The organism is Parabacteroides sp. AF39-10AC, from assembly GCF_003635405.1.
Taxonomy (GTDB): domain Bacteria; phylum Bacteroidota; class Bacteroidia; order Bacteroidales; family Tannerellaceae; genus Parabacteroides; species Parabacteroides distasonis.
Window position 1 is genome coordinate 1 of sequence record NZ_QTLP01000009.1, and the last position, 57,671, is coordinate 57,671.

Genomic DNA, 57,671 nt, shown 5'->3' on the forward strand with positions numbered 1-57,671 from the left:
GCCGTCCCGGTATCCTGCCCGTCCACCTTGGTACTGACCCAGCACCGCTTGAATCCTCCCTCGTATAGGTGATAAGTCCCGCCACCGGGTCCACTATGTAGAACTTCCCTTTCCTTATCTTATAGCAAACCACGAAATGCCATTGGTTCCAGTGCAGTATGCAGGGTAGGGGACATTCCTTTTCCAATTCCTCCACCGTGATCCGCACGCCCCGCGTTCGGAACCCGATCGCCTCCGCCCCCTCGCTGCTACCGAGCATGGAGACCCCTTCCCGTGTGATGAAGGCTTTCTCCCGTAAGTTCTGGATCGAGTACACACGACCATAGAACTTGGCGATCATCCGAAGACAGGTGGGGCCGCAGTCCATGGAGTCCAGTTGGCGATATGTGGGGAAGGGTTTAAACATCCAAATTCACGATTTTCTTTATACACTCCTTAAAAGTAGCTAATCAGACGGATATATCAAACAAGTCCATGATTTCCATATCCTTGAACAATAGATCTTCTTGCTTATCTTCCGTGTACCAACAGGCTCAGCGTTGTCCTTGCAGCGTTACCAAGTCATATCCCAGAGAAAAAACTTCTATTGAACGGATTTTTTATTGCAAGAATGGACATTACACAAATCGAATCGATTCATTACTAATTCATAATTAGATATAGAGGGGCAAATGTATTTATATAAACAATCTTTACAAATAGGGACATCCTTTCTTGAAAGTCTCCATAAAGCTTTTTTGTCAAAAAGTTTATTAAAAATAAGATGCATATCATCTTGATTAATATTGCCAATCTTTTTTCGATTAAAAGATGTATATAAAGATCCATCATAATCAATTATTAACTTTCCCATAAAGCATGTATTTACATGTGTCTTATTATATATCTCTCGCATTGATAAATCAGAATTTAGAATATTACTTTTATTTAAAAACACATAATCATGAAAAAATAAATCATTGCCATCATAAAAAGGTAAAAAGATGGATTTATTGAACAATTCATTCTCTATAATATTTGATAATTCTTTCACTACTATGCTATATGTATAATCTATCCCTGTTTTTTTTATTTCTAAATCAAAGCTTTTTACAATATCAAAATCCAAACTTTCATCTATAAGAATATTTAGTTTACATGTTGATATATGCATTAAAGACAAATCCATTCCAATTAAATTGCGAATATTTACATAAAAAGTAATTTCACAATCTAACAATGCAAGTTTATTAATAAAATCCAAATCTGTAACATACTCCCATATATTTCCTCCCACTAATGAGATTGAAGAAATCCTATCAATAGAAATCTTTTCAATATAAACAAATATCGACTTTTTATCTACACATTTCAGGAATGAATTTTTCTTGCAAAATAAAAATTGATAATTATATTTACCACAACCACAACAATGATGTTTACAGTCTGAAGCGAGATAAATTTCCAAATTAATAATCTTGCTAAGCTCTATATATTCAATATTAAACTCATCCAAATTCGGTTTGGATATAATTGGAGGAGTCCCTTCTATGCTCAACAAATCACCGCTAAAGCTATTCCTTAACCAAGAAATAAAATCGATCCAATCCTTTCTATTTTGATATATATCCCATTCTATATCATTAATATATAGATTGTTTGATATTGCTTTTGCGAAAAAATTCACAATGCTTAACTCTTCAAATACTTCACTTTTATTTGTCAGAGTATTAAATAGCAATAATGAATCATTTGTCAAAGAGAGATATACGAATGGCTCTATATATAAATATTGCTTTTTTGACATACAAACAAGAATTTTAAAGACCCCAATAAAACCATATTTCATATAGGAATTTAATATATAAATTCCTATAATACAATTATTATTTTACTATAGAATGATCTTTATATGGTAGTTAATGATTTATTTAAGCTTCGCAACAACCAGAATAGGATTATCACCGGATTTTCTGTTTGCCAACTCATTTTGACTCGAAGAGATATTTTTGAATCGCCCCGATTGTTTCTCCAGATTATCTTCTGTCAATAGAGAAATTAATACATCTTGGTTTGAGGATGCCATCCAATAAGGGACGAAATCAGGACCTTGTGCCAGATCTTCCACGAATGCACCGGGTAATTCATTTCGCAGGTTGAAGCAAACCCCATCAGATTTATTTACCATCAGATTATGAAAGATGTTTTGATACGCATAGGTGATTAGCAAAATGCGATCACTCTCCACGATGTTTCGTACAGAAATCTGCTGCGCCAAATTTTGAGGATTCTTGAGGTCGTTTTTGCTACGTACCATCGGGCCTGTGTAAATCGTATATGCTGCTTCCAGCTGAAGAGGGGTCCGTACTTGATAAACTTGATCCAACAGAGGATTTTTATAATAAGATTTTCCTTTATAGCGATAAAAGAAAGGCAATTCAAACAACATCATATCCATTTGATTATCGGTAATCGTAGTTGGCAAAGACTGAACGATCTTCCCGTCTTTATCCGCAAGGAAAAGCTCTTTCACGTCGCTCTTGTTTTCGATCCGATTAAAGCGATTGTTGTAAAAGAGGAAATCTGCTCCTACTTTCTGAATCATCCAAGGTGATTCCTCGAAAGTGATTTTCCGTTGAAATTTTCCCTCGCATGTATATTGATACAGCGATTTGGTTTGCGGACTTATCAAATACACATTATTTGATAAGTCCGCATAAAAAGAGATAGCAGAAGGATATTCTTCCGGCCCATCTCCTTTATTACCTATTTTATTCAAAAACTTTCCAGACTTATCAAACCGAAAAAAAGAGCCGGTCTGCAAATCTCCCACAATGATAACATCCTTTCCATAATAGATTTGCAATTCTTCACTTAATAAAGACTCTGGAGTCGTTTCTAAAGAAATATATGTTACTTCTTTAGCCACTTTGCTGAGATTTACCTTTTGGCAATTCGTTTTATTCCCATAAAGATCAATTTTTTGCTGAGCATTTGATAAAGCTGCAATTAAAACGAAGATAACACTTAATATTATTCTCATACTATTTATAATTAATATTAATATTATTATTGATTGTTTTCTATATTAGTTAACAACATTGATAAAAAAGAAGAAAACTTTTTTTTATCCATATATTTATCACAATGATAATCGCCTTTTTTATCTTTATTTAATGTATAGATGCAATAAGTACACATTTCAGAGTAATAGCATTTTTTACATTCATCCATGATAAATCTTAAATTTCTATTATGAAAATCTGATATTTTTTTAAAGTCAATATTATTAACTTTACCATTTTTAAAAATGAAACCAAAATTAACATCAAAACTAATTTTCTCGCACGGCATTAATAAATAATCAGCCGTAATGAACAATTTCTTTTTTAATGGAACACATGTTCCTGTATAATTTCTTCTCCTTAATTTCGTTTCATTCTTTTCCGGAAAAGGGTAATTGTTATTAAATTTTAAAACTTCTTTATATAATTTGTATACTGTTTTATTTAACACAATATCATATTGACCTTTTACAGGGCGAAACATTCGTTCAAAATCATTGATTCTATCTTCATTTAAGTCAATACGATTTAAAGCTCCAATATTTACTCTATTTACTCCAAATTCTGATAAAAAATAATTTCTAATATCAAAGTCGCAATTTTTATCATGCAAAACAGATATGAAATGAACATTTTTTTTAAAATATTCAGGATAATTATTCTTTACAAGCTCAATATTTCTATATATATCATTATATGTTTTTGTTTCATTTTTATATATTCTATAGCTATTAGATTGTTCATCCCCATCGATACTTATTGCTATTACAAAATCATTATCAACAAAATACTTTACTATTTCTTCCTTCAACAATGTAGCATTCGTGGTTAATCCAAACGTAAATTTTACATTATCTATTTTTTTAGATTTCAAATAGCTTGTAATATTTTCTATTTCTTTAAATTTAAGGAGAGGCTCACCCCCATAATAGTTTATTCTAATTTCGTGTTTACTTATATTTGATTGGTGCCACATAATACACAAATAGTCTAAAACTTTTTTAATAACGTTCACATCAACGCTACCATATTTAAATGGATTTTTATATAGTTTACCATAAATACAATATACGCAGCTCAAATTGCAATTTTGAACCAGTTCTATTGCTAACTGTTCTGTATTTACAACAGCGTCAACAACATCTTTTTCTTTTATCTCATTTAGGAATACATTTTCTTTCTCAATACATGAAAATATTCCCAATTCAATATACAATTCCAACTTTCGGATATAATACTCTATTTCCTTCTTTGAATACATGGAAATATCAATTGAGTTATCACATATATCGCATTTATCAACAGTCATATACTGACCACTTTTACACAGGCAATAAAGAATTATCGGATGCAAATACAGGACACAACCCAATGATTGGGAAAAAACATAGTAATTTGCATTCCCTGTTTTAAATATAATACTTTTAAATTGATATGCTTTCATGTCAACCACTTTTTAAATGGAGGTGCAAAAAAACCTCATTCTACCATATAATATCAAAAAGCCAAATCGAGCTTACTTTTTCAACCAATTTGACATACTTCTATTTTGCAAAAAGCAACAAATGAAGCTTGTAGAAATTGACTTTTGACACCTCCGTTAATGCTTAGCGATGAGAATCATCCTCTAATACAGCATCACTCAAACCACTTGTAAAAGTAGTTCCACTACAAGAACAATTGTAGCTGGTACAGAAGGCTCCACCTTTCAATGAACCCAAATCCTTTTTTTGCAACTTCTTAGAGTTCACTTGCGTTAACTTTAAACGTCCTAACTGTTTCATTTGATAGATAATTAATTGTTAATAAATAAAGATTTATAGAGCAATTCCATTTTAATGGAATTATTTTCGGCATAATATTTGAGGTATGAATTCCTACTTTTATCAAACAGTATTCCTTCATTTTCACTATTCAAAAGATGGATTATTTTAGATGCCAAACTATCAGATGATACATATGCATTTCTATTTGAATAGTGTAATTTTACCTTCAATTCATTAGAAACGGCCATTTCATTTAGCCCTGTAGTGTCTGTTGTAATGAAGGGCAATCCAAACATCATCATTTCAATTGCTGTATAAGAACATTGTTCATGCATTGATGGCAATACTCCAATATCAGATATTTGATAGATGTCAAACAATTCATCACGTTCTAAATATCCAAAGAAAATCATTTTACTCCAAACTTTATCCCCTAACTTTAGGCAGGTCTGAAAATCTCCATCACCCACAATAAGTAAACGACAATTTGCAATTTCTTCTAATATTTTTTTAAATGATTCTATCAAGAAATTTATCCCCTTTATCCTATTAAGTCTTCCAACAAATAAAATTAACTTCTCTTCACTTCCAAACATATACTTATTCCTCAACAATATTCTTCTTGCACCAGACAATCGAATATATTCATCACTTACAAAATTTTTCAGAACGACTATCTTATCTTCATTTACATGATAATATTTTTCTATTACATTCTTCGTAAATTCAGACAAACATATTACGCAATCTGCACAATCATAAAATAGTTTTTCTCTCAAAAACGATTTATATATATTCCTATCTATTACGGGTAAATCTTCCGGATTCTTTTTTAATATATTTTCAATAAAATAATCCAAATTTCCATCCAGTGCAAAGCACCATTGTTGATAATGAACAGTTAAAACAATCTGAATATTTGGATATTCATTCTTTATCAATTGCGCTAAACATAAATCATCTACATAGTTAAAATGGCATATAACATTTTTTTGCCCGAAAGACACATTTGCCTTCAATAAATACCAACATAGTTTTTCATATACATCAGCATTTTGGTCAATTCTAGGTATTTCATGCAAATAAAAAAGACCCGTATAGGTCATCTTATACTCTGCCTCTTCTGAATACAATTTTATAATATTTACAGTCACATTTTTTGTCTGATTAAAAGAACGTGCAATTTGGGCTATATATACACCTATTCCATAATTAGATGCAACACACTCTCTGTCAAATATATAAACATGTATCATCGCATCATTGTTTTAAGTCCATAACCTGCACATCCATTCACTAAACCTAAATCCCAAGTAGAAAAATCTTTCGGCTCTATTTTTTCTGAAATTAGAGATAAAATATTTAACGAATCACAAACATTCATTTTTCCTGCAACATCTCTCCATTCAGATAGATAACTATGATCAAAAGGTACATCTTTTCCATTACATACCGAAAATTCCATCCTAGACTGGATATAATAATATATGCCCATCAAACCTGTTTCTAGACTCAAATCCTTCACTCGTCTCAAGTCTCTCTCCATTATTTTTTCATCAATATCTGCAAGTATCTCATTTGGATCCCCTTTCATAAATCCATTTTGAATCAAATAATTAATTCCCCAGCCTATACCGCACAAACCAAATTCCATGTTAATTGGCAATGCCTTAGAAATGTTGTTAGCAATATCTTCTAATAGTTTTTCCGCAAAATCATCATACATTTCTATACCCGTATACCTTGCATAATGAGCAAAGAATAAAACGACACCCGTTTTCCCATGAAACAAGCCTACATCATCTAAACTACAAGAATGAAGTATTAAATGATTTACTATACGATTTAATAATATATTCTGCTCAAAACTCATTTAAACCTGTTTTCCAAATCAATTTCAAAATATCATTCTCGCCATACCTATTTTTGCTCCTCACTGAAATAGGATAAATGCCTCTTGCTCCTAAATAAATTTCACAATCTGCATCAAATACATTATTAAGTAATATTTTAGAATCAATCTCTGCCAGCATGTCTTCTAGAGTTCCTACAATAAACTCTCTTCGGTGTAGATAGGTAATTCCCCATCCAATGCCACATAATCCATCAGCCAAGTCAAGAGATAAATTATCCGGCAGCTCCATTACAGACTCTAATATCTCATCCGCAAATTGTTCATATAAAGCGTCCCTACTATAACGGCTGTATTCATAAAATATAATAGCCATGCCTAACCTGCCATTATATAATCCAGGGCTTTCTAGGGTTTCTGTTTTTAGTACGCCATAACGGAGAAGATCCTTTAGGATGTCCTTGTATTGAATGAATAACTCTTTCATATCATTCATTAATTGTAAAATGAGAAATTCGTATCCCAACTGCCAAAAAAGTAATGAGAACAATATGCTTCCTTTATTTTTTCATGGAAAGAGGAGGTTTTTCCTTGATAGATATATGCTCCCATATCATTTTTCGTCACAGGCGTTACTTTTGAATAAGGGAAAAGAGTAACCTCGTATCTTTTCTTCAAGATATTAAACACCCGTGATATCATCAATGGGCCTGTTGTATGCATCACTTTTTGTACCGGATAGTCCCGTTGCATCGCATCAGTAATTTCTTTTAATATCTCTATCCATCCTCTGCATCCTGGCTCAGAAACCATAAATGCGTTTCCTATTAGAGTGGATATACCCGGGTAGAAATTATGTTGTGGAGGCTCCTCGCCAAATCCTATCATCACGTCTTTTAATAATGGTTCGATTGGCTTGAAACATTCCGTATCCAAATCCGTATAGACTCCCCCATATACATATAATATCATATAGCGAATCGTGTCCCAACGTTGTACATTGTATGGAAAACTTCTATACAAGGAAAGATACTCCGGAAAATGTTTTTCTACCAACTCATCCATTTCCTCTCCGTTCCAAAGGTGATATTCCCAATCTGGATTCTGCTCTCGCCAAGTTCTTGCCAAGATTTGTAAGCGGGTGGGCATACATGGTTCTGTACGCCCCTCCCAGACTTGATGTATGATTTTAGGGATTGCCATATGCTTTATTTAATCTCGAATTCCCCTACTAGCCATCCTAGCTTATGGGTCAAGACTACTTGGTATGCGCCTGTTTCTATCCCGTCCAATGGAATGTTGATAATATCTCCTGTTTCTCTGGAAAGTATATTCTCATACATTATATTACCTGCATGATCCATGATGCGGATCGTTAGATCATTCAATGCTTCCGTAAATTCTACGTTTAATACATTCCCTTCTATAAATAATGTAGGAGGTAACGCCGTAATGGAGCGATAACGTTCATCATCCCACCTCCCTTGGGTGGGGATATCATCTCCATAAGCAAATGTAACGGAGAGAAATGATCCTAAAAGGATACATAAGGCTAACAAAGGTGTTTTCATAACGCTATTTTTATTTATTAGTATTGAAACTTTGATTTTGTGTAGGTAAAGATCTGTGAAAAAGCAATAGGAAAATGAACAAATATTGAACAGAGCTTGATCAATGTAAGAAGGTTTGTTCAATATTTGTTCATTTTCATGACTAATTATATGTATAGTTCTATAATTCAGATATATGTTTATCTAAACTTTTGGCATTTCCTTCTTGGCCGGTTAACTTTTTGTATAATCTTTTTCGATACACGGAGGCATTTTCCAGATTGAGCAGGATTGCGATCGCCCCAGGCTTTACTCCTATTTTGATTAGGTAGCAGATCTTTTTCTCGGACTCGTTTAAGGGTGCAGACTTTTGTAAACCTATCGCGAAGTTAGGGAAACATGCTTCTACCGCAACGAAAAGCTTGTTCCAATCGTCGTTTGTTGGAGTCCAAGATATGGGGGAGCGAAACCGTTCATACAATCGTCCTATCTGTAATTGCGCTAATTTCTCCTTCCTTGTTTCCTCTTGGTTTCTTAAATTGGAATTCTCTGTTTTGAGGATGGACATGTCTTGCTCCAGACTTTCTTTGATATGGGACAATTTCTCCAGTTGTTTGCACTTTAGCTCTAGCTGTTCACTTGTCTCTTTTAGTTGTTTTTCATTTTTTTGAGTTAGTTGCTGCTCTTTTATTTTATGTTCCTGTATATCACGTTGCAAACTATTTCTGACAGAGGATAAATCTTTTATCTCTTGCTCTTTTTTAAGGATTTGTTTCTCATTGTCTTTTAATTGTCGCAATGCGTTTTTTCGCTCCTGCCTATAACGGATGAACGTGAAAATGCCTCCTACTAGCAGAGCAAGGCAGCCTATTATGGATAAAATATAAAAGAACTTCTGTTGGGAGGCGTAGAGCCGTGCTTCCCATAATTCCCGTTCGATTTCGTTATAAGAATAAAGTGCTTGTGTATTTCGTATGGATTCGGCCCGCTTTTCCTTTTCTATGGAATCCCGTAGCGGCTCGTATCTATTGGATAATGATGCGGCTAGCTCCCATTGCTTTTGAACGAAGGCGATTTCTTTTAACTGGAAAAGTCCTCCGGCACGTGTCTTAGGCAAAGGTGCGGAATCTGCGCATGCTTGTAGGTAGAAACGAGCTGAGTCAATTTGACAGTTTTTTTTATAAAGTTCACCAAGCACCAGGTATACGGGATATTTGGCTTGTGGTTTCACTATATTTTGTAAAGATGTCTGTAATAATCCATGTGCTTCTTCCAAGCGTTGTTCTTCTATATAAAGGCCGGCCAATTCCGTATAAACGGAAGGGAGGATGTTCTTTCCCATTAAGGCGATCGCTTTTTGGTTACAGATGATCGCACTGTCTTGATATCCCAGCATCAAGAAGGTTCGGCCTAAGTCCCGTAACGCAAATACTTGCCCCATTGAGTCTTTTAGCGTACGGAAATCCTCAACGGCCTTTTTCTGAAAGGGTAACGCTTTGTCGTAAACTGTTTGGTAGGTATAGAGCATACCTATATTATTATTGATTCTGCCGAGTAACGCATAGTCCTTAATCTGTTCCTCTTCTCTCAATGCCTTGAGATAATATTCCTGTGCCTTTAGGGGCTGATTTAAGTCTTGGTTGATCCGCCCCTTATAGAACCAAGCTTTCGCTTTTCGTTCCAGATCGTCTGTTTCCTCATAATAATCCGTTGCGATCGTGATCAGTGAGTCGGTTTCATGCTCCACAAAAGTCTTGTCTTCCGCTTCCGTCAGCAGCAAATAATAATGTGCCTTATCTTTTCGGGATAGGTTTTCTTTGTTCTCTATTTGTTCAAGGAGCATTAAGGCGCTATCCGGATGTTGGGGCATAAGGTTCTCTATTTTTCGGAAGTCTATGGTTTGATGGCCCATTCCATCGCAAGAGATCCATATAATAGGTATTAGAATTAACAGGAAAACAATGTTTTTCTTCATTTGTGTGTTATTTGTTGAGGGTAAAAATAATACAAAAAGACGAGAATATCTTGGCTGGAAATCCCGACTTTTTGGATCTATTTTTATTTCCATTACAAATATCTTGAATAACAGATGGTTACGCTAGAAGCAAGTCATCCGCTTATGGCTTGACAAGTGAATAACTAACGGCTTGTCAAGTGAATAACTAACGAGTAGGGGTAGCCGTCAGTTAACGGCTTGGGAAGTGATCAGTTATTCACTTGAGAAGCCTTTTCCCAGAGAAGATATACTTACTTTGCCGATGAAGTATATCTTCTCCGGGCATAGGATATATACTTCATCCGCAAAGTAAGTATATATGGATAAAACAGGCTTTTTTATCCTACCAGCCATCGTTCTATATTCCGGGTCTCTGAGGAGAAGTTCGCGCCGATCTTGATCACTTGCCGTTTATCAGCGGCGAAGGGTAGGGCATAACCTTTCTCCTCGATCTGCCGCAGAGCCTCCTCTGCGGTTCCGTTCAGCTTGAACTCCATGATATAGACGTAGCGGTCGGTTTGTAGGACGAGGTCGATGCGTCCGTTCGAGGTGTGGTATTCCACTTGCGTGTACAGTCCGACCAGCTTGAAGACGATGAAGAGCACGTTGCGGTAATGCAGCTCCGTGTCCCGTTCCGGGTTCCGGCCAATAATCGCCTCGTAAGAGGTATCGGCGAAGAAGCTTTGTAGGCGGTGGAAGAAGGCATCGTAGTCTCCTGCCCGTACCTCTCTCACAAAGCGGCCTATCTCGAAAGGAGACTTCGAGGCTTGAATGTTCGTATAGAACGGCAGTAAGTATTTCATGAAACCCTCCTCTACCTCTTGGTTCGGGAAACCTAAGCGATAGATCTTGAATTCCGGCTCGTAATCCTTGATCGTGAGGTATCCGCTTTGGTAGATGACGGGGATGGGATTGTTCGAAGCGGAGTCGATGCTGTTCAACACATCGGCGTCGGTCTCGGTGTTGGCCATGTCGTACAGGTCGTAGTTCGTTCGTTTCAGCAACTCCATCAAGTAAGTGGGCGTGCCCGTCTCGAACCAATAATCGCTGAGCCGCATATACTTGAAGGTATTCAGCAGGCTGAAAGGGTTATAAATGCCCGGTCCCCCGGCCACGAAATGATAGCCGTCGTACCGTTTCCGTAGCAAGGATCGGGCCTCCTCGTATGTCCGCTCAAGGGCAGAGGCCAACGTATGGATGTCCTCATCGAAATGCGTACGCAGCTCCGTTTCCGTGATGCCGCAAATGGCGGCGTAAGGCTCCCGCATGGATATATCGTCCAAATTGTTGAGGTCGCTGAAGACGCTTACCTTCCCGAACTTGGTCACGCCGGTCAGCAGGGCGAAGCGTATGGCCCTGTCCATGGTCTTCAACACACCGTAGAAGGGTTTGAGCATGTTCCGGAATCGGTTTTGCGTCTCCTCGTCGTGCAAGTTCTGTAGCAAGGGCTTGTCGTACTCGTCGATCAGGATCACGGCCCGCTGTCCGGTTTTGCGGTAGGCCCGGTCGATGATTCCGGCGAAGCGGAGGGGCAGGGTCTCCTCGGTAGGCCGTGTCCCATACTCCTCCTCATATCTGGACAAGGTATCATTTAATATCTTATACAAGCTGTCAGGGGCGTCGTAGTGGGAGATATTCAAGTCGAAATGCAAGATCGGATGCTTGGTCCACTCTTTCTCCAGCTTCTCCATGGCCAGTCCCTCGAACAGCTCCTTTTTCCCTTGGAAATAGGCCTCCAGCGTGGATAGCAGCAGACTCTTCCCGAATCGACGCGGGCGGCTGAGGAAATAGTAGCTTCCTGTTTTCACCAATTGATAGATCAAAGCGGTCTTATCAATGTAGAGATAGCCGTCCTTGCGGATTTTCTCGAAGTTCTGTATGCCGATGGGGTAAATAGTCTGGTTCATATCGTCTTGTGTTTAATGTGACTCATGGACAAAGATACAAAAAAAACACGTACGTGTTTTCAAAAAAAGACGTACATGTTTTCGGAAAAACACGTACGTCTTTTTTTAAAGGCTTTATAGAGTATGATTCTACCTAGTACTTGAAGCTTCCTCCCCCCAAGAATTCACGGAGCAAGGAAGTTCCGGGAAGTTCCTCCGTCGGGATGTAATTAAAGTAGCGGAGGAAACGGAGCAAACGATACGCCTCCGCATTCGCCTTACTACTCTCCGGCACTTGTGCGAGGATCGGTTCCGCGAATTTGCGCAAGGCGGCCAGCTCATACAACATGGCGCTGTTAAACATAGCGTCCGCATTCTCCTGATAGGGAAAGATCCATTTGTCCTCACCCCGGCGAACACTCGGCCAACGGTTGATCGTATCTTCCGCCGAATATCCCCTAAAGCGATAATCCCGGATGATACGGCGCAGCAGGCGATTGTCCGTCGTGGGTATCCAGTTGTGGTTATCCAAGGAGATAGAGGTCAAGACCGAGACATACACCCGATACTTATATTTATCGTCGATAAACTCCGTCAGCTCCGGATTCAAGGCATGGATACCTTCTATCACCAAAATAGAGTTCTCACGAAGTTTAAGCTTCTTCCCTTTGAAAACCCGTTGGCCGGTCTCGAAATTAAAAGTCGGCAGCTCGATCTCTTCCCCGGATAACAACTTCTTCAAATCCTTATTAAAATAAGGTAAATCCAGCGCATACAAAGATTCAAAATCATACTCGCCATGCTCATCTTTCGGTGTATCTTCCCGATTCAAGAAATAATCATCCAAGGAAATTCCTACCGGATGAAGCAGGTTAGTCGTCAATTGTACTTGCAAACGCTTGCAAAACGTAGTCTTTCCCGAAGAAGAAGGGCCGGAGATCAAGACGATACGGATGCCCTCTTTATATCCATCGGCGATCTTTTCGGCGATCTTGGCAACCTGTTTTTCCTGCATCGCCTCAGAGACAAGGATTATATCCTGAGAGCGGCCTTTCTCTATCGCTAAATTCAAATCCCCCACATTATCTAAGCCGACAGTCCGCTGCAATGTAAGGTGTTCCTTATAAGCCTCGAACATCTTATCCTGCTTGATGACAGGCTGCAATTCCATCGGATCGGTCTGCTTCGGGATACGGAGCAAAACGCCATCCATATACGGTTCCAAGTCAAACAATTGGATATAGCCGGTCGAAGGGGTTAAACAGCCATAAAAGAAGTTGATATAACCTTCCAACTCATAATAAGAGGTATAAGGCAATCCCGCCGTCTCTATTAAGCGAGCCTTATCATTCATACCCCGCTCCCTGAACAATACGGCGGCATCCACCGTACGGACACTCTTATGGAGGAAAGGAAGATCCGCATCAATCAACTCCCACATACGTTTCTTGATCTTCTCGATCGTCTCCAGATCGATGTTCTTGCCGTTATGGATCACGCAATAGTAACCTTTCGACACCGGATGTTCCAGATTTAAGGTCGCCGTCGGCCAAATATCATACACCGCCTTGGAAAATATATGGCAAAGCGAGCGGACATAGGTTCTCAATCCGGATAATTGAGTATAGTCGATAAATTCGATATCCTTCGGTTGCCAGCAACGGAAGTTCAAGCTTTCCGTCTTATTATTCACTTGCGCGTTCATCGGCCTGTACCGAAGCGGAGCGCCAACCGCCGTATAAATGTCCAACAACGAAGAACCAATGGGTACATCCTTGTAGGTATTATTATTTTTGCAGTAAATTGTTATTGTCTCAGACATACTATCTCAGTTATTATTTGTAAATTCGCCCCCTAAAGTTAGGAATATTAATCGGATATACAATCCACTTAAACGTAATTTAAATGGACTATTCTTTTTTTGATTTTCTCCGGCTGATCGGCTCCTTGGCGCTGTTCTTGTACGGAATGAAGATCATGAGTGAAGGGTTACAAAAATTTGCGGGTGACAGTTTACGGCGAATACTAACCGCGATGACCACGAACAGAGTAACCGGTATGCTCACCGGGGTGTTAATAACGGCTCTTATCCAATCATCATCGGCTACGACGGTTATGGTCGTGAGTTTCGTGAATGCCGGACTCTTGACATTGACCCAATCCATCGGAGTCATTATGGGTGCTAACATCGGAACCACGGTAACGGCATGGCTTATCTCCGCCCTCGGTTTCAAGGTCGATATCGCCGCATTCGCCCTTCCCCTTTTAGCTTTCGCTCTCCCACTCTTCTTCTCAGGAAAAAGCTCTCGTAAATCAATTGGTGAATTTGTTTTTGGTTTCGCGTTCCTGTTCATGGGTCTTCAAAGTTTAAAGGCAAACGCCCCAGACCTCGGAGCGAATCCGGAAATGCTGGCTTTCGTGCAGAATTATACGGATATGGGATTTTTCTCCATCATCTTGTTCTTATTTATCGGAGCGATCTTAACCATGATCGTACAAGCCTCCGCCGCCACGATGGCTATTACATTGATTATGTGCGCCAACGGCTGGATCGATTACCATTTGGGAGTCGCTTTGGTATTAGGCGAAAATATCGGAACCACGATTACGGCCAACTTAGCCGCATTAACCGGAAACACACAAGCACGACGAGCCGCGTTAGCGCACCTTGTTTTCAACGTTTTCGGTGTCATGTGGGTTTTGGTGCTCTTCTACCCTTTCACGAATGCCGTCTCATGGTTTGTTACCCATGTAATGAAGGTCAGTGATCCGGCTGTGGCGGTATCCTTTAAACTGGCAGCGTTCCACACTGCATTCAATATCAGTAATACTTTCATTATGATCTGGTTCGTAAGCTTGATCGAAAAGACCGTATGTACGCTTATCAAGCCCAAGGTGGAAGACGAGGAATACCGCCTTCGCTATATCACGGGAGGTATGTTATCCACCGCCGAGCTTTCCATCCTACAAGCTCATAAAGAAATCTCATTATTCGCCGAGCGTACGGCTAGGATGTTTAATATGGTGAAAGAATTATTCTACGAGAAGAATGAGGAGACCTTCCTCAAGACTTATAGCCGCATCGAGAAATACGAGAATATCAGCGACCGCATGGAGATCGAGATCGCGAATTACTTGACTGAAGTATCGGAAGGCCGTTTGAGTTCTGAAAGTAAGGAAGAAATCCGTATCATGCTACGTGCCGTCTCGGAAATCGAGAGTATAGCGGATTCTTGTAATAACCTTGCCCGAAGTATCAAACGCAGAAACGAGTTCAAATCCGAATTCACGGAGGAGCAAAACAAGCACTTGGATCATATGTTCGAGCTGGTATCCGGGGCGTTAAATCGCATGAACCTAATTTTGCATAAACCGGAACTCGTACATGATGATATCAATCCTTCTTATAACATAGAGAACGAGATCAACAACTATCGTAACCAGTTGAAGAGCCGGAATATCGAAGATATCAACAATAAGCTGTACCAATATCAAGATGGCGTTTATTACATGGACATGGTTAGTGAAAGTGAAAAGCTGGGCGATTATGTATTAAATGTTGTTCAAGCGGTTATCGAGAAGAAAATATAGCGTATATTTGTCCTTAACAATATCAACAGCCCTTTTCCGTTATTGAGAGAAGGGCTGTTTTTAATATATATCCACTATGAATTATAAATATTATACGATCGTTATCCTTGGCCTTTTAGCATTCTCCGCTTGCGAGAAAGATGATATTGACATTCCGGCAACCGACAATGAAGTGAATCAATGGATCGAGCAAACGATGCGAGAGAATTATCTTTGGTATTCCGAGTTCCCGGATAAAAGTTCCTTGGACTTTAGTCTTGATCCGGAGGCCTTCTTCAAGGGCCTGTTATCCGATAAAGACGGGAAAGATCTTCCTGAAGGTCATCATTACTTTTCCCAATTAGAGAAAGCGACCGTAACAAAGAGCATTTACGACGCGAACAACTCATATGGATTCGATTTCGCGACTTCCAACCTTAAAGACGGAGGCAGTACCTATAAAATAGCCATTGTCCTTTATGTATTAAAGGATTCACCCGCCGAAGAAGCCGGATTGAAACGGGGAGACTGGATACTTGGCGTAAACGGCTCCTTGGGTTCTATCCAAGACTATGATGTATTGAGAAGCGGAGGCAGCGTATCCCTCCAACTAGGAAAAGAAATAGGAAACACCAAGGGATTCGTCTCCACCCGAAGAGTTACCTTGAACGCATCCCGAACGGTAGAAGACACCCCATTCCTAAAAGATTCCGTATACACATATGGCAATAAGCGAATCGGCTATTTGATGTACAACCATTTCGCCTCCGGACCGGATGAATACGATTATAGCGACACTAGTTATAATCTTTATTTGCAACAACTCTTCGAAAAATTCAAAAGCCGCAACGTCAATGAGTTCGTACTTGACTTACGCTATAATGGGGGTGGGCTTGTCAATTGCGCCCAATTACTGGCTTCGCTATTAGTCCGTGAAAACGTTTTAGGAGAACCTTTATGTATCATGGAGTATAACGATAAAAACTCCAATAAAAATGAGACCTTGCCTTTACTCAAAACGACCGAGGTCATGGCGGGAAACTTAAACCTACAACGGCTATTTGTTTTGACAGGTTCAACTACGGCTTCTGCCTCCGAACTTATCATTAACTCGCTACGATCTTATCTAGACGTTCGGGTTATCGGTAAGCAGACTTTTGGCAAGACCGTCGGTATGACGATCTACAATGAATCTAAAAAATATGGCTGGATACTTTCTCCCGTCACTTTCCATATTTATAATAAGGATCGGGAAGCTGATTATGAAGACGGATTTCATCCCGATATAGCTATTGATGAATTCAAGAGTGATCTAGCTGAATTCGGAGATTTGAAGGATCCTTTATTAGGACAAGCTATTTACGAGATAACCGGCCAGTCACCACTCTTACGATCCGCTACCCCGAGGGGCAACCGGGAAATCCAATATAATCCCCCGTTGTCCTATAAGGATAACTTATTACTGATTCCAAAAGACTAAAAACAAAATATATGGAAAGCGCATTTCTTAAAATCATAAACGCAAAAGTATTAACTCCTTCGGGCCTCCTACCAAACGGGCAAATCATCATCTCGGATGGGAAAATAGTGGAGATCACCGGGCAAAACCGGGAGATTCCTCATGCGGAGATCATCGACGCAAAAGGATATTATGTGGCTCCCGGCTGTATCGACACGCATGTACACGGCGGCAACGGACATGATTTCACGGAAGCTACCCCGAAAGCGTTCTATGCGATCACAAGAGCACATGCTTTACAGGGAACAACGGCTTTATATCCTACATTGGCAGCGGCCCCTATCGAGACCTTCCGGGAAGCGATCAAGACCTGCGAGCACATCATGAACCACCCGGAACAGGGGGCCCGTATCATGGGATTACATCTCGAAGGCAACTATTTGAATATGGCTATGAAAGGCGGACAAGACCCTAATTATATTTACCCGCCCGATCCCCAAGAATATAAGGAATTACTAAACAGTACCCAATGTATTAAACGCTGGAGCGCCGCCCCCGAGCTTGACGGGGCTTTGGTATTCGGTAAATATGCGTCAGCTCATGGTGTGTTGGTTTCACTAGCCCACACCACAGCCGATTATCTCCAAGTGAAAAAAGCATACGAAGCCGGATTCACCCATGCTACCCACTTCTACAATGCCATGACTTCCGTCCATAAAGACCGTGAGTATAAACATGAAGGAACGGTAGAAGGTATTTATCTCATGAAAGATATGACCGTTGAAGTTGTAGCCGATGGTATCCACGTACCGCCAGCAATCTTAAAGTTGGTATATCAAATCAAAGGGGTAGAACGTACGTCCTTAATCACGGACGCAATGGCCGCCGCCGCTTGCGATAACGGTACGGAACATTTTCCGGACTCCCGGGTAATTATTGAGGAAGGCGTATGTAAATTAGCCGATCGCTCAGCTATCGCAGGAAGTATAGCTACCGGAATCCGTTTGATCCGTACCCTAGTCGAGAAAGCGGAAATTCCATTGCACGACGCTGTTCGTATGGCTTCCGAAAGTCCGGCCCGCCTAATGGGTATTTTAGACCGTAAAGGAACATTGGAGAAAGGAAAGGATGCCGATATCATCATTTTCAACAACGATATAGAGATTCAAGAGACCTTCATCGAAGGTAAACGGCTCTCCAAAGAATAAGAAATCCAATAAACAATGACTTCTCCTATCTTGTTTTTAGATAAATAAGGGCATGAATGTATATGGAAAACGTAAAAGAACATTACTGGAGATACTCATTGATCACCATTATATTAGGACTAGGGGTAATTCTATTTTTTAAGATTACCCCGTTTCTTGGAGGTATACTTGGAGCATTCACCATCTATATATTGCTGCGTGGACAGATGTTCCACCTGACAGAAAAGCTAAATATGAGACCGGCTTTTGCAGCTTTACTGTTACTGGGGGAAACAATCTTATGTTTCTTAATCCCAATCACATTGGCGATCTGGTTGGTAATCAACAAAACTCAAAATATTAATTTAGACCCGACTGTACTGCTAAATACAGGCCAACATATAGCGGATCTAGTTCAGGAAAAGACCGGGTTTGATGTACTGGATAGAGGAAACTTATTAAAAGCGGCCTCTATACTCCCACAAATCGGACAGTTTTTAGTGGGTAGCATAAGCAGTTTCGCCGTAAATGTCGTCGTCTTGATTTTCATTCTGTACTTCATGCTGATAGGCGGAAGAAAAATGGAAAACTATCTATACACCTTATTCCCCTTCAGTGATCAAAACAAGGATGAGGTACTCAACGAGATCAATATGATCGTAAAATCAAACGCCATAGGTATCCCTCTTTTGGCGGTTATACAAGGTATCGTAGCGGTGATCGGTTACTTTATCTTTCAGACTCCCGATCCGCTGTTATTTGGGTTTCTCACTTGTATCGCTACGATCATTCCCATTGTAGGGACCGCATTGGTCTGGGTTCCGTTGGCGGCTTATATGGCTTTAAACGGAGATTGGGTACATGCCTTGGGATTGACTATTTATGCCTTGCTTGTCATTACGAACGTCGATAATCTGATTCGTTTTATCCTACAAAAGAAGTTGGCGGATATACATCCGTTAATCACCGTCTTCGGAGTCGTAATCGGGTTGTCCTTATTCGGATTTATGGGGATCATCTTCGGGCCGTTGTTACTATCCTTATTCCTTCTTTGTATAGATATCTTCAAGAAGAGCTATTTGGATAAATAAAGAGTATCTAACGCAATTAACGCTTCCGGGCCTTTTCCCGGGCGGCCTTTTCCTTTTCCCGCAAGGCTTCCTTGCGGGCTTTTTCTTTCTCTTTCAATTTTTGCTTGTATAAGCGTTCCTTCTCCTTACGTTCTTTTTCTTTCTCTTTCAAGCGTTGCTTATAAGCACGTTCCTTTTCCTTACGAAGGTCCTCACGAGCTTTCAGTTTCGCCTTACGGTCGGCTTCCGCTTGTTTCAGCTTGGCCTTGCGATCAGCTTCCAACTGTTTCTCTCGATCAGCCTTCGCTTTCAACAGGGCACGTTCTTCCTCCGCTTGCTTCTTGAGAAGTTCTTCCTGTTCTTTCGCTTTCTGCTCACGTAATTCCTTATCCGCCTTTTGCTGGGCCTCGAAAGCCTTACGAGCCTCTTCCTTGCGGGCTTCTTCTTCGGCAGCTTCCCGTTTACGGATCTCTTGGATTTCTTTCAAGGTCATGCCTTGATCCTCAACCGCCGGCTGAACAACAGGAACCGTATCCTTACGAAGGGTATCGACACGCTGGATTTCCGGTTTGTCAAACGCAGGGACCTCAATCGTATCCGGGACGACTGGTATAGCGGGCTGTCGAACAGGTTCTTGAACAGGCCGTTGTTCCTCCTCCGGCTCTGTAACAGGTTGTTTTTCCGGTTCAACTTCTAGTTTCAATTCATCTGCCTCTTCCGGCACTTCGGCTTCTTCCTCCGTGATCATTTCATCTTCAGTCGCCTCCTCCTCCTTAGCGGCTTCCATACGGGCTTTCCAACGACCTGCCAGATCCGGTAATTCCTCACCGAAGCTCTCATCGAAGAAGGTGATATATTCATCCAAGGTCTTGCCACGCATCAAGGTCTCATAATTATCATCAGAGATCGGTAACACGGCAACCGCTTTATTCAAGGCCGTAGCATAGCCATCCTTACCGTATATCATCTTATAATATTGGATAATCTCGTCAAAACTAATAAATCCTTTAATCGCCAGCATACTGATCGGGCCGGCCTGCTCCAAAGCCAAATCAAACTCTTTCACCATGAAGTTCGCGAAGTTATAAGCGGCGACAGCGAATAGCAACTGGTTCTGATCTACGCTACCCGTAGGATATACCAAAAGCATCTGATAAGGCGTGTTCCGTTCCGGATTAAATACACGGGCCGAATCCTCGGCTGATAACATACCATCCTCGCCCAAACCGAATCGTAAATTCCAACTCATACCTTTCACACCGCCCTGCACCAAGGCACGTCCCCGAAGAACACCTTTCAACATCTCCCCGGCCAGTTCCGTGACATCCGCGTTCGGATACTTCTCGACCAGCGCTTTCAAGGCATTCTTAAAGCCTTCCGCATCCCCGGCCTGCACATATGATAACGCATCCAAGAACATGAATTTAGGCATCAATGTAGCCAATGGATATTTCTCGCTTACGTACCGGAAACTCTTACGTACATACGCTGTATCGCTCTCCAGATAACGGTCGTAAGTAGCTTGATAGATCGAGTCTTGTACCACATCCATCATGCGGATATTATACTCGTAATTCGGATCAGCCACAGCTACCGCATAATCGCTTTCCGGGAAGGCGTTCATTAATTTATTCTTATACTCGGTAGCCAACGCTGTATTTCCGGTTTTCAAGGCCATCAAGTATACTTGATAATAGCTCTCCAAACGGTGCTCATGATCCGGGAAACGGCGTTCCAAATTCTCGAACGCCTCGACAGATAAGGGGATATCCTCCAACTTATCCTTATAGATCATCGCCATATTGTAAAGACCGTCTATAATAATAATGTTAGAAGCGTCTATATCCTCTTGCGTGAAAGGTAGCTGCTGTAGGTAATACTCACGGGTATGCGGATCATCGGCGGCAACAGCCGGCAGATCACCGCCTATCGAATCGGTCGGCAACGGCTCACCGTCCGGCCCTACCATTTGGGTGGAATCTCCCTCGACCAGCATCTCCTCATCCAGATTCTCATTAAAGGTAGAGAGTTCCTTCTTACGGCGGCGCCAGTGATCTTCCAACGGACGACGTCCCCATTTACGCTGGAACTGTGTCTTTCCTTGCGCTACAGTCTGAGGATTATAGAAATAGAAAGACGCTCCACCGGCCGCATTCGGCAAGACAACAGCGTTGGTTTCCGTACCGGGGCGGTCGATTCCGGTGCCTTTCGCTTCCTGCTCGGCCAGATAAGCCTCCTTCTCAGCCAAGGCTTTCGCCTCTTCCTCCTCTTTCTTTACCTCCTCAATCTTCTTATCGATAATCGCTAACCGCTCCGCTTCCGGTAATTTAGCCAAGGCTTGCAAACTGTCTTGAAGATGGACCGCTTCTACATGCACAACCAATTCATCCAGAATCGCCGACAATTTAGAAACCCGTTCATAATCCCTGTATTCCTTTTGAATTCCGGCTAAGGCTCCGCTAAAGCAAGGTTGCGCTTTCACGTAATCCCGCATCGTAAAATAGATATCTCCCAGCTTTATCTGGCAGATCGCCTTATCCATTCCATTCAATGTACTCTTATCGATACCGAGTTGATAGTTCTTTATGGCATTCACCGTATCTTCCCGGCTGAGGTATACATTTCCTAAAGCATAGTATACTTGATCCAGATAATCCTTATTCTTCTGGCTTTTCGCCATTTTCTCGAGCATCTTCACCACTTTCAAGTAATTCGTACCCGAGAATACTTCTGTCTGACGGATACGTGAGGCAAATTCCAACTCATACGGAGGATTCGAACGGGCTACCTCACCAAAGGTCTTATAAGCCAAGCCATCTAATTCTTGATCCGCATAGATTTGTCCCAAAAGATACTTCATCCGGGTACGTTGCTTCCGGTTTTTCTCCGCCTTGATAGCGGTCTTCAGATAAGGGATGGCATCCTCGAACTGCCCGTTCTTGATCAAATAATCGGCATACACCGCCGCATATTGCTTCAAAGCGGAAGCAGGAATACCGTTCTTGTTCATCTTATCCAAGATATCCTCGGATTCATAGAACCAACCCATCTCGGAATAACAACGGGCTTGCCACAAACGGGCCTCGGCCACGACCTCCTCGTCCTTCGCGTAATGACGGGCTATATAGGAGAAGGTAGCGGAGGCTTGCAGGAAATCGGCATTGTAGAATTGCGCCTGTCCCATGATCAGCCAACTATTCTTTAAGAAAGGGTTATATTCCTCTTGTTCTTGGATAGCACGTAGTTTGGGATTATTCCGCCAGCCCGGTTTCTTGGCCGGTTTCGCTTTTATGGAGTGTAGTTTAATAGCTTTATTACTTTTCTCGATCGTCCGGTCGAAAGGGCCGCCCGGCTCGGCTTTGTCTTTAGGCTGGGCGCTAATCGGATACATATAGATCCTGTCGGAATAGTTCTCTTTATATCCGTCCTGTTGGCTTTTCAGTGCCTCGTCAAACGCTTGTTTTCCATTGAAATAAATATTATAACGGGTCGTAAAGGCATGATAAAAACGGCTCGCTTTCGTGTTCTTCTTCGTGCTGCACGACCAAAGCAAGAGTACCGTTAATAACGCCACTATGTAGTAAAACCCTTTTTTCATTCTTTAATTAACGCCGTAACAACGGTTTTATTGCTTTCAAGGCCAAAAAGAGGACCACCAAAAACAAGATGATAAACGCACCGGAAGGCACGTTCAGGAAATAAGAAAGAACCAGTCCGGACACGCAACCCAGAAAGCCGATCGCGATACTTCCCCATATGATCTTCTTGAAGTCGGAAGTAAACAGGTTCACCGTTATTTGAGGCAGGGTCAGCAAACTCATCAATAGCATAATCCCTACCAACCGGATCGAAAGAACAATTGTCATGGCGATAAAGCACATCATCGTATACTCGATCCATTTTACCGGTAGGCCTTGCGTGACAGCGAAGTCACGATCGAACGCCACGTAAACAATCTCACGGAGGAAAAGGGAGAATATGAGTATCAACAATACCACCAACCCTAAAATCCATAAGATATCGGCCGTAGAGATCGTTAATATATTACCAAATAGATAGGCGGATAGATTCGGGGCGTACCCCGGGGTAAGGAAGATGAAGATCACTCCCAAAGCCATACCCAGCGACCATACGCCCGCTATAGCGGAATCCTCCCTTACGTTTTGCGTCTTGCTCGCCCACTCCACGCCAAAAGCGGAGAGGATGGAGAACAGCATCGCCATCAAGATCGGATTTGTTCCCAGATAAAAACCCAAGCCCAAACCACCGAACGAAGCATGCGTGATCCCTCCGCTGATAAATACCAACCGGCGGGATACGATGTAAGTCCCGACAATCCCACAAGCGATAGCGGTTAGCAAGCTCCCGATCAAGGCGTTCTGAAAAAAGGCATATTGCAATAAATCCATATGATTCGTTTCCTAAATTAATGAGTACGGCGTTCGCCAATGATCAAGAATGCCTCATCCTTCAAGGCATCTGGCAAATTGATCCCTCGCAATTGCAGGCTACGGAGCCAACCGGCCACCTCCACTTCCCGGAGGGTATAAAGCACTTCACTAAACTCCTCAACGGCTTCCTCATCGTAAGCGTCCGCTTCCACTCCTTGGAACCGATCCAGTTCCTCATCGTTATAATATTCGATTTTCTTGCTGACGGCAGCTAATAAACTATCCCGCTCGCAAGTCTCATGTTGTCCGCAGCAAACCTCCGGGATCTCCTGTGCCTCGGGGATCTCCGAGATCTCCCCCCGTTCCAGCATCTTCTGAAGTTTCTTATTCCGGAAATACCCGGCGATAGCGGCTACGACACCCAGGCCTATAAGACTTATGACAATGTACCACATAATTCAATTGAAAGTTGAGAATTGAAAACTGAAAATTAAAGGGCTGATTCCCTAATAGAGAAACCAGCGGCCTTAAGATCTTCCCAATAATGGGGATAACTCTTGCTGACCACTTGCGGGTGGGCGATCTCTATCCCCTCGGGACGTACCAAAGCGGCGGGAGCGAATGACAAAGCCATCCGATGATCCTCGTAAGTGGCGATTACCGGATGCGACTCCGGTTCCCTGCGTTCACCGTTCCACTCCAAGATGCTATCATTGCGATCCGTCAACACATAACCTAATTTACGAAGCTCTGTCTTCAATGCCTCGATCCGATCCGTCTCCTTGATCTTCAATGATTGAAGTCCCGTAAAGCGGAAAGGGATATTTAATAACACGCAAGTCACCACAAAGGTTTGAGCCAAATCCGGTTCATTCACGAAGTTATAAACCAACTTCTCACAGATATTTCCAGTATGCTTTAACACGACTCCACGTTTCGTATAAGTAGTGCCCACTCCCAATTGAGCGAACAACTTCGCTCCGGCGGCATCTCCCTGCAAGCTATTCTTGAATAAACCTAACAATTCGATCTCAGCATTTTTCGATAACGCCATGATCTCATACCAATAAGAAGCGGCACTCCAATCGGATTCCACCGTAAAACGAATCGGCTTATACTCTTGGGGAAGTACTTTGATCGTATTCTCCGTCCAAGAGGCTCTCACTCCATATTGCTCCATCAATTGCAAGGTGATATGGATATAGGGCCTAGAGATAATAGCGCCCTCCAAATGCAACGTAACCCCATTTTCTGTTAACGGGGCGATCATCAAGATAGCGGATATATATTGAGAGCTAACATTTCCCGGTAGCGAGATCTCTCCGCCTTGCAAGGCGCTTCCGAAAATACGCAAAGGAGGATAACCCTCCTTCTCCATGTACTCGATCCGGGCGCCTAAAGCGTTCAGCGCATCCACCAACACCTTGATCGGACGGTTCTTCATGCGTTCGGTTCCCGTAATCGTCCATTCGCCCACCACCTTCGAGAGGAAAGCAGTAAGGAAACGCATCGTCGTACCCGCCGCACCCACATTAAAATCCCGATCGTTCGAGTTCAATGCCTTTACCATCAAATTTGTATCATCGCAATCGGATAAGTTCTCCACATCGTATGCGCTATAACTTAGCGCATTCAAGATCAATGCCCTGTTACTGATACTTTTAGAAGCGGGAAGCTTTACGGTAGTCCGGATAGCGGAACCCGGAGCATCTATCTGATAATTCATCGCTTTCGTATATTCAAGATTCAAGAGGCAAAAGTACGAAAATTAGCGTACATATGGAGTATAACAGCGGGAAACTTTCTTTATGCTTCTTTTCGAATGCGAATCGTGACAAGGCATTCGTTTGAATCGCCCCAACCAGTAGACGTGAGGGGCTATAAAACGCCCTTTTAAGTGAGAGTATTCCCGTTTTTAAGCACGAAAGGCGACAAAAGCCTACACGTATAGTCGCGTTGGGCGACGCCAATACTGCCGTTAGGCATTATAAACAGTCACGAATAGGGTTGTCAATAGTCGTGAATAGGCATCGTAACCCGGTTAGAACCCAGTCGTAACCCTATCGGATAGCCCGAAGAAGTCAATGGATATGAATTAGGATGAATTATTTTCGCTAGAATGAAAGGCGGTTTTTCGGTATTGTATTATCAATGAACGAATTATTGTTTTTTTCTTGCGTATTTGGCAATGAGTCGTACATAGTCCCGGAAAAATCGGTTCTCCGGGACTTCAGTTTACAAAATGTCAAAATGTCAAATCGCCAAACGGTCTTATCACAAGGCCTTCATCTTCAAGAAATGTTTCCAGAAAAAGAGGATCTGGTAATCAATAGAATTATTCCAGTATTGTGAATCGTGATTACCCGGGCGAGTGATAAAGTCGTGGTCGATGCCTTGTTTTAATAACGCTTCGTGGTAGTTCTTATTCACCTCCAAAAAGAAATCGCTGTCACCGCAATCGAAGATCAAAGCGATCTGGTCTTTCCTCAAGGTTGGAACCAAATTGATAACCGTGTACTTCTCCCAGTTTTCCGGATATTTTGCTTTCTCACCTATTTGTACGCTCATCTCCCAGTTTTTCGGGAAAGGGCGGATATCCACGCCACCGCTGGTACTTCCCGCCGCGGAGAAAACATCGCTATGACGAAGGCCATTCCACATAGCGCCATGTCCACCCATGCTCAAACCAGTAATAGCACGTCCCTTACGATCGGCCACTGTCTTATAATGGGAATCCACGTATTTCACCAACTCATCCGAGATGAAAGTCTCATACCGTACATCAGCGTTCAAAGGGCTATCCCAATACCACGTATTCTTACCATCCGGGCATACGAAAAAGATACCCTTCTCATCAGCGATCTTAGGTAGATCCGGCTTGATACCGACCCATGTACGAGCGTTACCGCCATAGCCATGTAACAAATAAATCACCGGACACGCTTCCGTCGCAGCCATATCCGGACTTACCACGACTACCTCTATACTTTTATTCATCGAAGGACTTTTCACTTGCAAAGTATCTACCTTCGCTGCCTGTAAACCGAGCGGAAGCAAACAAACCAACGCTACCGCTACCTTTTTCATCCAATTCATATCAGTGAACATTAATGATTAATTCCCCGTAGCCTTGTTTTCAAGGAACTACGGGGACAAATATACAGATTTTACAGCCAAAAACTTATTTACTTAACGAGAAAGGACGATCCTCTTTCGCAGTTCCTCTCGTCTTCTCCGGTTGATTACCCATTTGAAGCTCCAGCACGCCCCCATTCACGATATCGCTGTAATGGATATAATTACGTGTATGTCTCTTCCCGTTCAAGGTAGCGTTTTGGATATATACGTTATCCTTACTATTCCCTTTCGCCTCGATCACGAACTTCTTGCCATCCTCCATCGTAATCGTAGCTTTCCGGAATTTCGGGCTACCCAATACATACTCATCCGTCCCCGGGCAAACACTGTAGATACCCAACGCGCTCAATACGTACCAAGAAGACATACCGCCTTGATCCTCATCACCCGGATAACCATTTTCCGAGCTATTATATAACCGATCCATCACCTGACGAATCCAATATTGCGTCTTCCAAGGCTGACCCGCGTAACTATACAAGTAAATCATATGCTGGATCGGTTGATTACCTTGGGCGTACTGTCCCATCTTCGCCAATTCCATCTCCAGCATCTCATGAATTTTCGTTCCGTATGTTCCATATTTCACGATACCGGGTAAAGCGAAAACAGAGTCGATCTTCGCCACGAAACGCTCATCACCTCCTGTCAAATCGATCAACCCTTGGACATCATGGAAAACCGACCAATTGTAATGCCAAGCATTCCCCTCGCAATAAGGACCGCCCCATTCGAAAGCATCGAAATCCGCCCAACTACCATCCAATTTACGACCTCTCATAAAACCGACAGAAGGATCGTACACATTCTTGTAATTATAGATCTGGCGGGCAAAGACCTCCTCATAAAACTTATTCCCAGTCATTTTCGCCAACTGATACGCACAAAAGTCATCATAGCAATATTCCAACGTCTGTGCCGTAGATCCCATGGATTCCGGATAAGGTATATATCCCAACTGATAATAATCCTTCCAACGAACCCGTCCGTTGGCACCGCCCCAAGGTCCCTTATTCATCGCCTCATGCGCATACGCTTTCAAGGCTTTCTCCGGATCGAAAGTGCGGATACCCTTCACCCAAGCATCCGTCAATAAAGAGATCGAGTGATTCCCGACCATCCCGCCGGTCTCACTCGGGAACGACCAAGAAGGCAACCAGCCACATTGCTCCTGAGCGTCTAGCAAGGCTTGCATATATTGCCCCTGCATCGTAGGGTGCAAGATATTGGTCAGCGGGAACTGGGAACGGAAAGTGTCCCAAAAACCATTATCGGTAAACATATATCCATCATGAATCTTCTCATCGTACGGACTATAGTAGTAAGGAGAACCATCCTCTTTCTCCTCATAAAACTTATGGGAAAACAAATTGGCACGGAACATGCAGGAGTAGAAGGTTTTCATATCCTCCTCGCTTCCACCATCCACCAACACACGATTCAATAGCTGGTTCCATACGTCAGCAGCCGCTTGCTTCGTCACTTCTACCGATGAGTGCTTACCTAGCTCACGAGTCATCGTAACCTCCGCTTGTTCCGGACTGATATAAGAGGTAGATACCTTGGCCTGTACCTTAGAGCCTTTCGCGAATTGTACATAGGCACCGATTCCTTCCCCTTCCCGGCTCAAATTATTCTTCTGGATCGTATTCTTACGATTCTCCCATGTACCATAGCTAACGAAAGGCTTATCAAATTGAATGATAAAATAAACACATAGCGAAAAAGTAAATTTGGGTAAAACGTAGCGAATTAGCTGATACAGCGTTCGTTACGCTTTGTTTTTCTATGGGACAGAGCCAACGAAATACCACCTCGAAGCCAAACAGCGCAGAAGTTCAGTTACCACCTCATTACCCCCGTAACGGGTGTGAATTTCTTGCTAAATGGTTCTGTTTCTGCGATTTGCGTAATTTTGCATAGCAGTCGGTAACTCACTAATAACTAATTTTGTAACCAAAAAAAGGAGTGAGTTATGCGTAGTACATTCAAGGTATTATTTTACGTGAAGAAAGGCAGCGAGAAGCCGAACGGCAACCTGCCTTTAATGTGCCGTATCACGGTGGACGGCGAGATTAAACAGTTCAGTTGCAAGATGGACGTTCCCCCACGGCTGTGGGACGTGAAGAACAACCGTGCTTCGGGCAAGAGCGTCGAAGCGCAGAGAATCAACCTTGCGGTAGATAAAATCCGTGTGGAAGTAAACCGCCGCTATCAAGAGTTAATGCAGACGGACGGTTATGTTACCGCCGCCAAACTCAAAGACGCCTATCTCGGTATCGGCGTCAAGCAGGAAACTTTGCTGAAGCTGTTCGAGCAGCACAACGCCGAGTTCGAGAAGAAAGTCGGGCACAGCAGGGCGCAGGGTACATTTACCCGTTATCGGACGGTCTGCAACCATATTCGGGAGTTCCTGCCCCATACCTACAAGCGTGAGGATATTCCATTAAAGGAACTCAACCTCACGTTCATCAACGACTTCGAGTATTTTCTGCGCACGGAGAAGAAATGCCGCACCAATACCGTGTGGGGCTACATGATTGTGTTGAAACACATCGTTTCCATAGCGAGGAACGACGGGCGTTTGCCCTTTAATCCCTTTGCGGGATATATCAACTCTCCCGAAAGCGTGGACAGGGGCTACCTCACCCAAACGGAGATACAGACGCTCATGAACGCACCGATGAAGAACGCCACCCACGAGCTTGTACGGGACTTGTTCGTCTTTTCTGTTTTCACGGGTTTGGCGTATTCGGACGTGAAGAACCTCACCGCCGACCGCCTGCAAACATTCTTCGACGGCAACCTGTGGATAATCACCCGAAGAAAGAAGACCAACACCGAATCGAACATCCGCCTTTTGGACGTTCCCAAGCGTATCATCGAGAAGTACAAGGGGCTGGCAAGGGACGGTCATGTTTTCCCCGTTCCGAACAACGGCAGTTGTAACAAGATACTCAAAGATATAGGCAGACAATGCGGCTTCAAGGTACGCTTGACCTACCATGTCGCACGCCACACGAACGCCACGACCGTACTTCTGTCGCACGGCGTACCCATCGAAACGGTGAGCCGCCTTTTGGGGCACACGAACATAAAGACCACCCAAATTTACGCCAAAATCACCGCCCAGAAGATAAGCCAAGACATGGAAACCTTGTCGCACAAGTTGGAAGATATGGAGAAGAATATCTGCCGAGCCATCTAATTAAGAACAGAATACCGATGAAAGAAGAAAGGAACATTATCACGATGGACGGGCAGGGCAATATCTCCCTGCCGAGCGATATAGGCGCAACCGCCATGACCGAGCGGGAAATCTGCGAACTGTTCGGGGTTATCGCCCCGACGGTTAGGGCAGGGATAAAGGCACTCTGCAAAAGCGGAGTTTTATCTATATATGACATAAAGCACATTATCCGCCTATCGGACAAATACAGCGCGGAGGTTTACAACCTCGAAACGATAGCCGCCCTCGCTTTCCGTGTCGAATCGTTCGGGGCGGCGAAAGTCCGCAGGGCATTATTAGAGAGGATTATACACGGGCGAAAAGAGAAAACGACGGTATTCGTGTCGGTTGTTTCGGACGGCAAGCCCAACAGCCGTTGGAAAGCATGATGATATACCAACATACCAACATGCAAACGTACCAGCATACCAGCATGCAAACATGCAAACCTATCACTATGGTGATATATATTGCAGGGTCTATTTCTCTTTTCAGAGGAAAGCGGAGCAATCGTTTTCGTTTACAAAGGCAAAGCAAGCACGGGGCTTTACGTCGGCTAAAAGGTCAGGCGGCTGCGCCGTTTCCCAATAAATCTTCCTCTCGCTTCGCTGCGAGCGTATTTATCGGGAAAACCTTGTATCCGACCGCCCCGTGCAAAAGAGCCTTTGAAAACGGAAACGACCGCCCCGCCACCCACCGACCGAAAGGAAAAAAATAAGGTGGGGTTACGGGCAAGCAGGCGGCAGGGACAGCCATAGCCGAAAGGCAGACGGGCAGGCAGACGGCACGCCGCAGGGTATTTACGGAGAAAATACCGTAGCTTATTAGGGAATTTTCCGAGCCGCAATACTACGTATCGCTGAAAATTCCCCAATAAGGCAAGGGGTAAGCCCCTCTGCACACCCCATCGGGGACGGCATTTGCCGCCCCGAAGATACGAAAAATCATTGTTTCACAAGTCAAGGAAGAAAGGAAAAATATATGGGTTTCGTAGTTTTACACATGGAAAAGGCGCACGGCAGCGACAGCGGAACGACCGCACATATCGAGCGTTTCATCATACCGAAGAACGCCGACCCCACACGCACGCACCTAAACCGCAGGCTTATCGAATACCCCGACGGGATAAAAGACCGTTCGGCGGCTATACAGCAGAGATTAGAAGAAGCGGGGCTGACACGCAAAATCGGAAGCAACCAAGTACGGGCAATCCGCATCAACGTATCGGGAACGCACGAGGACATGAAGCGGATAGAGGAAGAGGGGCGTTTGGACGAGTGGTGCGCCGACAATCTGAAATACTTCGCCGACACGTTCGGAAAGGAGAACATCGTGGCGGCTCACCTGCACAGGGACGAGGAAACGCCGCACATACACGTTACACTCGTCCCCATCGTCAAGGGAGAGCGCAAGCGCAGGAAAAGGGAGGAACAGACGAAGAAGCGATACCGCAAGAAGCCGACCGACACCGTGAGGCTGTGCGCAGACGATATTATGACACGGCTGAAATTGAAGTCCTACCAAGATACCTATGCCGTGGCGATGGCGAAATACGGGCTGCAAAGGGGCATAGACGGCTCGAAAGCTCGCCACAAGTCCACGCAGCAGTATTATCGGGATATACAGAAACTCTCCGACGACCTCAAAGCGGAAGTGGTGGATTTGCAGCAGCAGAAAGAAACGGCACAGGAGGAACTAAGACGGGCGAAAAAAGAAATACAGACCGAGAAGCTGAAAGGGGCGGCAACCACCGCAGCCGCCAACATCGCCGAGAGCGTCGGTTCTCTTTTCGGCAGTAACAAGGTCAAGACGCTGGAAAGGGAGAACACCGCCCTGCATAAGGAGGTAGCCGACCACGAGGAAACCATCGAAGCCCTGCAAGATAGGATACAGACCATGCAGGCAGACCACAGCAGGGAGATACGGGAAATGCAGCAAAAGCACGGCAGGGAGATAGCCGACAAGGACACAAGGCACAAGCAGGAAATATCGTTTCTGAAAACGGTAATCGCAAGGGCGGCAGCATGGTTTCCCTATTTCCGTGAAATGCTCCGTATCGAAAACCTCTGCCGCCTTGTCGGGTTCGATGAAAGGCAGACCGCAACGCTCGTCAAGGGAAAGCCGTTGGAGTATGCAGGGGAACTCTACTCGGAGGAACACGGACGGAAATTCACGACCGAAAGGGCAGGTTTCCAAGTGCTGAAAGACCCCACGGACGGGACTAAATTGGTTCTTGCCATCGACCGAAAGCCCATTGCCGAGTGGTTCAAGGAACAGTTCGAGAAGTTAAGGCAGAACATACGCCGACCTATACAACCGCAAAGGAAAGGCAAGGGATTCAAGCTATAAATGTTAAATCCTGCCCGATTTGCCGAAAAAAGTGCGGTACGCTGTTCGTGGTGTACTGCACTTTTTTTATATTTGTTCGCAAGGTGATATACTTGAAGAAAATAACAGCCGATTTCGCTGTTAGCACAATGTTATGCGGCAGCTTAAAAGACGACACCAAACCAGAAAAATCATCTTGACAACCACCCGACTTTGAACTACGAAGGATGAAATTTTTCAGGGACAACTTCCAGCATTTCCAAAAAACAGTTTACCCATTGACTTGGAGACAAACAAACAATTTGAGCATTAAGGTTTAAACCGAATTTTTCCGAAATTGACCTGACCTGACTTTTCCTGAAAATCGACTTTAAAGCTGTTTTTACAGATAAATCAGGTTTCTCTAACAGACAGGAAATAAATGCTAAGTATTTGGCTTTAAACTTAAAATCAAAAAATAACTGTTTTCTTTTAATGTTTAACAGGGCTGATTTGACAGTTGGCGGTGGAAAGAAACTTTCAGGACCTACCTCATAGACAAGTTTCAAATCAAAAAAAGTATGATAGAAAACGGTATATGGATTGTAAAGCTTCCTCGAAAATAACTTTTGTGTAGGTTCTAACTGAAGGACAATGGAACCTCCCAGAAAATTTCCAAGACTCTCAAACATCAGGATTTTGAAAATATCGGAAGTAATGCCATAAGGAATATTTGACACCACTTTGAAAGGAAATTTCGGAACTGCAAAATTCCTAAAATCACAACCGACAACTTGAACATTTCGGGCATCAGAAAATAATTTTCGTAAATGTTCAACCAAAGCTGTGTCGTTTTCAATAGCAACAACATTGTTGGCGATTTTTAATAAATGAACAGTAAGAAACCCCTTGCCTGCCCCAATATCTAAAACCGTATCCTGATTACTTATATTTGCTTGTCTTATTGCATCTTTTATTAGCACTTTATCAATAGTAAAGTGCTGACCCGTAAAACGAACGGGCAATTTCTTTTTTGTCATTAGTAACTTCTTACAGGTGAATACTTGACTGCAAATTTAGTAACTTTGCAGCAGAAATTAACGAGAAAGAAGAGAAAATGAAAACCGACCGCATAACATCACCTATACGCAAGCAGGGGTTTCGTGCTTCGTAGGACAGTTAAGTGGTAAATTTAAAGTTCAGTTCTTCGTAGGAAGTTCAGTGGTTAAAATCCCTGCCTGCGTATAGCTGAGAACCGTTATCAACCTCGAAAAGCAAAAATACAATGAATAGAATATTAACACTATACCTCTTTTTGCTATTGTGTGGCACGGCTTCCGCACAACAAATAGTAAAATGGGACGATTTACAGACTATAACGGATAACGCACGGCGCACGGTCTATTATGAAAAAGGCAGTAAACAGCCGTTGCAGGGAGAATATCGCATTATACGAGGGCTTGACGAGGAGCGTGTTAAACTTTCCGACGGCATAATAAACGGTGATTATCTCCGCTATCGTGATGGGGTACTGCGTGAATCGGGCATATATGCCAAAGGAAAGCGCAACGGCATATTCACGGAGTATTACCAAGATGGCGTTACTCCCCGAAAAGAAACACCCATGCAGCAAGGCAAGATAGACGGAACTGTAAAGACCTATTTTCGTAACGGCAAAATAGAAATCGAAAAGGAGTATAGGCAGAGTGTGGAGAGCGGACGGGAACGCCGCTTTGACAGCAAGACGGGTGAGCAGATTTTTGAATCTCATTATATAGACGGCAAAAAAGAGGGTGAGGAATGGGAAATATTCGAGGATGGGCGCACGCTTCGCAGCAGGACTACACGACACTACCGTAACGGAAAACTTGACGGCTTTTATCGTGTGGAATCGACACGGGACGGAAAACCCTATATAACCATCGAGGGGCAATACACCGACGGCGAGAAATCGGGACGTTGGAAACAGTACAACGCCACCGATGACACAACCCATGAATGGGATGAATGATTTTCTTTTTTCGCAAGTTGATTTTATAAAATTGCCACCGAAAGTTCGTACTTTCGGAAAAAGATGTTATATTTGCAAATGAAAGAGTTATTTGACAGCATAGCAACGCAAAACGCTGAAATTCGCACAGTTGCTAAATCGTTACTTCTATTTCTCAAATAATTCGCTAAAAGTTTATTTCTCAATCGGTTAAGTCAAACCGAGAAAAATCTAAAATAATTCTTATGTGTCTTCGGAGAGAAAGCCCCATTGTGTACATAGCCGGTGATCCGGTGGTTCGCTACATCGATTTGTACCTGACTGGTTTTCGTATAGCCATCCAGTACGAGAAAAGCGTCTCCCTTCGCGGGAAAGGAAAAACGGAAATGAGCGGAACGGGTAGTTGGAGAGAACTCCGTGGTAATACCATTCTCCAACGTAACCTTATAATAATGAGGCTTGGCAATTTCCTTATCATGAGAGAACGGAGTCGCCCGTTTGGACTCATCAACAACCAATTCCGATACAGGCATCAAAGAGAATACCCCGTAATCTCCCACCCAAGGGCTACATTGATGCGTCGGTTGGAAACCCCGGATCGTAGTGGCCGAGTATTGGTATTTCCAACCATCACCATTCTTCCCGGTCTGTGGAGACCAGCTATTCATGGGATAGGGAACCGCCGTAGTCGGGTAGGTATTTCCCCAACTCAATTCGTAAGTCGAGTTTGTTCCTTGCAAAGTATTTACGTATTGTACCAAGTCTTTCTCCGCAAAAACAGGGAAAGAGAGGGTTAAACAGAGGGCTAAAGCCGCCCCCTGTTTATAAAAAGTATTGAGTTTCATGTTATTTTATTTACTGATTAATTATTCACGCCCCAATTTGTATTCGGCTCGGGGCCCATCTCCAATTCTAGTACGCCACCTTTCATAATATCCTTATAATCAAGATAGCATCTCGTATAATCCATCCCGTTTAATTTAGCGGATTGGATATAGGTGTTTTCCGGGGTATTTCGGTTGGCTCGTATGATAAATGTATTCCCTTCACCAACCTGGATCTCGGTCTTCTCAAAAACCGGGCTGGATATCTCATAGCGAGTATCTCCCGGACAAACCGGATACAAACCACATGCCGCCAATACATACCAAGCGGACATCTGACCGACATCCTCGTTTCCAACCAAGCCTTCTACCTTATTCTTATACGCCTTATCGCAAATGAAACGAGACCATTTCTGGGTTTTCCACGGCTGTCCCAAATGATTGTACAAGAAAGGCACATGATGAACCGGCTCGTTCGCATGATTGTAATAAGCGTTCCACAGGAAATCCGTTGGTGTCTTGTCGAACATCGTATCCAGATCGGCAATCACCCGTTCCGTTCCTCCCATCAGTTCCACCATACCCGGAATATCGTGAGGCACGAACCACCCCTGTTGCAGCTCATTGCATTCCATACAGCCGTACCATTCCTTCAGCTTACCCTCTTCCGGCCAAGCCTCAAACCGGCCATTCGCATCTCTCGGGCGGAAGCTATGTTTCTCCGCATCATATAAATTCCGGTAAGACTGAGCCAACTTCGCATAATAAACCGCATCCTCCTGTTTTCCTAATGATTTCGCCAACTGAGACATACACCATTCCGTATACGCATACTCCAAGGTTTTGGAGATACTCTGCGGATTCGGGGTATAGCCCAACTCCGCATTCCCGAACATTCTCGAAGTTTTATCCGCATACCGATAAGCCTTTTCCATATCCAAGCTACAAATACCTTTCGCATAGGCATCCGCCAAGACCGATATAGCCGGATTTCCTAACATACAACCGCTATAGGCGTTCAATAACTCCCATCGCTCATAGTACTCACGCCCACTCTCCTCAGCCATCGTTGTCAATGACTTCAACAAATCGTTCACCAATACCGGATTAATAATCGTTTGCAAAGGCATCTGACTACGGAACACGTCCCAACCGCTAAAGATCGTACGTTTCGTGAACGTATCCGACTTATGCGCTTTTCCGTCCGCGCCCATATATTGACCATCCACATCCGTGTAAATCCTCGGATCGATCATTGCATGATACAAGGAAGTATAGAAGATCACCTTTTGCTCATCCGTTCCACCGCTGACATCCATCTTAGCCAAAGCCGTATCCCACAACGAGCGGGCACGAGAACGTACCGCGTCAAAATCCCAATCCTTGATCTCCGCTTTCAAGTTCTTTTCCGCACCCTCCAAGCTTACAAAGGAAATACCGGCCTTGAAAAGAACCTCCTCATTCGCCTCGGTCTCAAACTCCGTAAAGAACCCGAGGTGCTCGCCCTCATATGCCTTTGGTCTCTCCGAAATCTTCGCGTTCGCTGTCAATGTCTGGAAAGCCGGGCTCTCCACGAATTCCCGATGCCGATCCTGCCCAGCCGGGATATCCACGCTCCATACACCATAATCTTTCAACGGTTTGGAGAACTGCGCATAAAAATACACGGTATACCGGGAAGAACCCTCACCATTCCCCCAGCCTCCGCCTTCCGGCGTACATTCCATTCGTCCGGCGATCGTATGGTCATCTATCACTTGAACCGCCTGATACGTAGAAGTACCTCCTACACGACGGGCTAAGTCCAACTGGATGCGAGACTGCTTATTCTCGGGGAAAACGAATCTCAGCATACCGCTATGAGGAGCCGCTGTCGCCTCCGCTTGTATCTGGTAATCGCTCAGCAATACCTTATAATATCCAGCCTTGGCCTCCTCGGATGATTTATCATACCGGGAACGATACCCGGCTACGCCCCCCTCTTTTCCTGAGTTCGTACGCAGATCGCCCACGGTAGGCATTACCAATAAATTACCCAGATCACCGTACCAGCCGATACCACTCATCTGCGTAAAGGCGAATCCCTCGATTGTCTCATGCTCGTAGCTATATCCGGAACCATTGTCGCCCCCTGTAATCGTATTCGGACTTACCTGTACCATACCGAAAGGGGTGGTCGCACCGGGGAAGGTCTTCCCCAAGCCATGGTAAGCACCGGCCGCCTCCGTATTCGTACTCGCCCCGATAAAGGGATTTACATAATCTGTTCCCGCCATCAGATCTTTCTTTTGAGAGCCGCAAGCTACGGTAACCAATCCCAATAAGCCGAAAGCAGAGGCTAATAATGTTTCTTTAATCATGTTATATTCGTAGTATTAAGTTATATTTATTTCCAAAAGAAGGGAATCATATGATTCCTATTCCGCAGGCAGCGATAGCGTGTGTTTTCCACTTTCCAACAAGATCGAACCCAGCGATATCTCTACATTATTCCCATCTAACACACAATTCGATACGTTAAAGGGAGCGATAAAAGTCGCCGTACTATTCGCAGGAATTTCCAGATCAAGCGAGAGCGATCGGTTCTCCATAGTCCAAGACACACGTGCCGTACCGTAAGGGGTCTCTCTCGCCACCCTCGCCCACGTCACGCCATCCGGCACTTGCGGTTTGATAAAGAAATGTTTATAGCCCGGCCTATCCTCATCCGGCAAGATCCCTCCGATCGCCTGACAGAACCAAGCGCCAATGCCATTGAAACAATTATGAACCTTACTACGTTCTCCCGACCAGTATTCCCAAGTCGTAGAAGCCCCTTGATCGATCATATATAGATATCCCGGTTGCTCTCTCTTTTTCAGCATGGAATAGAGAAAATCAGCCTCTCCGTTCTTTATCGCCCAATCGGTCAAGATCGTAACACCCACCAAACCGGAACCGATATGGCCCTTACAATTCTCCAAAGTCTCTCGATATAAACCTTCCTTTACCTCGGGCATATGCTGTTCATCTGTCACGCCGACCAACATCGGATAAATCCGATCGATCTGGGAGCCTGTAGCGTACTGTTTCTTCTCCGGATCATAGAAAGTCTTCTGGATAAGCTCGTTCAATCGTTGGCGACGCTCTTTATACTTAGCGGCATCCTCCGCTTTCCCCAATACCTTCGCGATCTTCTCCATCGTAGTGAGGCAATCGCTTATAAAGCAGTTGCTAACCAGATCTACCGATGACTGCGCCGTATAATCGACACCCGCCGGAGCCAACCAATCCCCTAAATACCATGCCCGATAATCCGTATCCGGCCAACGTTTCAGCAACCCATCGACCGTATACGCATCCACATAACGCAACCAATGTCGCATAACCGGATAATATCGCTCGATCAGACGGCTATCCCCATAATTCAAATAAGTCTGCCACGATCCCGTGATAATAAAGCCACACCAATACGGACCACCTCCCGCCGGGTATGGATTCGGTACGCAATGCGGCATCCCCCCATCCTCACGGAGGCAATCCTGCCACATCTGCATCCAGTTCATATACACGGAAGAGCCCTCATACAATGTCTGGAAACTCTTACAAGAGGCATTTCCATCCCCACCGTATCCCATACGCTCATAATGCGGGCAGTCTACGATATAACCACTGAAAGCTAGGTTCTTGAAAGTATATTTGATCATCGCATAGATAGCATTCAAGTCCGGATCCGAGCACTCGAAAGACGAGGCATCCTTATAATCCGTATGAATCAGATAGCCAGTTACCTCCTCGGGAGCTTTCGCCAAACCGGATATCCTTATATATTGAAACGCATGGTGGTTAAATTTATTTCGGAATACCTCTTTGCCTTGTCCGGAACCGATATACCAATCCTCATACTGTCCGTTCTCCTCTTGTGGCTTGAAATCTTCGTTTTCGTTTAACCAATCCGTATATTCCATACGGACCCGATGACCTTCCGGTAATTTTGGGAAACTCAGCTCAACCCAACCATTTAACGCCTTTCCCATATCTACGAGCCAAATACTGTCCCCTATTTGTTTGATTCCTTTGGGACGGATAATCTCTTGTATTCGATTAGGCTCACACATCTGGGGACTTACCTCTATCCCGGGTACCTCCACCTCCAACACCGGCTTCCAATCCAGTTCGTCGAGCGTAGCCGTTGTCAAATCCGGCAACGCCTTCCGCCCATCCACACATTCACCCCCGAATTGATGGGGATACCAAGTACCGGTACCGGTCTCACCATACATACTTCCCCGGCCTTCCCAAGAGCTATCCGTAACGAGTAGCGTACTTGTAGTGCCATTTCTTTGAATCTTGTCCAATTGCAGTTTAACCAACGGCCCATCATGAACGGCATTAAAAGTAGCTTTTCTGTACCAGCCACGGCCCAACCAGAGCAATAAGTCGTTTATTCCCTGCTTTGCGTACGGCGTAAGATCGTACGTCACCGATAATGATCTTTTGTTTAATTGAGATACCGCAGGCGAGAGAACATCTTCCGATACCTTCCTCCCATTTAAATAGATCTCATGATACCCTAAGGAGTTTACATGAAGGAGTAATGTGGCATCACGGTCTTGAAGCTCGAACTTCTTCCTTAACATCGGATTCTTCTCATCCGGCATCCCTATATATTTCCCTTGCCATTCCGCTTTATCCAAAAGCCCGATCCCAAAGCGATTGACCAGACTCCAGTCCGAGGATTCCCCTTTATCGCCCCATACCCGGACTTTCCAATAGGCCAGCACACTAGATCGCAACTCTTTTCCTCGATAAGGGACCATCACGGAAGCGGACGATTCCACCTTACCTGAATTCCATAGATCGGCTTTGCCTTGAGCCAGCAAGGAACTATCCGTGGCTACTTGTATCTCAAAATACGCTTGCCGCATAGTTTGCCCGTCTGTCTCGATTTTCCAGCTAAAATGGGGATGGGTATTGTCGATTGCGACCGGATTCTCCAAGTTCTCACAACGAAGATCTTTTAAGATGATCCTCCGCCCGGATTCACAGCCCGACATCAGTAACAATAGGGTCACAAAGTAGATAGATATACATTTCATGATAAATAGATTGAGATTACGCATGAATATACTTTCTAATGGCTTACGATACTTATATCCCCGGTAAATATTAAGATTTATTAAACAAGAAAGGCGAGCCACTCGCAAATGACTCGCCTTCCTATGATTCCTCAAGAATGGCTAGAAGCGGATCTTGTAGGATTGGTTGCCAATATAAATTATATAAGACCCTTGTGGAATACTCGTGATAGTCTCGCCTACAGGCAAAGATAAGTTCCTATACAAACGCCCTTCGAATGTAACGATACAAGCTGTGTCCATAACAGGAGTCTGGATATGCAATCGTCCATTCTCTCCCCATACTCGCAAGCCATTGGGATCTACCTCTGCGTTATCAGTAGGATTATCTTTCACGATGCCTGTTACGGTAACAACGATATTACTCGTTACTTTCTCAATCACATAACGGCCGCTTGATACCGGACCAAGTACTGAGCCATTCGCTTTCACTGTCAGTTGAGGCGCACTGTAGCCGTCCTTCAAAGTCAGTGTGAACGCAAAACTCTTGCCGGATTCTACATTCGTGGAAGACTCCGCAATCAAGGTAGCGCCCTCTACAACCGGCAATGTCACCATGTAGGTGGTCGGGGTTGGCTCCGGTTCTGGTTCCGGATCCGGAATCCTATTACCTGCCGCCGTAATCACCAAGGTAGCCGTGATCTTCTCCAATGCGAAAGCACCCGTGCCAGAATTGTATGTATAATCCGTAGACGCTAGCGTATTCTCTCCCATCTTCACAGTAATGGATGTCGGAAGCGTATAGCCGGAGGCTGCTTTCAGCGTAAGTTCCACTTTGGAATCCTTAGCCAAAGGCTCGAAAGAAGCCGGATCGGAAGTGAGGTTAACAAGATTCGGGATTACCTCAAAGAAGCCCTCTTGTACACCTTTCGCCTCAATAACGATCTCGCCATCCACATTCTCAATCTCGATTATTCCCGTCGTATTGTCATACGTATAGTACTCAGAACCTGATGCCCTAAGCAAATTCTTTTGCTTCAACAAACGACCATTCATCATCACCTTTATGACATAAGGGAATTTGTATCCCGTAGCTGGTGCTAATTCACATTTGAATGGCTCTCCTTCTTTCACAGTCTCTCCGGAAGTCTTAATCTCTATGTTCTCGGTCTGTTCTTTCACTTGGAAGATCTCCGCACCAGAAGCTTTAATGGAAACCTCAGCGGTTACGTTCTTTATTTCTATCTCCCCGGTCTTCGGATCATAGGAATAACCGGAACCAGCAGCCAGCACTTTACCACCCATCATCACCTCGATCGTGGAAGGAAGCCCGTACTGTGGGGTCACTACAGATAACTTACCGGTCAAGGTCTCACCATGTTTAATCTTCTTGCCTTGCGAGATATCAGAAGTCAAGTCTTTTAACATAAGGGCTACCGCATAGCTCTTCTGTACGCCTTGCGCCGTGATCGCTAACTCACCGGTTACTTTCTTCAAAGAGATTTTTCCCGTAGCGGCATCATAGGTATAATCAGTTACGTCTACCAATGTTTTACCACCCATCGTTACCGTGATCTCAGTTGGAAGTGTATAACCCTCATTTGCGGAAAGTACACAAGCGAAGGCTTCACCAAATTGAACTTTAGTGTCCGACTTGATATCGGAAGTTATATTTGCCAATGTAGCGGTAACTGAATAGCTCTTTTTCACACCTTGTGCGGTAATGGAGAGCTTCCCTGTAATCTTCGCCAAAGAGAAAGCTCCTGTGGAAGTGTTATAGGTATAATCCGTACCGGCAACCAAGGTCTTATCACCCATCTTCACCGTGATCGTGGTTGGAAGTATATGACCTTCAGCCGCCTTCAAGGTCAATTCAACTTTGCCATTAACTAATACCGGATCAAAAGAAGCAGGTTCGGAAGTAACTCCAGCCAAATTGAGTATCACCTCATAATGGCGATCATCAATACCGGAAGCTTTCACGGTCAAGTCACCGGAAACTGCCTTGATCACGACTTTACCCGTTTTAGCGTCGTAGGTGAACTCTTCCGCTGTCAATGCGTCATTGCCCTTCAAGATACTGATCGCATCCGGAAGCTTGTAGTTCGTAGCGGCTTTCAAGGTGAAAGTGAACGATTCGCCTTCCTTCACGGTCGTAGCCGAGGTAATGGCCGGCGTGGAGGTTAGGTTCTTCAATTCTGCCGTTATCTTATAAACGGATGGTTCAGACACTCCTTCAGCGGTAATGGCTACCTCACCTCTCACATTCAATATCTCTACTTTGCCTGTCTTGGCATCGTAGGTATATCCCTTTCCTGCCTCTAAAGTGGAACCGGACATCTTTATCGTAATGGATGTCGGAAGCATGTAACCGCTATTCGCCGATAAGGTAAACGAGAATGTCTCTCCTTCTTTCACGGTCGTAGCGTTCGTGATAGTAGGGGAAGAAGACAGATTCGACAAATTTGCCTTAACAGAATATGTGGCGGGTTTGCCGGGAGTGTCGGGAGTGTCCGACTGCTTAAATAATACGGTATATATCATACTGTCATCTCCGTTCATAGCCGTAATCTTGATCTTCCCTTCTGCGAAATCTCCTTTCCATACTGGGTTAGTTATATCAACCTTCGCCTCGCCTTGGACAGCCTTGGCCTCAAGACTTAGCTGAGGCCTGTCTTTTAAGTCTTTGGGCAGAAAGACTGTGTAGGATTTCCATTCGCTATTTAACGTAATAGGGATGGAAGTGCCATTTATCCTATAGCTAAGCGAGGCTAGAGAGGTGTCCGAGTATTTATAGACATCATCACTGACCTGTATTCCATTCGCACTTATATACAAATGCCCAAATATGCGTGATATATATAACTCGCCTGTTTGTTCATTATAGGTAGCATAATCTGGTTGTGGCCATGCATGATTTATAGAGATAGACTGATAATAAGCTTCTTGTATCGAAATGTCATTCGCCTTGGGCAAGGTAAATCCCGGTTTGGCGACTAATTTGACGGTTATATCCTTATTATACTCCAACTTTCCCGGGGCTTCCAAGCCTAGCCCCCCGTTACGGCAATCAAGTTCCCAATCATAATAGACCTTTTGGTCTGATACCGGCCCCTCCACACTACACATATCTGCGATCTCAGGAGAAAGTCCTCTTATCACCGTCCAATTCTTCTTGTCCGTGGAACAAGCGACCATTACGTAATCATCCTCGGACATCTCCACGATAAAATTACCGGGATGCCTATTCCCATAAATCGTATTTCCTATTGATGCTTCATTTACGTAGCCTATACTCTTTATATTTCCCTCACGATCTGTCAAAGCATAGGTTAAGTAACCTTCGAAAGGTACATTTCCCGTATTTATGATGGGAAACATAACGATATCCTCACATTTCCCATTCGTGCGTATTTCAAATCCATTTCCCTGTGCTGATTCATATACATATAGTGAGGCGTTATTCTCGCTATCCTTGTTTGGTTTTATATTTATCACCATCTCATGCCCCCGGTTGTAGCCCCCCCATGTCTGATCGTTCTTGGGGTCGAGCGACGAAAGCACATAGAATCCGTTATACATACCGCCCCATCCCCAGTTGATATGATAGCGGCCATAAGTGTCATATCCATCACAGATGAAGGCATGCGCCTTACCATAGAAAGCGTCTACCCTTGTCTCGGTCTCGCTTCCATAAAGGACAGGGCGTCCATTGTCTAATTCCTCATGGATGATCCGTTCCCATTCTTCCCATGAATAATCCATATCCGAAAAACTTTGAAGCAAGTGCTTCATCTGTCGGCTATACCCGAACACATCCCTCATCGCCACTAACGCATCATCAATATATGCGGAACTTTCCTCAGGCTCATATCGCATGCTCATGTTTGCCCCTACTTGCCATAGCAAATTCGAGACTGCGCCGATATGCTCTGCGGCAGAAGAACCAGTCAACTCGTTTGGTATATTATTCCAATCGTAACTCCCGTAGGATATGGATAAGTCGTTATATGACGGGACTCTATTTTCCGGGCGGGCTTGTTCCGGATAACCATGATATTTCATCAAGATACCTACAGCGGTCGCCATACAACCTGTCGGCGCATGTTGTCCATTCTTCAAAGGAGTTTGTCGATTGAAAGGATCTCCTTGCCCCCAATTAGCCGTTGGCAATAACACTTCTCCTGTAGCCGCCCTTAAATAGCCGCTTAAGTAACGGTTCCATTCGGCTTCCATAGCAACAGAGGCCCTCATGTCTATTTTATCCGCATACGTGATTTGCTCTTGATAGTACGCCAGCATCGCCCGTAGATTCTCCGGTAAATTATCCGGATCAAAATTACCCTCGTCCGATTGTCCTAGAACCGGGTAAGCACGATCATCGCCGGAGACGATCACGAACCCCTTGTTTCCCGGTACGTTAAACACGAAATAGTCCGCAGCACCATCAACCGTCCCGCTTCGTAGCGCAGAACTCGATTTTCCCGGAGCCGCCGCATAAACCAACGTCAAGTCTCCAGCCGAGCGCAAGCCCGAACCCGCGTTAGCCACGTTCTCCGCCACCTTGCGAGCCGTGGACACGTCTATCCTTTCTGCCCGGACCATCATGGCCGACAGGCAAAGGATGATGATTAGTAGAATTTGTTTTCTCATACACGATAATATTTATAATGAATAAAAGATTTAACATTCGTTCACGGGTATGCTCATAGCTTCCCGTCTATGACCGGTGAGAGAGCCTAGGCCATGAACCATGAGAGAGCCTCGTCTATGAGGGGTGAGAGCCTAGGCTTTATCAGCCCTCATAGATGAGGCTCTCTGCCTTATCAGATCTCGTCCGGGCTTTCGCTATCGCCTCCGCCTCCGGCACCTACCGTCAGGAGGATGGGGAACTTATAGGTACGGGGATCCTTCACCAAGCCGTAATTCGCCCCCGCCTGCGTAGTGACGCTCAGCCAGTACTGCCCCTCGGCGAGTTGCGGGATCTGGATAATTATCTCGCTCTTGGTGTTACGTACGATAAGGGAGGCTTTCGTTGGCGTGGCGCCCTCCTCGTCCTTGGTGAAGTAGACGCCTACAGATGGATCATCCCCCTTGATAAGCAGCGTGCTGCCGAAGATGATGGCCGGGGCGTTCGGAGTGATATGGAGGTTCTTCTCCTTCGTGGTAGAATCCGTGAGGCTCTCGATCATCGGGCCCACAGTGGCTACGTCGGCGTTCACGTAGATGTTTTCTAGCGCCTTCAGGAGGGTGGCGCTGGGGGTGAACATTACGGTGATCTTATTCTCCGGAGAGCGGAAGTCCGATTTCTTCCCGTCGAACGAGCCGTTGATAGTGAGCAGCCATTGCCCGAACTTGTTCACCACGCAACGGCCTTGGGCGAGGGCCTCGATCATCTCGTCGTAGGAGAGGTCGAGGATGTTGGTGATTGTCTCCGGACGATACTCGGTACGTTTCTTCACGATGCGGTTCGAGATGTCTGAGGTTCGCGTGGTTCCGGTAATGCGGATCTTTCCGGTGAAATCACCGGTTTTCTCGGTTAACACGTTGTCGTACAGATCTACGGTCAAGATGGTCTTTTCTTCTGCCATGATGTTTTTTGTCTTTAATGCCCCGTGGTAGTGGGGCGTTACCTTTTAATAATGTTTATCACCCTTATTCGCGAAATAAGGGGAGGAGCCTATCGCACGTCCAACATAAACTAAAAAAACACGCATAACCACTATTTTTAACCGCATATCCACGATATATGCGCAATAAGCATAAATTTGGATTAATTAGAGGATACGATATCTGTATCCCCTTCAATTCCTATTTCTTAATAAATAGATAAAAGTGATTGTTTATCAATAATATTTTTTACATTTGCCAAGCCTTCCGTTGAAAATAGCCTATTATAGGTAATTTTTATGCAGAATAGGCTCCTCCCCTTATTTCGCGAATAAGGGCATCATCCAACCGCCAAAAGCAAATCCACCTCTTCCGTCACCCTAGCGTTCGCACGATTCAATTCCGACTGTTCCAAAGAGGCCAGATAAAAACGTGTTGTTTTTTCCGAGGTATGCCCCAACGCTTGGCTAATGATCGATAAAGGGACTTGTTTCCGCAAGGCGTTCGTTGCCCATGTATGGCGGAAAACATACGAGGTCAGATGAATGGGACGAGATAGCGCACGACCGATCTTCTTCAACGAGTTATTATACGAACGCAGTATCGCCTTGTATTCCTCATGCCCTACCTCTCTACCCGGAGATAAAATAGGGAAAAGGTACGGGGAAGAAGCGTCCGCATACTTATTAATCAACCGCCGCATCCCCGCTGTTATCCCGACACGGATTAAGGTCCCCGTCTTCTTACGCCGATATACGATCTCCTCGCCATACAGGTTCGCCGTAGTCAAGCGAGCCATATCCGCGAAAGGCATGCCGCAAGATAAATAGGCGAACGTACAATAGTCGATCACGCACGCCAAATCCGGCTCCTCAGACTTCAAGGTCACGATCTCCCGGAGCGACTCGTTTCCCAACGCCCTAGATCCGGCTCTTTCCCGCTTCAAGTTCAAGTACGCGAAAGGCGATACGACGCAAGCCGGCAACAGACCATCCCGACAAGCTTGGTTATAAATCGAGCGAAAGTTGCTGAGGTATGTATTCACGGTATTCACTCGCAAGCCGGCGGATTGCAGATAAGCGACAAAACGGCTTATTAAGCCCGGGGTTATCTCCGGGAAAAGAAGGTTTCTCCTACCCAGAAAGGCGCAGATCCAATTACGGGTCGTCCTATATAAATCGGCAGTGTTATGTTTCCCCGCTAAACGTTTCTCCCGGATGCGTTCGGTGGCATAGGTATAAAATGTGATGCCCGCCTTGCCCAAGCGGTTATTCTTTCTCTTGCTCATATCTCCTTTTTTGATGATTAAACGTATTATTATCTACCATCAAAAATAGCATAAAAACAAAATCAAGCCAAGTCCATCTCGCAAACAGCAAGCTTCCAACCCTTAAAGACCAAGGTGACAAGACGAAGCTCCGTATCCCCCTTAGTAGCGTGAACCTTCGGGTCTGCGGCGTAACGGCGTAACTGGATGGCGGCCTCGGCTCTCAACGCCTCGATTTCCGTTTCGGAAGCGTCCCGACGGGCGTATTTCACCTCCACGATATAGCTAAAGCCTATCTCGGGCTGGTGGATCAAGTCGGGCATCATGTAGAAATCGGCGTACCCCTTGTTGGCCTCATACTCCGGATAAATTATATAGGTACGGGTCAAGCCTAGATAAGCCAGTAGGAAACCTTTCACGTGCGCCTCCCCCTCTATGAACTCGCGGATAGCGCTCTGCCGCTCCAGCTCGGAGGAAAAATACTCGAACACAGGCTTCCAGTCTCCGTCGTAAGCCATGTCCTTTACCAGATCATGAAGCTTGTATAACTCTATTGAGAAGACATCAGCTTCCCGGTAAGCCTCGATCAGATAGGTATATAATTGCTCACGTACCGTCAGGTTGGGAACGCCCAGAAGGGTATCTCCACGCTTGGTACCCTTGATGGAGAGCAACCCGAAATAGTAAAGCAGGCTCTTGAAGTTGTCCGGCTTGGCGATATCCTCGGCAGGAAAAGCATCCTTGATTACTGCGGTGGTCTCGCCGTTGTTCACGATCTCCTGGATGATCGAAGCGTTCGTGCCGAACCGCTTGTCGAGACGGATCAAATGGCGGAGCTTGTTGTAGTCCGTGCGGATGTTGTTGTCGATCATCTTATCCGGGGCCGATCTCAAGGGCAGGTAATTGCTGATGAAATACAGTACCATATCCGAGTTGTACATAGGCTCGTCCAGACTCTTCGTAGAGAAACGGTAGTTATCGTACCACGGCTTCATCAAGTTGATCAGATCGTCCACACTATCCTCAAAACCTGTCTCGCTCTTGTAATAGGCCAGCATCTCCCGTACCTCTCCCTCGCTAAAACCTATGATTCCATTAAAGCGGTAATCTGTCGTCATGTTGGCTCCGATATTGAAACCGCTGGTCACGTCGTCCATCGTCACTGGAGATACCCCAGTGATAAACATGCGCTTGATAGGGCCATCGCCCGTAGCCCCTTCTTTCAGTTTGTTGAAGAAATAACGGAAGAAGCCCGTACCGTGTGTCAATGCCTTGTAATGCTTCTCACCCATATTGGCGAGGATAGCGTTGGTGAAGTTATCATACTCGTCAATGAAGAGATAGATAGAGAGATTCAAGCGTTTAGCCTCACTGATCGTGTAGGTCAACTTCTCGTCAGCATTTGGCAGACTCTCCATTTTCTCCCGGAAGCCCGGATTGAAGAAACGTTCGTAGTAGTAGGCAAACTCCCGGAAACGAGCGGCACAGTGATCATTAAAAGAGCGGATCAACTCGTCAGGATCTGGGTTCACGCCTGCGAAATTGAAATCCAGTACAAGATATTGTCCCTGCTCCGGGGTCGGATGGGAGCCGATATATAAGTCGCCGAAGAGTTCCTCAAAAGAATCCTTACGGTTCACGTCATAATACCATCTGAGGACATTCAAGAATAGCGACTTCCCGAAACGGCGCGGGCGGATAAGGAAAAAGAAACTTGCGTTCCGCTCCACCTCCGCAATATAGCGAGTCTTATCAACATAATAATAATTGGCGGTACGGATTCGCTCGAAATCCGTCAGGCCATATGGAATTTGCTTCGTTGCCATAATATATCTCCTCCTGTTTATTTGTCACTTACGAATAAATCACTTGTTCGTAACTTACTTACGCAAAGATAACATCTACAAAATGATTTCACGAATCTTTGACCGTAGAATCATGCCGTCAAACCAAATCAATCGACAAACTCACCAGAAGGAGGATTCGCACCTTCTCCCACTCCCCACTTCTTATTAGGGCGGTCTCCCATAAACAATTCTAATGTTCCTCCCTTCATGACATCCTCATGAGTAAACCACGTCTTATTATACTCGGCGCCATTCAACTTAGCGGATTGAATGTATTTATTTTCCCACGAAACCCCATGAGCGATCATGGTAAACACTTTCCCGTTCGCCAACTGAATCTCCGATTTATCAAATAAAGGACTACCTATCGTATAAACAGGCACTCCCGGAGAAACCGGATAGAAACCTAAAGCGGAGAATACATAGAAAGCCGACATTCCACCACCATCCTCATCACCACAAACACCCATCAGATCATTCCTGAACCAACTTTCCATAAGCATACGAATCCGTTTTTGCGTCTTCCACGGTTGACCGGCGTAGTTATACAGATAAGGAATATGGAAACTAGGCTCATTTCCCATCACGAATTGCCCGACATTGCCCGTAGCGTCCGGATGAAGAGCGTAATATTGCCATTTTGACATTTTCATATCCTCAACAAATAACTGATCCAATCTCTCAATAAAAGGAGTGTTGCCTCCAAAAAGATCTATTAAATCCTGAATATGATGGCGTACATCCCAATTATAGGTCCAAGCATTATTCTCATCAAAATAAGCCCTAGCCCCGATACCTCCGGAAAAAATATAGTCGAACGGTTCTATAAACTTCCCATCTTTATCCTTCGGATGGAAGAAATGAGTCTCTTTGTTAAAGACATTCCGGTAATTATAAGAACGATCCTGAAAGAATCGATAATCCTCATCTTTTCCCAAATGTTTAGCTAATTGGGCGATACACCAATCGTCATAGGATGCGGCTGTAGTTACGGCTGCCGCTTGTCGCTGTTCAAATGGTCCTACCTCCGTAAACTCTTCTTTTTCTCCCGGATGCAAAGCGGGGAACCAGCCATTCTCATGATAAAAATCATCCAAGGCCGTTTTAGGTCCCCGGTACCAAGGGATCATGGACTCAGTCATCACCGTATGCTTCATACCCTCGAAAGCCTTTTCCACGTCAAACCGCAAGCCTTTATTCAAGGCATCCGCAAAGACACCTGCCGCATGGTTACCGTTCATGCAATGCGCATCCCCAAATACACAAGGGAAAGTAGGTATCCACCCGGATTGCTCATACATCCGGATATAAGACGCCAGTTTTTGTTCTTGAGCCTCCGGATTCAATAACACTTGCAACGGGTGAAGGGCCAGATAGGTATCCCATACCCAATCATCCACCCAAAAATCCACCCCATTATCTTCATGTACCTTTCCGTCATACGCACTAAAATATTTACCATCTTCAGAAATATTGATCATTCTTTCGTGCGCCCGATACAAGGCGGTATAAAATGTGGTCTTTTGATCCTCCGTGCCTCCTTCAATCTTTATTTTGCCTAACACGTCGTTCCATTTATCACGAGCTTGCGAGGCCAATTTCTCCAGATTGAAATCATTGATTTCATTATATAAATTCCGCTTGGCCTGCTCTACTCCAATATAAGAAATTCCATAACGAACATTTACCACATCCTTCGATTCCGGAAATTCAGCAAATACCAAAGAATGAGAGAGGCTATCAACTTGAATGGGCTGGGCATCAAACTCCAAATAAAAATAATGTTTTATCCCGGCGAAATTATCATATCCACACAAAGCTCCATCCTTTATATCGATCTCTCCTTTTCCATTGGCTTTCAACAAAATCAACCGTCGATCCGAATCCTCAAACCGAAAACGATAGATCGCCGATTTAGCAGCAGGCACAAAATCCACCCCTACGGAGAAATCATCCAAATACACCGAATAATTATAAGGCGTAGATTTCTCATGATCATATCGATATTTTAAATTCCCATCGAAATCCTTAACGTCCCCCCTATAAGGCAACAGCAACAATGAATGGCCTTGCCTATGGGAAGGACTATTTAGGGCCAGTCCCTCCATACGATCCGTCGTAAACTCATTATGAGTCGGAATCATTCGCAACATGCTGTTAGGCAGGTGGGTAGTGGGATAGGTAGGCACAAGTAAATGACTGATATTCCCAATCCGGTTATTCACATAATCTACTGGTGTTTTTTCTATTTTACTTATGCAACTACATAATAATAGAAACAAGGTTGTCTGAAATAATAGTTTCTTCATGAGATTGTAATTAATAATAACGATTCTCTAGCATCTGTCTCCCTACAAAGATGAAAATTAAAATTGATGAAGCAAAACTATCGTAAACTATTCAAAGCAAAACTCTCTAGAGAATTACATGCCGTGTTCCCGTATTATAACTAGAAAAGAGGCTACCTTCCTTTTGAAGTGAACCTCTTTTCTATCTAGAATAAAGTTTATCAAAAGGATACGGGTTGAATATGCATAGCGGCACCACCATCTGAAGCGAGCGGTACTGTTATTTTATCCTTTGCGGTAACAGTTAAAGTATCTTTGATAAGATGATTAGGATTGGTATCCGTGTCTCGCGCATCTTTATAAAGAGTTACTTTATAATCTCCTTTACCGAGGAAATCCAAGGCTATTTCCACATTACGGACTTGACTATTGTTGATCGCCCCAACGTACCAATCGTCTCCATGCCTACGTGCGATCGCTACATACTCATTGACAGAGGCATCCGGTACGACCGTTTTGTCCCAAGTAGTCGGTACGGTTTGTAAGAACTCGAATCCCGGCTGGCCTTCGTAAGCTTCCGGAGTATCGCAGATCATTCCCAAATAACTCTCCAATACGACATACATCGCTAGCATATGGCAGCGAGTGCTAGTGACATAAGGGTTGCTTTGTTGTATCTTAAACTTGTCTTTCGGAAGAGCCCGAAACCCACCTAAATGATAATCGGCAGTTCCAGCCAATAAACGGGTAAAAGGCATAGATATATCATGATCCGCGGTCGTGACCATACATCCTTTGAAATTCTCATAATTGAGCGTCCCTTCCCGGGTAAATTCATTCGGATAAGTCCGATGTAATCCAGATGGCTTACTGGAACCATGGAACTGCACGAACAAATGATGTTTAGCCGCCTTTGCCATAAGGCGAAGTATCCTTTAATTGTTTGTTCTTTGGCTGCCCCAAATTCCGAAGGTTAATTATCAAAAATATATGGACAGGCAATATGGTGATGAGATCATTTTGAGATTTCCTGTTAATCTAGAAGTAAAAAAAACAATAAGTACTTCAACGACCTTACACTATAATATATTAATAATCAAAAGAATAAAACATCAATCATATTTTCGGGAAAACATGTACGTGTTTTTTCAAAAACATGTACGAGAATTCAGGAAAACACGTACGTGTTTTGAGAAACAAATAATGAGATCGTAAACGCCTTTGGAAAAATATACAATAACCCAATGGCAAGCCGAACATGGAAAAATTTCCTACCTTCGCGTAAAAACGGTATATTCCATGAACAAATACGTTAGCACGATTCTCTCAATCTTACTTGTATTCGCACTACCTGTCATAGCCAAAGACAAGAAAGGAGAATTAAAGAAATTATTGAGAGAAGCTATAGCCAACAAAAAAGCCCAAGTAGGAATCGCAGTTATTATCAATGGCGAGGATACGATTACACTGAATAATAAGGTACGTTATCCGTGATACATTATCTGGAACAAAACAAATTACCACTCACAACTTCTTTATATATTTCCCAAACAGAAGAAGATATGCACCGTGACCTGCGATTATGCTATCAGAATTGGACTTCTCCGCTGGATGCTGCCAAGCTGCTAGACCTATTTGTATCCCGCCCTCTCTTTACCGAACCTCATCAAACGTTCATCAAACAGACTATGATCGAATGTGAGACCGGAAAAGATCGGCTGGCTCAACCGCTAGAGGCAACCGATGCCATTATCGGGCATAAAACAGGAACGGGCGACCTGAATGCCCGATGGCAACTGATCGGTACGAACGACATAGGTTTCGTTTTCCTACCGGATGAAGAAAGATATACGATTGCGGTATTCGCTAAAGACTCGGAAGAGAGCCCGGAAGCAACTGCGGCAATCATTGCGGATATATCCCGGATCGTATATCAGTATATCCAAAGAGACTAGCATGCAAGGGATTGCCATTTCATATACGTGCCGATCCGCTGTAACCACTCCTTCGAGACATAGCGCAAGCCGGACAACCCATGCTGGCTAAATGCGATCTGTATGACCGTAAATCCAAGGTAGACCAATACACTCGGGAATAACTCCAAAACGAAAACACTAAGCCTTATCACGAAAAGAATTAATTCACGGTAAGATAAGCAATTATAGTCCCAACGGCCAAAATAGCGCCGATCGCGGTCTCATAAGGAATCAGCCTCAACCGCTCACGAATGCTTATATCCGCTACCCCACCAGTAGCGTGGAAGAACGATCCATGCGGCAAATGATCAAGCACGGTAGCACCGGAATTAATCATAGCGGCTCCCCAGACACCACTGATACCGGCGGCGATAATAATATCCGCGAATGACGAAGAGGCAACTGTCGCTCCGGCTGTAGTAGAGGCTGTAGCGGCAGACATCAATACGCCGGAAACCGGAGCCAATAAAAGCTCTCCCATATTCGTATGCGATAACGCATCTAATAAAACATCCTTGATAGAGGAAGCCTTGATCACTCCCGCTATAGTGCCTGTCCCGACCAACAGGATCGAGACATTCGACATCTTCTTGAGTCCATACGAGAGGCTGTCCGTAATCAATGACCATTTCCTCATCGCCAGAATCCCAACGATTCCTCCAACGGGCAAGGCTATCATCGGATCGATCGCCACATGGAATAAAGGGCGAAACGACAGCAGTAGGATCGTCACTACCGGAGCGACCATGCTAGAGGCGAAGGAGGGGAGATCCGCTTGCAGGTTATCTATCTCCTCGTTCGCATAAAATCCATTTTGCCGGGGTAAGAAACGGCCTATGACATATACCGTAAACAACAAGCCAACCAACGCCGGGATCAAGTTCGCATACATGACAGAGTACAAATCCGCATGAAAATTCTCAGCGGCGATAATCGTATTCGGATTTGGAGAAATGATATTGCCACATTTGCCTCCACCGATCATCATCAACAAAAGGCTACCCCGGGGAACCGCCAGTTTCCGGCCGATGCTCAACGCAATCGGAGCCACCGTAATAACAGCAACATCAATAAACACTCCAATAGCCGTCAGCAACATCGTAGCGAAAGCGAGCGCAAAAAACACATGCCGTTCTCCCAATCTATAAATGATCGTATTGGAGATAGAAGCCGCCGCACCTGTTTTCACCAATATCCCCGACAATACTCCCGCCGTCAAGATCCGAATGACGGCCGGAGTTACGTCATTTACTCCACTGATCATTAAAGAGATCGTTTCCGGCAACGACACACCCCCTAATAATCCTCCTACTAATGCCCCTAAAATAAGGCTATAGACTGGCGATACCTTTCTTATAATCAAGAAAATCGACACTAATAATCCGATAAAAGCTCCCCATGCACTCATTATACCCATGTATTAGTGATTCATATAATATTTGATTACACGCAATTGTTGTTCCAAGGCACGCCCAATATTCCAGCAAGTGAAATCCTTATCCATCGCCTGCTCCAAGGAAACCGGATAAGGAAGAAGTGGCAAGACCGCCAGAAACCCGGATTTATTAAGCGCCTCTACCTCCTCTACGGAACCACCCATTACGATAACCGGGATACCCTGTCTCATGCCTGCCTGCAATACTCCGCATGGGGTCTTTCCCATACAAGTCTGTTTATCCAGTTTACCTTCTCCCGTAATAATCAGATCCGCCCCCCGTATACATTCATCAAAACGCAAGGCATCCAGAACCATCTGGATACCGGGTTTAAGTTCAGCCTTTAGGAAAGCGACAAATCCTCCACCTAAACCACCTGCGGCTCCCGCACCCGGAATGTCGTCTATCTCTATTCGTCCCGTTCTTTTTATGACTTCCGCAAAATTTCGCAAGCCCTCATCCAGCAAACGGACCATAGCGTCGTCCGCTCCCTTTTGGCGGGCAAAGACATACGCCGCCCCTTTCTCACCATAAAAAGGGTTATTCACATCGCAGGCTATGGTAAATGAAGTTTCCCGCAATTGCGATAATGCCCTTGAGCAATCTATCTCATAAATCTGATTAAGGATCTGCCCACCCAATCCCAGCTCATTCCCTTTTCTATCAAGAAAACGAAAACCCAAGGCCTGCAACATACCGGTTCCTCCGTCATTCGTTGCGCTTCCCCCTATTCCTATCAAGAAATCCCGGCAACCACGATCCATAGCGTCTTTTATCAACTCACCGGTTCCATACGTCGTTGTTCTCAAGGGATTACGTTCCGACACAGGCACTAACGTAAGACCACTCGCCGTCGCCATCTCGATAACCGCCGTACGATTATCTCCCAGTATCCCATAAGTGGCCTCGACCGATCTCATCAACGGATCATGTACGACACAAGATACGGCTTCTCCACCCATCGCCGTAATCAAAGTCTCCACGGTACCTTCTCCCCCATCCCCAACCGGGATTTTCACGACCTCGCAATCCGGAAAAACCTTATGGATCGCCAACTCGGCACATTCAGCCACTTCAATCGAAGATACTGAGCCTTTAAATGAATCGGAAGCAACAACGATTTTTTTCATTTACCAACCTTTTTATAACATGAAAAATAAGATGCCCAAATATATAAAAAAGGAGTGTCCTTTTCCGAGGACACTCCCATAAACTTAACTAGGTATTCTTTATTTTGCCCGTGTACATTTGATTACCTCTTGATTGATGTATTTAACCTTCTCCAGATCCATCTTTTCCACCTTTCGGTCATAAGTGACCAAGCCATTTATCTCATGTTCCACATCTGTAGTCTGCGTATAGATGGCCGTGCTTAGTCCGAAATAGTTTATCATCTGCTCTAGCTCGGTAAGCATTAATACATAGGTATCGGTCAGGACCTCTCTATTCAACATCATCTCATAAGCGTCATTGCGTACAGGCCACATATGCCCACGCACAAATAGACCTTTTCCTCCGAATTCACCAAGGGACGCAGCACGTTTATCATCGGGACGGGGGATCGCCTTAGGCTCGATCTTGCCATAATGATGCATATCTACGAAATCTCCATTTCCGGTATCTCCATAAGCTTTCCGATAGCCCGGAGCGTAATTATATCCCGACATACCGTTTACCCAACGATTCGGATCGTACTTTTTCACCCAAGCTGTGATGTCTGTCGCTTCAAAGGCTCCCCAATTCTCATTAAACGGGACCCACATCACGATAGAAGGCGAGCTGACGTGTTGGTCAATCATCACTTTCAATTCGTCACGGAACTGTTTACGAACCGCCACAGAATCCTCACCATCAGGCTCCCAAAGATTCGGCATATCTTGCCAAACCATTAGGCCAAGCCTGTCACAATGATAATACCAACGTTGAGGCTCTACTTTGATATGCTTGCGTATTACATTAAAACCCGCACGTTTCGCCAGTTCTATATCATATAACAAAGCCTTGTCGGTAGGAGCGGTAAACGCGCCATCGGGCCAATAACCTTGATCTAAAAGACCGATATGGAAAACAAACTCCCCGTTCAATAAAGGCCGAAGCACACCATCTACCTTTCCCATGCTAACCGAGCGCATACCAAAATAAGAGGATACCTCATCGATTATCTTGCCCTTTCGATCTTTCAACTGTAATTTCAAACCATACAAGAAAGGATCATCCGGGCTCCATAGACGGGACTCCCGGATAGGCAAGTAAAAACTCATATTGGAATTTCCTTCGGTTCTTGCCACCTCTGAAGTACCATTATCTGCGATAGCCGTTACCTTTAACTCCTTATCCTCCGTATAAGCAATTACTTCCAACCGATTATTTTTTAAATCGGGCACTAGCTTAATCTGAGAAATATATTGTTTCTCTACCGGTTCAAGCCAAACGGTTTGCCAGATACCGGAGGTAAAAATATAATCTCCACGTGAGCCGTTCTTGCCCGAAGCGGCCCGGCCGTCGTTAGGATCATAAGCACCTACCACAAGGACATTTTCACCGGATTTCAAATAATCAGAAATATTTAAACTAAAAGCATCGTACCCTCCCGTATGGGTACCCACCTTCTTACCGTTGACAAACACAGACGAGATCCGATCTACAGCCCCAAAATTCAACAATACATTCCTGCCCTTCCATGCTTGAGGAACAGAGAAGCTACGCTTATACCACAGGCAAGTATCACCCCCACGAGCTATACCGGATAATTCCGATTCCGGAGGATACGGCACACGTATCTTTTCTACTTTTGCGGGAAAGACTGGAGGGGTGGTTGCCGTAACAGGATCGAGCAGGTCTTTTCCTCCCATATAATCCCATATACCATTCAGATTCAACCATTCCGAACGCACCATCTGCGGACGCGGATATTCCGGTAAAGGAATCTCA

At 44.2% G+C, this 57,671-nt stretch carries 36 protein-coding genes and 5 pseudogenes (1 of these 41 running past the window's edge); 9 read left to right on the plus strand and 32 right to left on the minus strand.

Features of this window, described 5'->3' with window-relative positions; genetic code table 11:
* From DW033_RS09885 to DW033_RS09945, 13 genes and pseudogenes are all read right to left on the minus strand, one after another.
* Positions 1-406: pseudogene (locus DW033_RS09885) on the minus strand (cysteine peptidase family C39 domain-containing protein); the annotation flags it as partial.
* 177 nt (positions 407-583) lie between these two features.
* Entirely contained in the window at positions 584-1,786 is a 1,203-nt protein-coding gene (locus tag DW033_RS09890; protein ID WP_147331069.1) for a hypothetical protein, read from the minus strand.
* 120 nt (positions 1,787-1,906) lie between these two features.
* Complete coding sequence (locus DW033_RS09895; protein ID WP_122382709.1) at positions 1,907-3,022, minus strand: 6-bladed beta-propeller; 1,116 nt, start codon at positions 3,020-3,022, stop codon at positions 1,907-1,909.
* 26 nt (positions 3,023-3,048) lie between these two features.
* On the minus strand, positions 3,049-4,488 hold the full coding sequence (locus DW033_RS09900; protein ID WP_122382710.1) for a radical SAM protein: 1,440 nt from the start codon (positions 4,486-4,488) through the stop codon (positions 3,049-3,051).
* 163 nt (positions 4,489-4,651) lie between these two features.
* Positions 4,652-4,828, minus strand: coding sequence for a TIGR04149 family rSAM-modified RiPP (locus DW033_RS09905; protein WP_121962964.1), 177 nt, complete (start codon positions 4,826-4,828; stop codon positions 4,652-4,654).
* An 11-nt stretch (positions 4,829-4,839) separates the two neighbouring features.
* On the minus strand, positions 4,840-6,066 hold the full coding sequence (locus tag DW033_RS09910) for a glycosyltransferase (RefSeq protein ID WP_122382711.1): 1,227 nt from the start codon (positions 6,064-6,066) through the stop codon (positions 4,840-4,842).
* Positions 6,063-6,683 carry a lanthionine synthetase LanC family protein gene (locus DW033_RS09915; protein WP_121962966.1) on the minus strand — a complete coding sequence of 207 codons (621 nt, stop codon included), beginning with the start codon at positions 6,681-6,683 and terminating at the stop codon, positions 6,063-6,065. Before DW033_RS09915 ends, DW033_RS09910 begins: the two co-directional genes overlap by 4 nt.
* Positions 6,673-7,149 carry a lanthionine synthetase LanC family protein gene (locus tag DW033_RS09920; RefSeq protein WP_233554172.1) on the minus strand — a complete coding sequence of 159 codons (477 nt, stop codon included), beginning with the start codon at positions 7,147-7,149 and terminating at the stop codon, positions 6,673-6,675. Before DW033_RS09920 ends, DW033_RS09915 begins: the two co-directional genes overlap by 11 nt.
* Positions 7,150-7,157: 8 nt before the next feature.
* Positions 7,158-7,865: a glycosyltransferase family 32 protein gene (locus DW033_RS09925; RefSeq protein ID WP_121962967.1), complete on the minus strand. Its 708-nt coding sequence runs from the start codon at positions 7,863-7,865 to the stop codon at positions 7,158-7,160.
* A gap of 5 nt (positions 7,866-7,870) precedes the next feature.
* A complete protein-coding gene (locus DW033_RS09930) occupies positions 7,871-8,233 on the minus strand; it encodes a DUF3244 domain-containing protein (RefSeq protein WP_121962968.1) in 363 nt (120 codons plus the stop codon).
* Between the two features lie 160 nt (positions 8,234-8,393).
* Positions 8,394-10,187, minus strand: coding sequence for a tetratricopeptide repeat protein (locus DW033_RS09935; RefSeq protein ID WP_122382713.1), 1,794 nt, complete (start codon positions 10,185-10,187; stop codon positions 8,394-8,396).
* Between the two features lie 359 nt (positions 10,188-10,546).
* Entirely contained in the window at positions 10,547-12,115 is a 1,569-nt protein-coding gene (locus DW033_RS09940) for an ATP-binding protein (RefSeq protein WP_005863484.1), read from the minus strand.
* Positions 12,116-12,248: 133 nt separating this feature from the next.
* Positions 12,249-13,916, minus strand: coding sequence for a nucleoside kinase (locus tag DW033_RS09945; RefSeq protein WP_122382714.1), 1,668 nt, complete (start codon positions 13,914-13,916; stop codon positions 12,249-12,251).
* Between the two features lie 83 nt (positions 13,917-13,999).
* Here DW033_RS09945 and DW033_RS09950 point away from each other — a divergent pair, with 83 nt between their 5' ends.
* From DW033_RS09950 to DW033_RS09965, 4 genes are all read left to right on the plus strand, one after another.
* Complete coding sequence (locus tag DW033_RS09950) at positions 14,000-15,685, plus strand: Na/Pi cotransporter family protein (protein ID WP_009016699.1); 1,686 nt, start codon at positions 14,000-14,002, stop codon at positions 15,683-15,685.
* Positions 15,686-15,761: 76 nt separating this feature from the next.
* Positions 15,762-17,144 carry a S41 family peptidase gene (locus tag DW033_RS09955; protein ID WP_121960698.1) on the plus strand — a complete coding sequence of 461 codons (1,383 nt, stop codon included), beginning with the start codon at positions 15,762-15,764 and terminating at the stop codon, positions 17,142-17,144.
* 11 nt (positions 17,145-17,155) lie between these two features.
* Entirely contained in the window at positions 17,156-18,331 is a 1,176-nt protein-coding gene (gene nagA, locus DW033_RS09960) for an N-acetylglucosamine-6-phosphate deacetylase (protein ID WP_005863488.1), read from the plus strand.
* 56 nt (positions 18,332-18,387) lie between these two features.
* Positions 18,388-19,401 carry an AI-2E family transporter gene (locus tag DW033_RS09965; protein WP_048927003.1) on the plus strand — a complete coding sequence of 338 codons (1,014 nt, stop codon included), beginning with the start codon at positions 18,388-18,390 and terminating at the stop codon, positions 19,399-19,401.
* A gap of 16 nt (positions 19,402-19,417) precedes the next feature.
* Here the strand turns inward: DW033_RS09965 and DW033_RS09970 are convergent, their stop codons facing one another.
* The 6 genes and pseudogenes from DW033_RS09970 to DW033_RS09995 all read right to left on the minus strand — a co-directional run.
* Positions 19,418-22,978 carry a tetratricopeptide repeat protein gene (locus DW033_RS09970; protein ID WP_122382715.1) on the minus strand — a complete coding sequence of 1,187 codons (3,561 nt, stop codon included), beginning with the start codon at positions 22,976-22,978 and terminating at the stop codon, positions 19,418-19,420.
* Between the two features lie 7 nt (positions 22,979-22,985).
* The gene (locus tag DW033_RS09975) at positions 22,986-23,789 is read right to left on the minus strand and encodes a metal ABC transporter permease (protein WP_005863493.1); all 804 of its coding nucleotides are present in this window, start codon (positions 23,787-23,789) and stop codon (positions 22,986-22,988) included.
* A gap of 17 nt (positions 23,790-23,806) precedes the next feature.
* The gene (locus DW033_RS09980) at positions 23,807-24,226 is read right to left on the minus strand and encodes a hypothetical protein (RefSeq protein ID WP_005860099.1); all 420 of its coding nucleotides are present in this window, start codon (positions 24,224-24,226) and stop codon (positions 23,807-23,809) included.
* 35 nt (positions 24,227-24,261) lie between these two features.
* A complete protein-coding gene (locus tag DW033_RS09985) occupies positions 24,262-25,497 on the minus strand; it encodes a 3-phosphoshikimate 1-carboxyvinyltransferase (RefSeq protein ID WP_009275210.1) in 1,236 nt (411 codons plus the stop codon).
* 548 nt (positions 25,498-26,045) lie between these two features.
* Positions 26,046-26,867, minus strand: a complete 822-nt coding sequence (locus tag DW033_RS09990; protein ID WP_005863499.1) for an alpha/beta hydrolase family protein — start codon at positions 26,865-26,867, stop codon at positions 26,046-26,048.
* 85 nt (positions 26,868-26,952) lie between these two features.
* A pseudogene (locus DW033_RS09995) lies at positions 26,953-28,620 on the minus strand (GH92 family glycosyl hydrolase); the annotation flags it as partial.
* Positions 28,621-28,884: 264 nt separating this feature from the next.
* On the opposite strand from DW033_RS09995, the gene DW033_RS10000 reads away from it, so the two are divergent.
* From DW033_RS10000 to mobV, 3 genes are all read left to right on the plus strand, one after another.
* Positions 28,885-30,117: a site-specific integrase gene (locus DW033_RS10000; RefSeq protein WP_004293706.1), complete on the plus strand. Its 1,233-nt coding sequence runs from the start codon at positions 28,885-28,887 to the stop codon at positions 30,115-30,117.
* A gap of 17 nt (positions 30,118-30,134) precedes the next feature.
* Entirely contained in the window at positions 30,135-30,527 is a 393-nt protein-coding gene (locus tag DW033_RS10005) for a hypothetical protein (protein ID WP_004293707.1), read from the plus strand.
* A gap of 592 nt (positions 30,528-31,119) precedes the next feature.
* Entirely contained in the window at positions 31,120-32,487 is a 1,368-nt protein-coding gene (mobV, locus tag DW033_RS10015; RefSeq protein ID WP_008999098.1) for a MobV family relaxase, read from the plus strand.
* A 197-nt stretch (positions 32,488-32,684) separates the two neighbouring features.
* On the opposite strand, the gene erm(F) is transcribed toward mobV, so the two are convergent.
* Complete coding sequence (erm(F), locus tag DW033_RS10020) at positions 32,685-33,485, minus strand: 23S rRNA (adenine(2058)-N(6))-methyltransferase Erm(F) (protein WP_004295323.1); 801 nt, start codon at positions 33,483-33,485, stop codon at positions 32,685-32,687.
* A gap of 245 nt (positions 33,486-33,730) precedes the next feature.
* Here erm(F) and DW033_RS10025 point away from each other — a divergent pair, with 245 nt between their 5' ends.
* Complete coding sequence (locus tag DW033_RS10025; protein ID WP_004293712.1) at positions 33,731-34,456, plus strand: toxin-antitoxin system YwqK family antitoxin; 726 nt, start codon at positions 33,731-33,733, stop codon at positions 34,454-34,456.
* 212 nt (positions 34,457-34,668) lie between these two features.
* Here DW033_RS10025 and DW033_RS10030 read toward each other — a convergent pair.
* The 9 genes and pseudogenes from DW033_RS10030 to DW033_RS10070 all read right to left on the minus strand — a co-directional run.
* Positions 34,669-35,280 (minus strand): annotated as a pseudogene (locus DW033_RS10030) (glycoside hydrolase family 92 protein); the annotation flags it as partial.
* A 17-nt stretch (positions 35,281-35,297) separates the two neighbouring features.
* Complete coding sequence (locus DW033_RS10035; RefSeq protein ID WP_122382716.1) at positions 35,298-37,619, minus strand: GH92 family glycosyl hydrolase; 2,322 nt, start codon at positions 37,617-37,619, stop codon at positions 35,298-35,300.
* Between the two features lie 57 nt (positions 37,620-37,676).
* The gene (locus DW033_RS10040; protein ID WP_122382717.1) at positions 37,677-40,361 is read right to left on the minus strand and encodes an alpha-L-rhamnosidase; all 2,685 of its coding nucleotides are present in this window, start codon (positions 40,359-40,361) and stop codon (positions 37,677-37,679) included.
* A gap of 117 nt (positions 40,362-40,478) precedes the next feature.
* Entirely contained in the window at positions 40,479-44,969 is a 4,491-nt protein-coding gene (locus tag DW033_RS10045; RefSeq protein WP_122382718.1) for a C10 family peptidase, read from the minus strand.
* Between the two features lie 173 nt (positions 44,970-45,142).
* Entirely contained in the window at positions 45,143-45,907 is a 765-nt protein-coding gene (locus tag DW033_RS10050) for a DNA-binding domain-containing protein (RefSeq protein WP_122382719.1), read from the minus strand.
* Between the two features lie 359 nt (positions 45,908-46,266).
* Positions 46,267-47,214: a site-specific integrase gene (locus tag DW033_RS10055; protein ID WP_122382720.1), complete on the minus strand. Its 948-nt coding sequence runs from the start codon at positions 47,212-47,214 to the stop codon at positions 46,267-46,269.
* Positions 47,215-47,276: 62 nt separating this feature from the next.
* A complete protein-coding gene (locus tag DW033_RS10060) occupies positions 47,277-49,019 on the minus strand; it encodes an ATP-binding protein (RefSeq protein ID WP_005863511.1) in 1,743 nt (580 codons plus the stop codon).
* Positions 49,020-49,147: 128 nt separating this feature from the next.
* The gene (locus DW033_RS10065; RefSeq protein ID WP_008779022.1) at positions 49,148-51,349 is read right to left on the minus strand and encodes a GH92 family glycosyl hydrolase; all 2,202 of its coding nucleotides are present in this window, start codon (positions 51,347-51,349) and stop codon (positions 49,148-49,150) included.
* A 200-nt stretch (positions 51,350-51,549) separates the two neighbouring features.
* A pseudogene (locus DW033_RS10070) lies at positions 51,550-52,248 on the minus strand (glycoside hydrolase family 97 catalytic domain-containing protein); the annotation flags it as partial.
* Between the two features lie 379 nt (positions 52,249-52,627).
* Here DW033_RS10070 and DW033_RS10085 point away from each other — a divergent pair.
* Positions 52,628-53,283: pseudogene (locus DW033_RS10085) on the plus strand (serine hydrolase).
* Between the two features lie 181 nt (positions 53,284-53,464).
* On the opposite strand, the gene DW033_RS10090 reads toward DW033_RS10085, so the two are convergent.
* From DW033_RS10090 to DW033_RS10100, 3 genes are all read right to left on the minus strand, one after another.
* Positions 53,465-54,712: a GntP family permease gene (locus tag DW033_RS10090; RefSeq protein ID WP_005863520.1), complete on the minus strand. Its 1,248-nt coding sequence runs from the start codon at positions 54,710-54,712 to the stop codon at positions 53,465-53,467.
* A gap of 12 nt (positions 54,713-54,724) precedes the next feature.
* Positions 54,725-55,870, minus strand: a complete 1,146-nt coding sequence (locus tag DW033_RS10095) for a glycerate kinase (RefSeq protein ID WP_122382721.1) — start codon at positions 55,868-55,870, stop codon at positions 54,725-54,727.
* Between the two features lie 99 nt (positions 55,871-55,969).
* Positions 55,970-57,671: the 3' portion of a glycoside hydrolase family 2 protein gene (locus tag DW033_RS10100; RefSeq protein ID WP_122382722.1), read on the minus strand. 131 nt of this gene lie beyond the right edge of the window; 1,702 of the gene's 1,833 nt are visible here — the last part of the coding sequence; its start codon lies beyond the right edge, outside the window; it ends in the stop codon at positions 55,970-55,972.

Coding starts and splice junctions, on each gene's coding strand:
- DW033_RS09920 (WP_233554172.1), bottom strand. CDS start 7,149: ATGAAAGAGTTATTCATTCAATACAAGGACATCCTAAAGGATCTTCTC.
- DW033_RS09965 (WP_048927003.1), top strand. CDS start 18,388: ATGTATATGGAAAACGTAAAAGAACATTACTGGAGATACTCATTGATC.
- DW033_RS10035 (WP_122382716.1), bottom strand. CDS start 37,619: ATGATTAAAGAAACATTATTAGCCTCTGCTTTCGGCTTATTGGGATTG.
- DW033_RS10000 (WP_004293706.1), top strand. CDS start 28,885: ATGCGTAGTACATTCAAGGTATTATTTTACGTGAAGAAAGGCAGCGAG.
- DW033_RS10060 (WP_005863511.1), bottom strand. CDS start 49,019: ATGGCAACGAAGCAAATTCCATATGGCCTGACGGATTTCGAGCGAATC.
- DW033_RS09930 (WP_121962968.1), bottom strand. CDS start 8,233: ATGAAAACACCTTTGTTAGCCTTATGTATCCTTTTAGGATCATTTCTC.
- DW033_RS09970 (WP_122382715.1), bottom strand. CDS start 22,978: ATGAAAAAAGGGTTTTACTACATAGTGGCGTTATTAACGGTACTCTTG.
- DW033_RS09910 (WP_122382711.1), bottom strand. CDS start 6,066: ATGATACATGTTTATATATTTGACAGAGAGTGTGTTGCATCTAATTAT.
- DW033_RS09935 (WP_122382713.1), bottom strand. CDS start 10,187: ATGAAGAAAAACATTGTTTTCCTGTTAATTCTAATACCTATTATATGG.
- DW033_RS09925 (WP_121962967.1), bottom strand. CDS start 7,865: ATGGCAATCCCTAAAATCATACATCAAGTCTGGGAGGGGCGTACAGAA.
- DW033_RS09895 (WP_122382709.1), bottom strand. CDS start 3,022: ATGAGAATAATATTAAGTGTTATCTTCGTTTTAATTGCAGCTTTATCA.
- DW033_RS10050 (WP_122382719.1), bottom strand. CDS start 45,907: ATGGCAGAAGAAAAGACCATCTTGACCGTAGATCTGTACGACAACGTG.
- DW033_RS10005 (WP_004293707.1), top strand. CDS start 30,135: ATGAAAGAAGAAAGGAACATTATCACGATGGACGGGCAGGGCAATATC.
- DW033_RS10045 (WP_122382718.1), bottom strand. CDS start 44,969: ATGAGAAAACAAATTCTACTAATCATCATCCTTTGCCTGTCGGCCATG.
- DW033_RS10065 (WP_008779022.1), bottom strand. CDS start 51,349: ATGAAGAAACTATTATTTCAGACAACCTTGTTTCTATTATTATGTAGT.
- DW033_RS09915 (WP_121962966.1), bottom strand. CDS start 6,683: ATGAGTTTTGAGCAGAATATATTATTAAATCGTATAGTAAATCATTTA.
- DW033_RS10095 (WP_122382721.1), bottom strand. CDS start 55,870: ATGAAAAAAATCGTTGTTGCTTCCGATTCATTTAAAGGCTCAGTATCT.
- DW033_RS09955 (WP_121960698.1), top strand. CDS start 15,762: ATGAATTATAAATATTATACGATCGTTATCCTTGGCCTTTTAGCATTC.
- DW033_RS09940 (WP_005863484.1), bottom strand. CDS start 12,115: ATGAACCAGACTATTTACCCCATCGGCATACAGAACTTCGAGAAAATC.
- nagA (WP_005863488.1), top strand. CDS start 17,156: ATGGAAAGCGCATTTCTTAAAATCATAAACGCAAAAGTATTAACTCCT.
- DW033_RS09950 (WP_009016699.1), top strand. CDS start 14,000: ATGGACTATTCTTTTTTTGATTTTCTCCGGCTGATCGGCTCCTTGGCG.
- DW033_RS10090 (WP_005863520.1), bottom strand. CDS start 54,712: ATGAGTGCATGGGGAGCTTTTATCGGATTATTAGTGTCGATTTTCTTG.
- DW033_RS10040 (WP_122382717.1), bottom strand. CDS start 40,361: ATGCGTAATCTCAATCTATTTATCATGAAATGTATATCTATCTACTTT.
- DW033_RS09890 (WP_147331069.1), bottom strand. CDS start 1,786: ATGTCAAAAAAGCAATATTTATATATAGAGCCATTCGTATATCTCTCT.
- DW033_RS10055 (WP_122382720.1), bottom strand. CDS start 47,214: ATGAGCAAGAGAAAGAATAACCGCTTGGGCAAGGCGGGCATCACATTT.
- DW033_RS09905 (WP_121962964.1), bottom strand. CDS start 4,828: ATGAAACAGTTAGGACGTTTAAAGTTAACGCAAGTGAACTCTAAGAAG.
- DW033_RS09900 (WP_122382710.1), bottom strand. CDS start 4,488: ATGAAAGCATATCAATTTAAAAGTATTATATTTAAAACAGGGAATGCA.
- DW033_RS09990 (WP_005863499.1), bottom strand. CDS start 26,867: ATGAATTGGATGAAAAAGGTAGCGGTAGCGTTGGTTTGTTTGCTTCCG.
- DW033_RS10025 (WP_004293712.1), top strand. CDS start 33,731: ATGAATAGAATATTAACACTATACCTCTTTTTGCTATTGTGTGGCACG.
- DW033_RS09945 (WP_122382714.1), bottom strand. CDS start 13,916: ATGTCTGAGACAATAACAATTTACTGCAAAAATAATAATACCTACAAG.
- DW033_RS09980 (WP_005860099.1), bottom strand. CDS start 24,226: ATGTGGTACATTGTCATAAGTCTTATAGGCCTGGGTGTCGTAGCCGCT.
- DW033_RS09985 (WP_009275210.1), bottom strand. CDS start 25,497: ATGAATTATCAGATAGATGCTCCGGGTTCCGCTATCCGGACTACCGTA.
- mobV (WP_008999098.1), top strand. CDS start 31,120: ATGGGTTTCGTAGTTTTACACATGGAAAAGGCGCACGGCAGCGACAGC.
- DW033_RS09975 (WP_005863493.1), bottom strand. CDS start 23,789: ATGGATTTATTGCAATATGCCTTTTTTCAGAACGCCTTGATCGGGAGC.